Genomic DNA, 57671 nt, shown 5'->3' on the forward strand with positions numbered 1-57671 from the left:
CGATCTCGTCCATGGCCGCGGGGGCCAGGTAGGCGCGGTAGCTGCCGGGTTCGAGGGTGATGGCGGGGCGGCCCAGGTGCTGCAGTTGCTCGCGCGCCAGCCGCAGGCGCGTGGCAAAGGCCTCGGCGCTCCAGGTCTGGCCGGCATAGTTGGCTTTCACCGCCTGGCCGTTGGCGTGGAACAGGCTCCAGTCGAAATTGAAGCTGTTGGCCTGGTGCCAGCCGAAGGCGCCATAGGAACTGGCGAAGCCCCGGCAGAGGGGACCGGCGGCATAGATGCCGACCAGGTCCAGGTCGCCGGCCTGCTGCTCGACCAGAGCCAGCACTTCGTCGAAGTCGGGCAGGGGCTCCTCTTGCACGCTGTGGCTATGCCAGGCGCCCTCGTCCAGTTTCAGGTAGGGATCGGCGGGCAGCAGCGGCAAGGTCTGGCGCAGTTGCGCCAGCGCGTCGTGCAGGCGCTGGCGGTCGAGTTGCGGGTCTTCGCCCAGGGTGAACTGCTGCTCGGCCTGACGGCCGTCACGCACCAGGCGCAGGCTCGCACTGGCCTGGCTGACATCGCCGGCCTGACGCACCTTGGCCTGGTTGAAGCGCACGAAACGCGACTGCTCGGCGCTGTAGCCAAGGGTGAACTGCTCGCCGGGATGCACGGCGTCGCGCAGGGCGCCGTGCAGGTGCTCGAAGCGATGTCGATACGAAGTGCTCATCAGGCGTCTCCTCCGAATACGTCGATCTGGCGGAACACGCAGGCCGGCGAGGCGTGGCCGACGCGGATGACCTGGTTGGGCTCGCCCTTGCCGCAGTTCGGGGTGCCGAGCACCTGGAAGGTGCTGCGGTCGCCCACCGCCGAGAGGTTGCGCCAGAACTGCGCGGAGATGCCGCGGTAGTTGGGGTTCTTGACCACGCCCTTGAGTTGGCCGTGCTCGATGAGCTGGCCCCATTCGCAGCCGAACTGGAACTTGTTGCGCGCGTCGTCGATGGACCAGGAACGGTTGGTACGCATGAGGATGCCGTGCTCGATGCCCGCGATGAGTTGCTCCAGCGAGTGCTCGCCCGGTTCGATGTTGAGGTTGGCCATGCGGTCGATGGGGGCGCGGTTCCAGCCGCAGGCACGGCTGTTGGCCACGCCGTCGAGGCCGGAGCGTAGTTGCGAGAGGGCGCCGCCTAGCGGCCGCAACAGCGTGCCCTGGCGAATCAGGAACTGCTTGCTGGCGGGTGTGCCGTCGTCGTCGAAGCTGTAGCTGGCCAGCTCTTCCGGCAGGGTCGGGTCGAAGGTGACGTTGAGCAGCGCCGAGCCGTATTGCAGATGGCCGAAGTCGCTGGCCTTGACGAAGCTGGTGCCGGCGTAATTGCGCTCGTCACCGAGGATGCGGTCCATCTCCAAGGGGTGGCCGATGGACTCGTGGATTTGCAGCATCATCTGGTCGGGCATCAACAGCAGGTCGCGCACGCCGCTGGGGGTGTTGGGCGCCAGCAGCAACTGCAGGGCCTCGTCGGCCACGCGTCGGGCCGCGCCTACCAGGCCGCAGCGTTCGATGACCTCGAAGCCGCCCTGTTGGCCGAAGTTCTCCCGGCCCAGGGTGCGGCTCTGGCTGTCCTGGCCATCGCTGGCGGTGACGCCCAGGCCGGGGAAGACGAAGCGCTGCGCATGGCGCAACTGCGCACCGGCCGAGTTCAGGTAGGTCTGCTCGACCAGGGTGATGCCAAGGCTCGCCTGCCAGTCCACCAGGCGTGCGTCCTTGGGCACGCTGGCCGATTCGGCGGCCAGCAGCTCAAGGCAGTCGGCCAGGTTGGGCAGGGCCTGCTCGAAGTTGGGCGAGACGTGGTCGTGACGTTGGCTGGGCACCGGCTGCTGGCGCAGATCGAGCAGGTGGTGGCCGGCGATCTGCCGGGCCAGGGCCTCGGCCTGCTCCAGCGCACGTTGCAGTCCGGCTTGCGACAGGTCGGCGGTGGCCGCGTAGGCTTCCACGCCGTTGAGCCGAACGCTGAGCATGGCGCCCTCGTCCTGGCTGAACGACGGTGGCTCGGCGACGTTACGCCGCACCGACAGCGATTGGTGCGCTTGCTTGACGTGGCGCAGCGAAAAGACGTCGGCCGTGCTGCGCAGCCCGGCGAAGCGCTGGCGCAGCAGGGCGCTGGAATCGAACATGCAAGAACCTCCGGTACACGGTGGCTCCCCCTAGAACCACCCCTCGTGCATGCCCAGGCACGTGTCGTCACGTGCCTCGAGCAAGGCGAGCTCAGTATGGCAGCCTGGCACCTCCCAGATCAGAAAATAACGCGCCGCTTGCAGTTTGCCCTGATAGAAATCGCGATCGGCTTCTACTTCCTTGAGCAACCCGAGCTCGGCGTGGATCGCCTGCTCCAGCCAGCGCCAGCCGATCACGCAGTGACCGAACACCTTGAGGTACAGCGCAGAATTGGCCAGCGCAGCCGCCGCCTTGCCCTGGGCCAGATCGCCGAGCAGGGCCAGGGTTGCGGCCTGCAAGCGATTGACCAACTGCTCCAGCGGCTGGCGCAGCGCATCCAGGTTGGGGTGATGGCTGGCGCGCTCGGCGGTGGCGGCGATCAGGCGGATCAGGTGCTTGAGCCCGGCACCGCCGTTCTGCGCCAGCTTACGCCCCAGCAGGTCGAGCGACTGGATACCCTCGGTGCCCTCGTGAATCGGGTTCAGGCGGTTGTCGCGGTAGTACTGCTCCACCGGATAGTCGCGGGTGTAGCCGTGGCCGCCGAGGATCTGGATCGCCAGTTCGTTGGCCTTGAGGCAGAACGCCGATGGCCAGGATTTGACGATGGGGGTGAGCAGGTCGAGCAGTTGCTGGGCCTGCTCGCGAGTGGTTGCATCGGGCGCGGTGTGGGTGTCGTCGAACAGCCGCGCGGCGTACAGCCCCAGGTCGAAGGCGCCTTCCACGTAGGCCTTCTGCATCAGCAGCATGCGCCGCACGTCGGCATGCTCGATGATCGGCACCGGCGGGCTGTGCGGGTCTTTGTTGTCCACCTGACGGCCCTGGGGGCGCTGACGAGCATAGTCCAGCGAGTACAGGTAGCCGGCGTAGCCGAGCATCACTGCGCCCATGCCGACGCCGATGCGCGCCTCGTTCATCATCTGGAACATGTACGCCAGGCCTTGGTGCGGCTGGCCGACCAGATAGCCGATGCACTGGCCGTTATCGCCGAAGTTCAGCGCCGTGGAGGTGGTGCCGCGCCAGCCCATCTTGTGGAACAGCCCGGCCAGCGTCACGTCGTTGCGCGCGCCGAGGCGACCGTCGGCGTCGACCCGGTACTTGGGCACGATGAACAGGGAAATGCCCTTCACCCCGGCCGGGGCGTCCGGCAGCTTGGCCAGGACCATGTGCACGATGTTCTCCGATAACTCGTGGTCCCCGGCGGAGATGAAGATCTTGTTGCCCTTGAGCCGGTAGCTGCCGTCGCCAACGGGCTCGGCGCGGGTGCGGATGTCTGCCAGCGACGAGCCGGCATGGGGTTCGGTGAGGGCCATGGTGCCGAAGAAGCGGCCGTCGATCATCGGTTGCAGGAACAACCGCTTCTGCGTTTCGTCGCCGAAGCTTTCGATCAGATTGGCCGCGCCCATGGTCAGGAACGGGTAGGCGGTGGTGCCGGCGTTGGCGGCCTGAAAGTGGGCGAAGCAGGCTTGCGAGACCAGGCTCGGCAACTGCATGCCGCCGACGTCGAAGTCGCGGTTGGCATTGAGCAAGCCCGCGTCGAGAAACGCCTGCACGGCGGGTTTGACCTCCGCGATCAACTCAGCCCGGCCGTCCACATAGCGCGGTTCGTGCTCGTCGCCTTTGCGGTTGTGCGGGGCGAAGTACTTTTCCGCCAGGCTGCGCGCAGTGCCCAGCGCGGCGTCGAAGGTTTCGCGGTTGTGCTCGGCGAAACGCGGGCGGGCGGTCAGGGCCTCGGCATCGAGGACTTCATAGAGTTCGAACGCAAGGTTGCGGCTGCTGAGGAGTTGCTCGGACATGGCGGCATTCCTGGAATCGGGATGCGCCGAGTCTAGTGGCGATGACCGTTACCGCACAGGCTAATGGATGTGGGTGATAGCGCTTCAAAAGCACGATGGCGGTGCAGGGTCAGGTGGTGCTGCGGGACTGACAGTTCTGCCAGGTGCCGCCGAGGTTTTGCGACGCTAGTATGCAAAGCACACCGTGGTTGAGATTGGCGCGGATGCGTATGTCGATTGGAGGACGCTCGATGACCTGCTCTGCGCCGTTGGTTGCCCACAACACGCCCCGAGTACAAGTCTTTGCAGGGAGACTGACGGTCCGGGAAATTGTCTATCATCGCCATGACCGGAGCTTGGAGCGCACCGATCAGCGCGTCACGTGCCACGGGTACGATCGCCGAGGTGTGCTTGAGCGCAGCGTCGATCCGCGTCTGGCTAAATCGGGCCGGGTGAACTTTACGTTTGCGAACGATCTCATTGGCAGGCCAGTGCGCGCTGAGCGTGCTGACGCCGGCATTTGTGTAGCCCTCGCCGATATCCTCGGTCGCCCTCTCGTACGGTTCAGTGCGATCGCCGCCGATGCGGATGGTCGCGACGACTGCGGCCAAGTGGTCGTACGCAGTCTGGCCTATGAAACTGCCGGTTCGCCCGGGCGGCTGGTGAGCATTACCGATACTCAAGCGGGCGGTGATCCGCGCATCGTCCAACGCTTCGTTTACGGCGGTGGCAGTGCATCGGAATGTGCGTCGAACCTGGCGGGGCGGTGTGTCGGCCGTTATGACGGTGCTGGACTTGCGCTGCTCGAGGGGGCTGCCCTTACCGGCACACCTATTGCGTTCACGCGGCGGCTTCTTGAGCACGGTGATGATGAGCAGACCACTGCGCACTGGCGAGGGGAGACGGCCAGTGACTGGGATCGGGCGCTGGAATCGGTCGAGTTCGCCTACACGACGTGCGCGGTGGTGGATGCCTGCGCAGCCGTTTCAAGTGTCACCGATGCCGCCGGAAACCGGCAGCGCGTGGCTTGCGACATTGCGGGTCACCTCAAGGCTGCGTGGCTGTCTCGCAAAGGGGCGCCAGAACGCGAAATCGTGCGCTCGCTGAGTTACCTGGCCTGTGGCGCCAAAGCGTCTGAGCTGCACGGTAACGGTGTATTGACCCAGTACTTTCACGACCCCACCACGCGACGTCAGACCGGCCGACGCATCGAGCGGCCAGCGGCTCATGCGCGCGGCATGAAAGTATTGCAGGACGTGCGCTATACCTTCGATCCGGTCGGTAACCTGGTCGGGGAGTTGGACATGACCGACGTTGCCAGCTTCTGGCGAAACCAGAAGGTGGTACCCAAAAAGACCTACCGCTACGACAGCCTCTATCAACTGGTCAGCGCTTCGGGGCGTGAACACGCCCAGGGCGAGGCTGCACCAGAATTGTCCAAAGACTGCCAGGTTGGCGCAAGCGACCAGACCCTCCTGACCGGCTATAGCCGAGACTTTACCTACGACGCAGCCGGCAATTTGATGCGCACGGTGCACCTCTCGCCCGCCAGCAGTCGCTGCTATGTCGTGGGCATGATGGTCAGTGACCGCAGTAACCGGGCGGTACTCGACACGATGGCGAGCAGCCCCGCTGAAGCGCAAGCCGCATTCACAGCGAGTGGGCATCAGGCCATGCTGCTACCTAATCAGCCATTGCTCTGGACGTCGAACGGCGAACTGCGTCACGTGGTTTCGGTGCAGCGCGAACAGTCGCAACAGGACGACAGCGAGCACTACCGCTACGACGGCGATAGTCAGCGAATCACGAAGATCAATACGCAGTGGGCTTCTGCGAGCCGGCGCAGGCAGCGCGTCATTTATCTGCCAGGGCTCGAATTACGCCGCACTGTCAGCAATGCGCGTGTCGAAGAGGAGCTACAGATACTCAAGGTCGGAGGGGGCGGGTATGCCCAAGTTCGGCTTTTATATTGGTCCAACGCCGCCCCCCCGGGTTTACAGAACGATCAACTGCGCTACAGCTACGACACCCCTTTGGGTAGCAGCATTTTGGAAATCGACGGGGATGGTCGCTTGATCAGCCACGAAGACTACTATCCCTACGGCGGCACGGCATTTTGCCTGGCGCGAAATAAGCTCGAGGCGAATTACAAGACGTTGGGCCATGGTGGCAAGGAGCGAGATGTCACTGGGCTTTACTACTATGGCCAACGCTACTATCAGCCCTGGGCAGGGCGTTGGCTGAGTGCCGATCCAGCGGGTGCAGTCGATGGCCTCAATCTGTATTGCCGGGTACGTAATAACCCCGTTACCCGTCGGGATGACGACGGCTTGCAGAGTTTCGAAAGCGAATTTGGCCCGGATTTCAGTGCTTTGGATAAAGTCATCGACTTTCCAGAGATTTTCAAGGCTGCGCCTGAAGGTGTCGTCCTCAAGGGCAATGTCAGCGAGCATTCACTGGGGCGATTGAGGTTGAAGGTGTATTGGCAACGGGAAGTGCCCGCCTACCAGCCGTTGCCCTCTGAGCAAGTGATCGGTGCGCTGGGCGATGATGGGCGTGGTCAGCTCGGCCCCGATGCCCAGCGTGCACGTACACTTGGAGTGACCGAGCAGTTCGCCAAGGACCTGCCTCGCAGCAGTTACACGGTGATTGAGGGTGGCCAGGAAAAGCCGTTAAGCGAACACACCATCGATCAGTTGTTCACCCGGCAGCAGAAAGAGATCGTTTCTACCCTTGCGCACCAAGCCCACGCCGCCGAATTGGCTGTGCTGAGCTACGGCATTGAAGCCGCTGGCGGCACGTTCGACGAGCAAGGCCAGTTCCGCGCTTCTTGGGTGCAGGCCCCCGGAGCTGACCCTGAGCACATCATCGAGAAGCCTTCACCGAGCGACAGGTCGCTCATTGTCAGGTCACGGCAGATTTTCAGTCTCAAGTACACGGAAACGGAGCAACTGGCTGCCGACCTGAGCCTGACCGCCGAGCAGATTTCGGTGTTGCGTGTGGGCAGGCAGGGTGGAGAGATTACCTACCACTATCAGGACGCACATCCGACGATTCAGAAGTTGCAGATTTCCTACGTGACTCCCGTCGCGCCCGTCAGTACCAAACGTTCACTTGCCTCAAAGATAAAATTCTGGCGATCGTCCAGCAAACAGTGAGCAGGCTTGAACGGTGGCCAAACGAAAGCAGGCGCGCCCGAGACGCGCCTGCTTTCATCGCCTCGCGTGATCCTAGCCGATGGTCATCAAGCTCGCGTTACCGCCCGCCGCCGCCGTATTCACGCTGACCGCCCGCTCGATCACCAGCCGCTCCAGGGCGATCTGCTGGTCACCGCTAGACAACCCGTGCACGCCGACGATGGCACCGGCACGCTTGGCCACCTGCTGGCACACTGCGCGGAGCTGGTCGGAGTGACCGTGGTGGATGACGGCGTCGAAGGCCACGTCATCCTTGGTCCAGTCGGCCACCAGCCTGAGCTTGCCTTGCAGCTCTTTCGGCAGGCGGCTGCGCAGGCCCTTGGCCGGCTCGCCATCGCTGCACAGCGCCGAGCTGCCGACCGCCAGCACCGCTGCGAACTGCGTCAGCAGGTCGGCTTCGTTGTCGGCCAGGCACAGCACGTGCTCGCGGGGCAGCACGCTGTAGGTGTTGCGCTCGCCGGTGGGGCCAGGCAGCACACGGGTAATGCCGCTCTGCGACTGCTCGGCGAACTGCTCGCACAGGGCGACCAGCTCAGGCTGGTGGCTGGACGCCCAGGTCTTGAGTGCGTGCAGTGGCTTGAGCAGTTGCTCGTGCAGCGCGTTGTCGGCCTTGCCGTGTGCGTCGGTACGCTGGAAGTGCCGGGCGATGGCGTCGGCCGGGCGGGTCGACAGCAACCGGTACAGGTACAACGGACCACCGGCCTTGGGACCGGTGCCGGACAGGCCTTCACCGCCGAACGGCTGCACGCCGACCACGGCGCCGACGATGTTGCGGTTGACGTACATGTTGCCGGCATTGACCTTGTCCACCACCTTGGCGATGGTTTCGTCGATGCGGGTGTGCACGCCCAGGGTCAGGCCATAGCCAGAGGCGTTGATCTGTTCGATCAGTTGGTCGATGTGCTTGCGGTTGTAGCGCACCACGTGCAGCACCGGGCCGAAGATTTCGCGCTTGAGCTCGTCGAAGCTCTCCAGTTCTATCAGGGTCGGCATGACGAAGGTGCCACGCTTGCATTCCTCGCCCTCGGCCAGGGCCACCTGATAGACGCTGCGGCCCTTCTCGCGCATGGCCTGGATGTGCTTCTCGATGCCGGCCTTGGCCTCGGCGTCGATCACCGGGCCGACGTCCACCGACAGGCGCTCGGGGTTGCCCATGCGGTTCTGCGCCATGGCGCCCTTGAGCATTTCGATGACCCGGTCGGCGCAGTCCTCTTGCAGGCACAGCACGCGCAGGGCCGAGCAGCGCTGGCCGGCGCTGTCGAAGGCCGAGGACACGACGTCGATCACCACCTGTTCGGTGAGCGCCGAGGAGTCGACGATCATCGCGTTCTGGCCGCCGGTTTCGGCGATCAGCGGAATCGGTCGACCCTGGGCGTCGAGGCGCCCGGCGACATTGCGTTGCAGCAGACGCGCCACCTCGGTGGAACCGGTGAACATCACGCCTTTGACCCGCTCGTCACCGACCAGACCGGCACCGACGGTTTCGCCGCGCCCTGGCAGCAGTTGCAGCACGCCCTCGGGGATGCCCGCTTCGAGCAGCAGGCGCACGGCCTGGGCGGCGATCAGCGGGGTCTGTTCGGCGGGCTTGGCCAGGACCGGGTTGCCAGCGGCCAGCGCCGCCGCCACCTGGCCGGTGAAGATCGCCAGCGGGAAGTTCCACGGGCTGATGCACACCACCGGGCCCAAGGGGCGGCAGGCGTCGTTGCTGAAGTCGGTGCGCGCCTGCACCGCGTAGTAGCGCAGGAAGTCCACGGCCTCGCGCACTTCGGCGATGGCGTTGGCGAAGGTCTTGCCGGCCTCGCGGATGAGCAGGCCCATCAGCGGTTGGATCTCGGCTTCCATCAGGTCGGCAGTGCGCTCCAGGATCGCCGCGCGCTCGGCCGGCGGGGTGGCCTGCCAGATCGGGGCGGCGTTCAGCGCGCACTGGATGGCGTTGTCGACGTCGGCGACGCTGGCCTCCTGCACATGACCCACCACGTCGCGGTGGTCGGCGGGATTGAGCACGGCCTCGACGGCACCTTCGCTGGCCGTGCAGGCCAGCAGAGGCGAAGCATTCCAGTCGGTGTGCGCGGTGGCCAGCAGGGCGCAGGACAGCGAAGCCAGGCGATGCTCGTTGGCCATGTCGATGCCGGCCGAGTTGGCCCGCTCACTGCCATACAGCTCACGCGGCAGCGGGATGCGCGGGTGCGGCAGGCCGACGTTGCCTTCCTGGGTGGCCATGCGCTCGATGCTCAGCACCGGGTCGGCGACCAGTTCCTGGATGGAAATGGAATGATCGGCGATGCGGTTGACGAACGAGGTGTTGGCGCCATTTTCCAGCAGGCGCCGAACCAGGTAGGCCAACAGGGTTTCGTGGGTGCCGACCGGCGCGTAGACGCGGCACGGACGGTTCAGCTTGCCGTCGGCGATCTTGCCGACCACCTGCTCGTACAGCGGCTCGCCCATGCCATGCAGGCACTGGAATTCGTACTGTCCTGGGTAATAGTTCTGACCCGCGATGTGGTAGATGGCCGATAGGGTGTGGGCGTTGTGGGTGGCGAACTGGGGGTAGATGGCTTCCGGCACCGACAGCAGCTTGCGCGCGCAGGCGATATAGGAGACATCGGTGTAGACCTTGCGAGTGTAGACCGGGTAGCCCTCCAGGCCTTCGACCTGGGCGCGCTTGATCTCGCTGTCCCAGTAGGCGCCCTTGACCAGGCGGATCATCAGGCGGTGGCGGCTGCGCTTGGCCAGGTCGATGATGGCGTCGATCACATAGGGGCAGCGTTTCTGATACGCCTGGATGACGAAGCCGATGCCGTTCCAGCCCGCCAGCGACGGCTCGAAGCACAGGCATTCGAGCAGGTCCAGCGACAGCTCCAGACGGTCGGCTTCTTCGGCGTCGATGTTCAGACCGATGTCGTACTGCTTGGCCAGCAAGGTCAACGACAGCAGGCGCGGGTACAGTTCGCCCATGACGCGTTCGTACTGCGCACGGCTGTAGCGCGGGTGCAGCGCCGAGAGCTTGATCGAGATGCCCGGGCCTTCATAGATGCCGCGCCCGTTGGACGCCTTGCCGATCGAATGAATCGCCTGCTCGTAGGAGGCCAGGTACTTCTGCGCGTCGTGCTCGGTGAGTGCGGCTTCGCCGAGCATGTCGTAGCTGTAGCGGAAGCCCTTGGATTCGAAGCGGCTGGCGTTGGCCAGGGCCTCGGCGATGGTCTCGCCGGTGACGAACTGCTCGCCCATCAGGCGCATGGCCATGTCGACGCCCTTGCGAATCATCGGCTCGCCGCTCTTGCCGATGATGCGGGTGAGCGAAGAACTCAGGCCGGACTCGTTGTGGGTGGACACCAGCCGGCCGGTGAGCAACAGGCCCCAGGTGGCGGCGTTGACGAACAGCGACGGGCTGTTGCCCAGGTGCGGTTGCCAGTTGCCGGTGCTGATCTTGTCGCGGATCAGCGCATCGCGGGTGCCTTTGTCCGGGATGCGCAGCAAGGCCTCGGCCAAGCACATCAGGGCCACGCCTTCCTGGGACGACAGGGAGAACTCCTGCAGCAGGCCTTGGACGATGCCGGCACGGCCGCTGGCGCTTTTCTGATGGCGCAGCTTGTCGGCAAGCCCCGCAGCCATCTTGTTGGTGGCCTCGGCCAGCGGGGCGCTCAGGCGCGCTTGCTCCAGCAGCATCGGCACCACTTCCTGCTCGGGACGGCGGTAGGCGGCGGTGATGGCCGCGCGCAGCACCGATTGCGGCAGGATGCTCTCGGCGAACTCGAGGAAGCATTGGTGCGCGTGGTCGGTCGGCACGTCGCCGGCATCGTCGCCATTGCTGGCGGCCAGGCCGTCGATGTCGTTGGGGTTGGCACCACCCTCGAGCTTCTCCAGGTAGTTGAAGATCGCCTGCTTGATCAACCAGTGCGGGGTGCGGTCGATGGACTGCGCAGCCGCTTTGAGTCGTTCACGGGTCGGGTCGTCGAGTTTGACCCCAAGGGTGGTCGTCGCCATTTCTTATCCTCGTTATTGCCACGGGAGTGGCTAAGCTGGCGGCAAGATTAGCGGGCGGCGTTTGCAGGTGCAACCGGGTGCAACCCGAATTTTTTTCTGAAAAAGGTGCAACTCGTCCGGCGGTCTCTGAAGGAACCTTCTGTAGTCGATTTTTGCTGCCTCAACGTCTTAAAAACCTGGCTTTTGTCGCAAAAAGTAGCAAAAAAGCGATTTTATCTGAAAATGCATTTATGGGTGCAACTTGCAAATGAAAAGTGGTTGCACCTGATGAAGGTTGTTGCATAGGATGCGCCGCCTGGGTGCAACCGCCTCGTCGTGTGTGGTTGCGAGAGATAACAACAACGCCAGGACATAACCATGGGCAATCCAATCACGATCACCTTCGTGGTCTACATCGCAGCAATGGTGCTGATCGGCTTCGCCGCCTATCGCTCGACCAAGAATCTTTCCGACTACATTCTCGGCGGCCGCAGTCTCGGCAGCGTGGTCACCGCCTTGTCGGCCGGTGCTTCGGACATGAGTGGCTGGTTGCTGATGGGGCTGCCGGGCGCCATCTACCTGTCGGGCCTGTCCGAGGCCTGGATCGCCATCGGCCTGACCGTCGGCGCCTACCTCAACTGGCTGTTCGTCGCCGGTCGATTGCGCGTACAGACCGAACACAATGGCGATGCGCTGACCCTGCCGGACTTCTTCTCCAGCCGTTTCGAAGACACCAGCGGTCTGCTGCGGGTGATCTCGGCCATCGTCATCCTGGTGTTCTTCACCATCTACTGCGCTTCCGGCATCGTCGCCGGCGCCCGCCTGTTCGAAAGCACCTTCGGCATGTCCTACGAGACGGCGTTGTGGGCCGGTGCAGCAGCGACCATTGCCTACACCTTCGTCGGTGGTTTCCTGGCGGTGAGCTGGACCGATACCGTGCAGGCCACGCTGATGATCTTCGCGCTGATCCTCACGCCGATCATCGTGCTGATCTCCACCGGCGGCTTCGACACCACCCTGCTGGCCATCGAAGCGCAGAACCCGGCCAACTTCGACATGTTCCGCGGCGCCACCTTCATCGGCATCATTTCGCTGATGGGCTGGGGCCTGGGCTATTTCGGCCAGCCGCACATCCTGGCGCGCTTCATGGCGGCCGACTCGGTGAAGTCCATCGCCAATGCCCGACGCATCTCCATGACCTGGATGATCCTGTGCCTGACCGGTACCTGCGCGGTGGGCTTCTTCGGCATCGCCTACTTCTCGGCCAATCCTGGCCTGGCCGGGCCGGTGACCGAAAACCATGAGCGGATCTTCATCGAGCTGGCGAAGATCCTGTTCAACCCGTGGATCGCCGGGGTGCTGCTGTCGGCCATTCTCGCTGCCGTGATGAGCACCCTGAGCTGCCAACTGCTGGTGTGCTCCAGTGCGCTGACCGAGGACTTCTACAAAGCCTTCCTGCGCAAGGGCGCTTCGCAGACCGAGCTGGTTTGGGTCGGTCGCCTGATGGTGCTGGCCGTGGCGCTGATCGCCATCGCCCTGGCCGCCAATCCGGACAACCGCGTGCTGGGCCTGGTCGCCTACGCCTGGGCGGGCTTCGGCGCGGCGTTCGGCCCGGTGGTGCTGCTGTCGGTGCTGTGGAAGGGCATGACCCGCAATGGCGCGCTGGCGGGTATCGTGGTCGGTGCGCTGACCGTGATCCTGTGGAAGAACTACGTCGGGCTGGGGCTGTACGAGATCATTCCGGGCTTCCTGTTCGCCACCGTCGCGATCGTCGTGGTGAGCAAGCTGGGGCGTCCGAGCGCCAGCATGGTTTCGCGGTTCGAGACGGCTGACGCGGCCTACCACGCCGACAAGTAAGCGACAGGCCGAGCGCGGGCTTGCCCGCGACTCGGCCAGCGCCGACCACCGCACCTGACGCCGTCAGCCCGACAAGGTAAACTTGCCGGTTCCTCAGGAGCCCACATGAACTATCGTCACGCCTTCCATGCCGGCAACCACGCCGACGTCTTCAAGCACATCGTGCTGACCCGCCTCATCGCCCTGATGTCGCGCAAGGAGCAGCCGTTCGCCTACCTTGACACCCATGCCGGCCTCGGTCTGTACGACCTGCAGGGCGATCAGGCGACGCGCACCGGCGAGTATCTGGAAGGGGTAGCGCGACTCTGGGGTCGCGACGACCTGCCAGCGGTGACCGACGACTACCTGCGCATCATCCGCCGCCTGAACGCGGACGGCGAACTGCGCTACTACCCTGGCTCGCCGGAACTGGCGCGGCGCCTGATGCGCCAGCAGGATCGCGCACTGCTCAACGAGAAGCACCCCGAGGATGGGCCGCTGCTCAAGGACAACATGAGGAAAGACCCGCGCGTCACCGTGCACCTGGGCGAAGGCTGGCACGTGCCGCGGGCCTTGCTGCCGGTGCAGGAAAAGCGCGCGATCATGCTGATCGACCCGCCGTTCGAACAGGCCGATGAGCTCAAACGCTGCACCCAGGCGGTGAAGGAGGCGATCGGGCGCATGCGTCAGACCGTCGCGGCCATCTGGTACCCGATCAAGGACCAGCGCTCGCTGACCCGCTTCTACCAAGACCTCACCAGTACCGGCGCGCCCAAGCTGCTGCGGGTCGAGTTGTACGTGCATCATCAGGACAGCCCGCAGGGCCTGAACGGTTCTGGCCTGGCCATTGCCAATCCGCCGTGGGGCCTGGAAGACGAGCTGCGCGAGCTGCTGCCGTGGCTGGCCAAGGAGCTGGCACAGAGCGCTGGCAGTTGGCGCATGGACTGGCTGATCGCCGAGTAACAGGCGCAGCCGTGCGGTACAGGTTGTTTGCGCTATAATCGCGCGCTTTGGTCGCCAGCCGCCCACCCGGCCCCTGGCGCATCTCATATCGAATGAAGAGGCGAGTCCCTTGGCATTGACGATTCTTGGCCTGTCCGGCGCCCTCAGCCATGACCCTTCCGCGGCCTTGTACATCGACGGCAAGCTGGTTGCCGCCGCCGAAGAAGAGCGCTTCGTGCGTGACAAGCATGCGAAGAACCGCATGCCGTATGAATCGGCGAAGTTCTGCCTGGAGCAGGCCGGCATCAAGCCGTCCGACGTGGACGTGGTGGCCATTCCGTTCGCCCCCATCAGCCTGTTCGGCAAGGCCCGCTGGCACTACGCCAAGCGCTACTGGTACGCCCCGGACCGCGCCCTCGACGCGATCCTCATGGGCAACCGTCGCTACAAGCGCTACCGCAAGAAGATCGTCTGGTGCCTGGAGCAGTTGGGCTTCGATCCGAAGAAGATCAAGATCGAGCCGGTCGAGCACCACCTGGCCCACGCCTCCAGCGCCTACCACTGCTCGGGCTTCAAGGAAAAGACCGCGATCCTCGGCATCGACGGCAAGGGCGAGTACGCCACCACCTTCTTCGGCTACGGCGAGAACGGCAAGATCCACAAGATCAAGGAGTTCTTCGATCCGGATTCTCTAGGCGGCCTGTACGGCGCGATCACCGAGTTCCTTGGTTTCGAGATGCTCGACGGCGAGTTCAAGGTGATGGGCATGGCGCCGTACGGCGACGCCAGCAAGTACGATTTCTCCCGTCTGGCCAGCTTCGAGAATGGCGAACTGGTGATCAACACCGAGTACGCCAACGTCATCGGTCTGCGCCGCTATAAAGAGAAGGGCAAGGGCTTCTACTTCTCGCCCAAGCTGATCGAGTGGCTCGGTCCCAAGCGTGAAGGCGACATCGCCGACGAGCCCTACATCCACTACGCCGCCAGCATGCAGGCCCTGTTCGAGAAGCTGGCCCTGCAGATGATCGACCATTACCTGGGCGACATCCTCAAGGAAACCGGCAAGCTGGCCTTTGCCGGTGGCTGCGCGCTGAACGTCAAGCTTAACCAGAAGATCATCGCTCGCCCGGACCTCAAGGAGCTGTTCGTCCAGCCCGCGTCCGGCGATGCCGGCACGGCGGTCGGTGCCGCCGCCTACGTGTCGCACGCCCGTGGTGTGCCGGTCGAGAAGATGGAGCACGTCTACCTCGGCCCTGCGTACTCCAACGAGGACGTCATCGCCGCCTGCGCGCGTCATCCCAGTGCGCCGAAGTGGCGCAAGCTCAACGACATGCCTCAGCGCATCGCGCAGATCATGGTCGATGGCAACCCGGTGGCGTGGTTCCAGGGCCGTATGGAATTCGGTCCGCGTGCCCTGGGTGGCCGTTCGATCATCGGCTGCCCGAGCGTGCCCAACGTCGCCAACCGGATCAACGAGCAGATCAAGTTCCGCGAGCGCTGGAGACCCTTCTGCCCGTCGATGCTCGACACCGTCGCGCCGCAGATGATCAAGATCGACCACCCGGCCCCGTTCATGACCTTCACCTTCGAGGTGGCCGAGGAGTGGAAGACCCGTGTGCCGGAAGTGGTCCACGAAGACGGCACCTCGCGAGCCCAGGTGCTCAAGCGCGAGTACAACCCGCGCTACTACGACATGATGAAGGCGCTCGAAGACCTCACCGGCAATGGTGTGTCGCTGAACACCTCGCTCAACCGTCGTGGCGAGCCGATGATCTGCTCGCCGACCGACGCGCTGAACATGTTCTTCGGCTCGGACCTGCAATACCTGATCATGGAAGACATCCTGGTGGTCAAGGACGGCGCGGCGGCGTATGACCAGCCGCTCTGACCTGCGGGTCCTGCAGTTCTGCCACGGCTACGACGGGCCGTTCCTCGATTGTGCCCGTCAGTACGCCAGCCTGTTCGAAGGCCGGGGCTACAAGGTCACCACGGTGTTCCTCACCGGCAAGGCCGACCCCCAGGTGGCTGCCGGCTGTGGTGGCGATGAAGTGCTGTTTCTCGAATTCAGCTCCAAGGCCGTGCGCGGGCTCAAGCTTGGCGCCATCGCGGCCTTGCGTCGAATCGCCCGAGAACGCACGTTCAGTTTCTGCATCGCCCACCGCTTCAAGCCCCTTTATGTGGCGCTTTTGGGCACCGCGCTGCCGGTGATTGGCGTGCACCATGCCTTCGGCGACTATCAACGCCAGGGCCGTCGCCTATTTGCCAACCTGGCGCGCAAGCGCCTCAGCCTGCTGGGCGTGTCCGACGCGGTGCGTGACGACATGCGCCGCTGTCTGCCCGGCTGGCCAGCCGAGCGTATCCAGACGCTTTACAACCGCATCGACGTCGCGGCGCTGCAGGCTGCACTGCTGCCGCGTGACGAGGCGCGGCGTGCCTTGGGGTTGGACGCTCAGGCGTGGATCGTCGGCAATGTCGGCCGCCTGCACCCGGACAAGGACCAGGCCACCTTGCTGCGCGGCTTCGCCCAAGCCTTGCCGGGATTGCCCGGGAACGCCCGACTGGCGCTGCTGGGCAAGGGTCGCCTGGAAGACTCGCTCAAGGCGCTGGCCGCGGAGTTGGGCATCGCCGAGCGCGTCGATTTCCTCGGCCAAGTGGCCGATGCCCGTCGCTACTTTCAAGCCTTCGACGTGTTCGCCCTGAGTTCCGACCATGAGCCATTCGGCATGGTCCTGCTGGAGGCCATGGTGGCTGGCGTGCCGGTGCTGGCCACCGCTTGCGGTGGTGCGCGCGAGGTGGTCGAGGGCGTGGGCGTGCTGTTCGCGCTGGGCGATGCCGGGCAATTGGCCCAGGGGCTGCAGCACATGGCCGGTCTGAGCCACGAGCAGCGCCGCGAATGCGCCACCCTGATGCTGCAGCGTTTGCATGAGCGATTCTCCGATGAGGCCGTGCGTCAGGTGTTCTGGCAACTGCCCCAGGTACGAGCGCTGGAGGCGCGGGTCTGATGCTCAATCATCTGCGCGCCTGGCGCGAACGCGGCTGGACCGCCATCGACGCGAACGCTTATGCCCAGGCCTGGCAACGCTTTGGTGGCAGTGTCGCCAGTCATCCGCTGGTGCTCGAGCAACTGGCCGACCTGGCACAGATTCCCGTGCGTTACCTGGGCTGGGAACGTGACGGCGAACTCGTGGCGGCAGTGCCGACCTGGGGCCGGCACCTGGCGCTGTCCAAAGAGGTGCTCAAGCGCCACGGCAAGAAGGGCCTGTTCGATCTGGGCAATGCCGAAATCATCCTGCCCGCCGCTGACGATGCCGCTGCACCGCTGCGCCATGCCGGGCGTTACTTGTCCGAGCTCAATCACGGTCGCTTCGACGGCCTCAAAGCGCAGACCGAGCAACTGGCCTTGGCGCGCCCGCACGAAGACCTGTCGAAGAAGTTTCGCTACAACCAGCGTCGCGAGCTGCGTCTGCTGGAAGAGGCAGGCGGTGTGGTGCGGCCGATCAGCGAGTTCAGTGCCAGCGACATCGCCGCCATGTACTGCGATCTGTTCCAGCGTCGTTGGGGCTTCCCCGCCACAGGTGCTGCGCACATGGCCGAAGTGATCGAGCGCTTGCGCGAGCTGCTGATCGGTTCGGTGCTGTTCCTCGACTCGGCGCCGATCGCCATCCAGCTGGTGTATCGGGTCGAGTCACCGCAATGGGTCAGCGTCGAGTATGTCAATGGCGGGGTCGATCCTGAAACCAAGGCGTTCAGCCCCGGTAGCGTGCTCAGCTTCCTCAACACCCAGGCCGCCTGGGAAGACGCCAAGGCGCGCGGCAAGGCCCTGCGCTTTTCCTTCGGCCGGGCCGACCGGGAGTACAAGGAGCGCTGGTGTCATCCGGTGCCGGTGTACCAGTCATGAGCCGCAAGCAGCAGTTGCTCAAGCGCCATCGCCGCAACAAGCGTATCGGCTTGCTGGTGACGCTGCTGGCCTTGCTGCTGGCGGGCGTGTTCGTCGCCTGGTGGTTGCCGGTGCTGCTGCTGCCGCTGCTGTGGGTGGCCCATGAGGCCTGGTTCGCCGATCACCTGTTCTATGCCGCGAACGAAGACTACCTCTACAGCTTCCCGGACAGCGCCGAAGTACTCGACGTCACCCTGGAGAACGGCCGGCTGAGGGCGGCGGACCTGAGTCTGCAGGGCGATGAAACCCTGGTGCTGCAGGTGGAGTTGCGCTGCGGCTGGCTGGGGCGACTGTTCGACCCCGGCGTGCACATCGAGGGGGCCGAGCGCGCCGACCTGCAGGTGTTCGAGCGCGGCGTGCGAGGCTTGCGCTACTTGAATCTTGGCGGCTGCGCCCAGGCCTTGGTGGACGGGCGACTGTCCCTCGCCGGCCGCTTCTGCACGGTGGTCGGGCAGCCGCGGCTGTGGGTGTTGCGCCAGGCCGATCCGCGTCGGCGCCGGGTGATGGTCATCGCCCCGCACGCCGATGACGCCGAGCTGGCTGCCTACGGCTTGTACAGTCAGGCAGACGAGGCGTGGATCGTCACTCTGACTGCCGGTGAGATCGAAGCCGAGCATTACCAGGACATGGGCTTGTCATCGACCGAGGCGGCGCGCCTCAAAGGCCGCTTGCGGGCCTGGGACAGCCTGACCGTGCCGCGCTGGGCGGGTGTGCCGGAGTCGCGTTGCGTGCAACTGGGCTACTTCTGCTTGCAACTGTCGGCCATGCGCGAGTCGCCGCAGGCGCCCATCGGTTCGCGCGAGGCCGATCTGGCCGACACCCGCCTGTTCCGCCAATTCAACAGCCTGGCCCTGCCGGGCGACGATGGCGTGCCCTCCTGGAACAACCTGCTGGCTGACCTGCGCGAACTGCTGCGTCTGGCGCGACCGGAAGTGATCGTAATGCCCCACCCGGTGCTGGATCCGCACCCGGACCATGTCTGCGCCCAGCAGGCGCTGCGCGAAGCGCTCGCAGGCCTGGCGTGGCAGCCACAGTTGCTACTTGGCTACGCCAACCATCTGCACGACAACGACCGCTGGCCCATGGGCGACAGCGGAGCGGGCGTCGCCTTGCCGCCAGTGACCGACGAACACTCCCTCGGACTGCCCTTGAGCCTGTCGCTGGAGCCGCCTGTGCAATACGACAAGGCCATGGCGCTGGGCATGATGCATGACCTGCAGCCCAGGCCGCCGTTCAAGCGCCGGCTGCGCCGGTCGATCCAGCGTTGCCTGGCCGGGCGGCGCGGCTCAGTGTTCGGTGAGAACGAATTCTTCCGCAAGGCGGTGCGCCGCCATGAGCTGTTCTGGATCCTCGATTAATCAGACCACGCTGCAGGCCACATTCGACAGAGAGAGCTTCACGTGACCTTACCGACTCCACGAATCCTGTTTGTCATTCCTTATTTCGGCGAGTGGCCGTTCTGGATGCCATTCTTCCTGGAAAGCTGCCGGCGCAACGCGGATATCGACTGGCTGTTGTTCAGCGACTGCGGCACACCCGCCGACCTGCCCGCCAATGTGCGCATCGAGGCGATCAGCTATACCGATTACTGCCGACTGGTCTCCGACCGGTTGGAAATCGACTTCGCCCCGCAGCAAGCCTACAAGCTGTGCGACATCAAGCCGGCACTGGGCTACATCCACGCCGATCGCCTGGAAGGTTACGACTTCTGGGCCTTTGGCGACATCGACCTGGTGTATGGCGATTTGCGGGCGTACTTCACCAACGAACGGCTGGCGCGTTGGGACTTCTTCTCGACCCACGAACGCCGGGTGGCGGGGCACCTGTGCCTGATCCGCAACACGCCGTGCAAGCGGGTCCTGTTCAAGCGCATGCCGAACTGGCAGGCGCGCTTCACCGACCAGGCCCATCATGCGCTGGACGAGGGTGCGTTCAGTCGACTGTTCCTGCGCCGAAAGAACCTGCCCAGACCGCTGTTCGAGCTGCTGGGCCAGTTGAACCCTCTGCGTCGTCGCAGCGATTTCACCGAGGCCTACAGCACGCCCAACGGCTGCATCGCCTGGCACGACGGGCGCAAGGTTTTCCCCCAGCGTTGGTACTGGCGTGACGGGCGGCTGAGCAACGATCTGGACAGCCAGCGCGCTTATCCCTATTTCCATTTCGCCTGCTGGAAGCGCAACAAGTGGCGCGACGTGCCGCAGCCCGATCCGCAGCAGGTGCAGCAACTCGCGGCAACGTCGAACTGGATGATCAACGACCGCGGGTTCCATCAGGACAGCGTATGAAGCAGCGTTACAAGGTTCTGCAGTTACAGCCGGACTACAACATCAAGCAGCATGATTTCGCCGATCTGGCCGAGCAGATCTTCAAGGCCCTGCCTGCCGATCGCTTCGACACCACCATGGCGTTCCTGCGCGGCAAGCCTGTGTCGGGTCAGCCGGTGAGCCGGGCCGAGCGCTCGGTCTACTTCGAATTCAGCGACAAGGCGCTCAAAGGCATGCGCTTGAAAGCCTCCTGGCAACTGTTCCAGTTCTGTCGGCGGGAGCGCTTCGATGTGGTCATCTGCAACCGTTTCAAGCCGGTGAACATGCTGCTGCAGCTTAATCGCTGGCTCAGGATTCCCCTGTGCATCGGCATCTCCCATGGCTTTGGCGAGTACGACCGCTTCTACCGTCGGCGCCAGGCCAAGCGCTTGATCGACCGCGCCTGGCAGTTCGTCGGTGTGTCGCCGGCGGTCAAGCAGTACCTGCTCGATTGCCGGTGCGGTTTCACCGACGCCAATACCCATGGCATCACCAACGCCATCGATATCGAGCAGGCCGAGGCCCTGCAACTGTCGCGGGCCGACGCCAGGGCGCAGTTGGGGCTCGATGCCGATGCCCGGCTGGTGGGGGCGCTCGGGCGTCTGGTGCCAGTCAAAGGCCACACTTACCTGATCGAGGCGTTCGCTGCGCTCAAGGACAAGTATCCGCAGACGCAACTGGCCATCATCGGTGCCGGTCGCGAGCAGGCGCGTCTTCAGCAGCAGATCGAGCGCGCCGGCCTGGCTGGGCGCGTGCATTTGCTCGGCTTCAAGGAAAACGCCCTGCAATACGTGCGAGCGTTCGACCTGTGGACCATGCCGTCGCTGGCCGAGGGCCTGGGCCTGGCGCTGCTGGAAGGCATGAGCGGGCACCTGCCGGTGATCGCCAGCGATGTGCCGGCCATGCGGCCGCTGATCGAAGGCGCGGGCGGGCTGGCGGTCAAGCCTGCCGACGTGGCGAGCCTGACGGCGGCCCTGGATACCTATTTGGCGCTCGATGATCAGGCCCTGCGCGCCAAAGGCGAGCAGGCTTATGACTATCTGACGCGTGAGCATGACATCGAGGTGTTCCGTCAGCAGTACCTGCAACTCATCGAGTCGGGCCTGTCCGCGGCTACCAAGGAATCGAAATGACCCAGTTTCAACCGCAGGTGACGGTGATCATCGCCTCGTACAACCATGGTCCCTACATCGAGGAAAGTATTCTCAGTGTGCTCGGGCAGACCTACCCCAACATCGAGTTGCTGGTGGTGGACGATGGTTCGACCGATGACAGCGTCGAACGCATCCAGCGCCTGCAGGACAAGCATGGCTTCGACTTCCGGGTGCAGCAGAACATGGGCCTCACCCATACCCTCAACGCGGCGGTGGCGCGGGCCAAGGGCGAGTTGATCGTGCCCTTCGGCTCCGACGACATCATGCTGCCGGAGCGTATCGCCATTCAGGCCGAGTACATGGCCGACAAGCCGGAAGTGGGCATCTGCGCGGGCAACATCGAGTTGATCGACGCCCAGGGCGAACTCTTCCCCGAGACTCGGCAGCGGCGCGATATCGCCTTCCGGCGCATGGACTTCGAGGACATGTTCCTGGAGCGCAAGCCCTACCCACCGGCGCCGACCTTGATGATCCGTCGCGAAGCCTTGGAGAAGGTCGGTGGATTCGACCCGCAGATCCGCCTCGAGGACTTGCTGATCGAGCTCAAGATCACCCATGCCGGCTATTTCATCGACGGCTTGAACGTGCTCATGGCGCGTTATCGCAAGCACGCCAGCAACTCCTACAAGAACCACCGGTTCATGATCGACAACATCCTGCGCACCTATGCCTTGTTCAAGGACCACCCAGCCTACGAGCAGGTGAAGTTCAAGGCATTGAATTCCATGTTCCTGAAAGTGGCCAACCGCGATCGCGCCCTGGCCCGCGAACTGCTGGCGCAGATTCCGTTGCGGGCGTTCACCCGCAAGACCTGGCGTGGGCTGGCGCGGTTGTACTTCTCGCCGCTGGAGCGTCCCTGACAGAGGAGGTCGCACCCCATGGGCTGGTTATCACGCTACCTGGAAAAGCGCGCCAAACGGGCGATCCGCAAGTTGCCGCCTATCGAGCGGGGGCGTGCCCGTTTCGCGGCGCGTTACCCGCACTATGCCTTTGGCGTCGGCAGCTATGGTGTCCCGCAGGTGCATGACTGGCAGGAGGGTGCCACCCTGAAGATCGGCGCCTACTGCTCGATTGCCGAAGGCGTGCAGATTTTCCTGGGGGGACATCATCGGGCGGACTGGGTCACCACCTATCCCTTCCCGGCGATGCTGGCCGAAGCCGCCTCCATCAAGGGGTATGCCTTCTCGCGGGGTGATGTGGTCATCGGCAACGATGTCTGGTTGTGTTCCAACAGCAGCATTCTGTCCGGCGTGACCATCGGCAGCGGTGCGGTGGTGGCGGCGGGGGCGCTGGTCACCCGCGACGTGCCACCGTATGCCGTGGTGGGTGGCAATCCTGCCACGATTTTGCGCTGGCGCTTCCCCGAAGAGGTGCGCGCCGAGCTGCTCAAGAGCGCGTGGTGGGACTGGCCGCCGGCTGAAATCGCCAGTGTGGTGGACAGGCTCTGCAGCGACCGGATCGAGGCATTCCTGGACTACGCGCGCCAGCGGCGCGGCGACTCAGACCTGGTCGGCTGACTTCAGGCCGGCGACACGTTTGTCGCGATGGCGACGGGCCAGGCGTTTGCCCAGGGCAATGCCGGGCTTTTCGAAGAGCAGGAAAGTGGCGCTGCTCAGCGCCACCAGCACGATGCAGCACACCGCGACCAGCGCGGCGAACAGCCAGGGCGCATCGCTGCCCAGGTCCAGTTGCGGGTATAGCCGATAGGCCATCCACCACAGCAGCAGCCCGTGCAGCAAATAGGTGCTGTAGCTGATTTCGCCCATCCACCGCGCACTGCGCAGGCTCAACGCGCCCAGTAGATTGTTGCCGGACGCGACGATGCAGAAGAACACGCTCAACAGCAGTAGCGCCGGCACGGCAAAGGTCTTATGCAGCACGGTCATGACCACCAGCAACAGGCCCAGGGCGACGAAGGTCGCGGTCCTGGTCTTGGCCCATTCGACCAGCGCCGGGTTGCGTATCCAGTACACCGCGGCGATGCCACCGAGAAAGCTCAGCAGGTATTTTTTCTTCAGCGAGTGCTCCCAGCCGACCAGTTGCGCCAGCACATAGAGGCCGACCACGCAGGCCAGGGGTCTGGCGAACCCGCGTCGATAGAGGAAGATGGCGCCGAGCAGGGGCAGGGCGAGGTAGAAGTAGGCCTCGTAGATCAAGGTCCAGGTGACGTTGGAAATCAAGTTGCCGGTGCCGGCCAACTGGTTGATGTCCGGCCGGTGGAACACCAGCCACAGCGACAATTGCTTGGCCAGTTGCAGCGGCGAGTCGCGCAGGGTCCAGTGCTGCAGGTAGAACACGGTCAGCAGCAGCGCCGCCAGCAATGGCAGGTACAGGGGATAAAGGCGCATGACCCGCGAAATGGCGAACGAGCGCCAGTCGAAGTCGGCCCGCTGCCTGACCAGCCGGTCCCAGAACAGGAACCCGGTGATCATGAAGAACAGCGCCACGCCGACCTGGCCGATCTGGGCGAAGAAGCGCTCTGGGGGCATGGCGATCTGACCGCTGCTCTGGTAATGCCAGGCGATGGCGGCGTGATGAATGAACACACCCAGGGCCAGGTAGCCGCGCAGGCCATCCAGCGTGGCCCAGCGGCCCGCCACCGGTTCCAGGTGCCTGGCCACCAGGGGGATGCGCAGCAGCAGCGCAGCGACGCTGAAGGCGAGCACGTAGGTGAGGACCGAGAACACGGGGGCGAGATAGCTCATGTCAATGCGCCGTGCGCGGGCTGTGGCCCAGTTGCGTGCGCAGGACCTGGCTCATGCTTGCACTGGCGGTGCTCGCATAGCCTTCCAGCAGGGCGTCCACCTGCTCTTCGAACAGCCATTGACGGTCCTGGTCGTAGCGCTGCATGTGGCGCAGATTGCGTCGGCGCAGCTCGGCAGACAACGCCGAGGGCAGCAGGCGCATGTCGGCCAGGTCGATCAGGCCGAACTCACCGCTGTTCAGCAGCAGGATGTTGCCCAGGTGCAGCGAGCGGAAGTAGACCCCCTGATCGTGCAGGCGGGCGATGAACTGGCCCAGCCGATGCACCAGTTGCTGGCGTTCCTGGGGGGACGTGCTGGCTTGCAGGGCCTGGCGTACCGTCTGTCCGGACAGGGGGCGATAGCGCACGCCCTGGCTGCCGTCGGTGCGCACCATCAGTTCCAGCACGTCGGGCGTGGCGATGCCGGCCAGTGCCAGCCGCTGGCTGTTCCTGACGAAGCGTGCCGAGTACGGATGCCAGGCGCCTGAGGTGTACCAGTCGCGACGGCGGAACAGTTTCAGGAAGCTGCCGTCACGCAGTTCGAGCACTTTCGGACCCAGCCCATCTTCTTCGATGAGGCGGGCACCGTCGGTGAGTTGGTCGAACTGGGTATCGCTGATGCGCGGCCGAGGCGCCGGCAGCAGGCAGCCGGCACGGCGCGCGATATTGAGCCCGGCGATCAGCGCCAGCGGGATCCACAGCAGGAACCAGTGCTCCTTGGGACGCGACAGGATGCCGCCGCCTTCGGTCAGGCCGGCACCGATGCCGAACACCAGCAAGGTCGAGGCCAGTTGGAAGACCGGCAGCGCCCGTTGCTTCCATCCGCTGTACAGCGCATAACCGATCATTGCGATCCAGGGGATGAAGCCCAGGATGCCGACGTTGAACAGCACACCCAATGCGAAGTTGTGTGGCTCGCTCAGCAGGTAGCCCATGCCGGTGTCCACACGCATCGGCGCATCGTAGCCATGTCCGATGAGCGGGTGCTGAACGAACAGTTGCCAGGTGGTCTGCCAGATCTCGAACCGGTACGAATCGCCGCGACCGGTGATCAGGTGGGGCGCGAACAGCAGAATGCCGGCGATCACCAGCGGTGCAGCGGCGAACAGCGGGATCGAACGGCGGTTCCAGCACAGCAGTGCCAGCCAGTTGGCCGCCAGGGTCATGGCCACCAGCGGGGTTCGCGAGCCAGTCGCCACGACGGCGACGAACATGACGGTGAACGCGGCCAGGCACAGCGCCATGAGGTGCAGGCGCTTGCTGTCCATGGCCATCCACAGCCAGTAGATGCCGAAGAAGCCGAACAGGTGGGAGCTGAGCAGGGGGTTGTCCAGCGCGCCGGTGCCGATCAGTCGAGTGCCTGGCGTATAGGTCAGGGCAAAGGCGTACAGATCGCGCAAGGTGCCCAGCAACGCCAGCAGCGCTGCGCCCAGGAAGATCGACTTCAGCACTCCTGGGCGATGGCGCAACAGCAGGGCGGTGCCAAAAAACAGCATCAGGGTGTGCAGTGGGCGCTTGATCAGGTTGTCGGCAGCGGTCGTCGTGGGCGACCAACACAGGCTGAGGATGGCGAACCCGGCGAACAGCATGAAGAAGATCACCACCGGCTCGCCGACCAGTCGCTTGAGTTCCGAGGGACGGATGCACAGGGCGAGCAAGGTCGGAATGCTGAACAAGCCGTAGTACAGCTTGTGATGCACGCTGCGGTCGGGGAGGAAGAACAAGGTGCCGAGCAGCATGAGCAGGCCCACTGGGAGAACCCACAGGCAGACGAAGTCGAAGAAGCGGTTGCCTGTTTGGCGAAGGCTGCTGATGTGCATGCTGAAACGGACCGGCTGAGGGCGGGGGGCAATCTTAACCCAGCTTTGCACGCATTGCAGGGCGAAACCGTGGTGTACCCGGAGCCCGACGTTCAGCCCCAGCTGTGCTACAGTCTGCACCCCATTTTCAGCATGTTTCGCGATATGACAGACGCCAGTGGCTCCGCCAGCCCATCGAGCATGAAGATCTACTTCCGCCTACTCGGCTACGTGCGCCCCTATCTCGGGCTTTTCCTGCTGAGCATCGTGGGTTTCCTGATCTTCGCCTCTACCCAGCCGATGCTCGGCTACATCCTCAAGTATTTTGTCGACGGGCTGTCCAACCCGGATGCCTCGCTGTTCCCGAACGTGCCGTACCTGCGTGAGCTGCACCTGCTCAACACGGTGCCGGCACTGATCATCCTGATCGCGGCCTGGCAAGGCCTGGGCTCGTTCCTGGGCAACTATTTCCTGGCCAAGGTTTCCCTGGGCCTGGTGCACGATCTGCGGGTGCAATTGTTCGACAACCTGCTGAGCTTGCCCAACCGCTATTTCGACCAGAACAACTCAGGCCATCTGATCTCCCGCATCACCTTCAACGTGACCATGGTCACCGGGGCGGCCACAGACGCGATCAAGGTGGTGATTCGCGAAGGCATGACCGTGGTGTTCCTGTTCGGCTCGCTGCTACTGATGAACTGGCGGCTGACCTTGGTGATGGTCGCCATCTTGCCGCTTATCGCCTTGATGGTCGGCACTGCCAGCAAGAAATTCCGCAAGCAGAGCAAGAAGATTCAGGCCGCGATGGGCGATGTGACCCACGTCGCCTCGGAAACCATCCAGGGCTACCGCGTGGTCCGCAGCTTCGGCGGTGAGGTCTACGAGAGCGAGCGTTTCCTCAAGGCCAGCCAGAGCAACACCGACAAGCAGTTGCGCATGACCCGCACCGGTGCCATCTACACCCCGTTGCTGCAACTGGTCATCTATAGCGCCATGGCAATCCTGATGTTCCTGGTGCTGTACCTGCGCGGTGATGCTTCGGCGGGCGACATGGTGGCCTACATCACCCTGGCCGGCCTGCTGCCCAAGCCGATCCGGCAGTTGTCCGAGGTCAGCTCGACTATCCAGAAGGGTGTGGCCGGTGCTGAGAGCATCTTCGAGCAACTGGACGAGCCGCAGGAGCTGGACAAGGGCACCGTGGAGCGCGACGCCCTGACCGGCCGTCTGGAGGTGCGCAACCTCAGCTTCACTTACCCCGGCACCGATCGCCAGGTGCTCGACGACATCAACTTCACCGTAGAGCCGGGGCAGATGGTGGCGCTGGTAGGGCGTTCAGGCAGCGGCAAATCGACCCTGGCCAGCCTGATTCCGCGGTTCTACCACCACAGTACCGGTGAAATCCTGCTCGATGGCGTCGAGGTCGAGGACTTCAAATTGCTCAACCTGCGCCGCCACATCGCTCAGGTGACCCAGCATGTGACCCTGTTCAGCGACACCATCGCCAACAACATTGCCTATGGCGATCTGGCCGGTGCGCCCCGTGCCGACATCGAGGCGGCGGCTGCCGCCGCGTATGCCAAGGACTTCGTCGAGCAACTGCCCCAGGGCTTCGACACCCAGGTCGGCGAGAATGGCGTGCTGCTGTCCGGTGGCCAGCGCCAGCGCCTGGCGATTGCCCGGGCACTGCTCAAGGACGCACCGCTGCTGATTCTCGACGAGGCCACCTCGGCGCTGGACACCGAGTCCGAGCGGCACATCCAGGCGGCGCTGGACCATGTCATGCAAGGGCGCACCACCCTGGTGATCGCCCACCGGCTGTCCACCATCGAGAAGGCCGACCTGATCCTGGTGATGGACCAGGGCCGGATCGTCGAGCGCGGCGACCATGCCACGTTGATCGCGCAGAATGGCTACTACGCCCGCCTGCACGCCATGGGCCTGGACGAACCCGGCAAGGCCGACATCACCTGAAACACCGGCACTCGGGGCCTGGCGCCCCCAGTGCCGGCGTGTTTTTCGACTCGGCAGTTGGCGCTAAAGCCGCCGCCTGCCCTGTGCTAATATCCCGCCCCTGTTCATTTTTCCATTTGGGTTGCCCATGAAGTTGTCCATGCCGCGTTTCGATCAAGCCCCGGTACTGGTGGTCGGCGATGTGATGCTCGACCGCTACTGGCATGGCGGTACGTCGCGTATCTCGCCGGAAGCGCCGGTGCCAGTGGTCAAGGTCGACCAGATCGAGGACCGTCCGGGCGGTGCGGCCAACGTGGCGTTGAACATCGCCGCCCTGGGCGCCCCGGCGGCGTTGGTGGGGGTGACCGGCCAGGACGAGGCGGCCGACAGTCTGGCCAACAGCCTGCAGGCCGCCGGCGTGCGCTCGATTTTCCAGCGCATTGCGCACCAGCCGACCATCGTCAAGCTGCGAGTCATGAGTCGCCATCAGCAACTGTTGCGTATCGATTTCGAGGAGCCCTTCGCCACCGACCCGCTGTCGCTGGGTGAGGAAGTCGATGCCCTGCTCGACGGCGTCAAGGTGCTGGTGCTGTCCGACTATGGCAAGGGCGCGCTGAAGAATCACCAGTCGCTGATCCAGGCCGCGCGTGCCAAGGGCATCCCGGTGCTGGCCGACCCCAAGGGCAAGGATTTCTCCATCTACCGGGGCGCCAGCCTGATCACCCCGAACCTCAGTGAGTTCGAGACCATCGTCGGGCGCTGTGCCGACGAGGCCGAACTGGTTGCCAAGGGCCTGCAACTGCTCGAAGACTTCGACCTCGGGGCGGTGCTGGTCACCCGTGGCGAGCACGGCATGACCTTGCTGCGCATCGGTCATCCGGCGCTGCACCTGCCGGCCCGCGCCCGTGAAGTGTTCGACGTCACCGGCGCCGGCGACACGGTGATTTCCACCCTGGCCGCCGCCATCGCCGCAGGCGAGGAACTGCCGCACGCCGTGGCGCTGGCCAACCTGGCCGCCGGCATCGTCGTCGGCAAACTGGGTACGGCGGCCATCAGCGCGCCGGAACTGCGCCGGGCGATCCAGCGTGAGGAAGGCTCCGAGCGTGGCGTGCTGGTCCTTGAGCAACTGCTGCTGGCCATTGACGACGCCCGTGCGCACAACGAGCGTATCGTCTTCACCAACGGCTGCTTCGATATTCTTCACGCCGGCCACGTCACCTACCTGGAACAGGCCCGTGCCCAGGGCGATCGGCTGATCGTCGCGGTCAACGACGACGCCTCGGTCAGCAGGCTGAAAGGACCGGGTCGGCCGATCAACAGCGTCGACCGGCGGATGGCGGTACTGGCGGGGCTGGGGGCGGTGGACTGGGTCATCAGCTTCAGCGAAGGCACGCCTGAAAACCTGCTGCGTGAGGTCAAGCCCGACGTGCTGGTCAAGGGCGGCGACTATGGCATCGACCAGGTGGTCGGTGCCGATATCGTCAGCGCCTACGGCGGCACGGTGAAGGTGCTGGGCCTGGTGGAGAACAGCTCGACCACGGCGATCGTCGAGAAGATCCGCAAGCACTGAAGTTGCAAATGGCTGGCCCGTGTCCAGGGGCCAGCCCTCAAGCAATGAGGCTTACTTGTTCAGCGAGGTCCGCGCCCGCTGCAGCAGCGCTCGGGCCTTGTCGCTGAAACGCTGCAGATGCGAGGGCTTGTGCGGCCGTGCCTCCACCAGCCCTTGCTGGCGCAGCCAGTCCTTCCAGCGCACCCGTTCCTCGCGCACCACCCAGCCGTCCTGCTGGGCGAAGCTTTCGGCCAGGTACAGCCCGCGTGTGCTCGCTGGAACCAATTGATCCTTCTTCAGGGTGTACAGCTCGGCGATGGGCTGGCCGTCCTGAAGTGGCATCAGGTAAAGGTCGGGACGCTTGCGGTTGAGCCGGGTGACCAGTTGATCGCCTTCCAGGCGCTCGTCCACATGGAACAGGCTCAGCGACTTGGCCTCCCTTGGCACCTGCAAGCGCAGGTCGTAGATCAGTTGCAGCGACGCGGTGGGCAGGTGCACATAGGCCCGAGGCCGCTCCAGCAGCGTCAGGTTGGCGCATTGCACCGGACGTGCCGCGCCGGAGGCCGGGCTCAAGGTGAACGGCGGGGTTTCCCGGTAATGCAGGGCGGCGGCGTAGGGCGTCGGTAGCCAGGTGTCGTTGAAGCGTCCGCCGAGCCAGCCTTCCGGGGTTTCCATCAGGCACTCCTCGGCCACTTCCTGAATGGCTGTGTGCAGCGGCAGGTTCAGTTCCTGGGCCGGCACGTAGCCGGAAATCAGCTTGAGCACCACATCGCCACGGTCCTGGCGGCGCTGGCGCACCAGCACCCAGTAGTCGCGGTTCTGCCAGGTGAGGGTCAGGCGCACTGACACGCCGAGGTTGGCGAGCTCGATGGCGAAACGTTCGCTGTCTTCCACGTGCACGGCCTTGCGCCGCTGCAGGGTCTGGGCGAAGTTCAGCGGCATGCCGACGCTCTGATAGCTCAGGCCCTCGGGGGTGGCTTCGACATGCAGTGGCAGGGTCTTGAAGTTGCTCGGGTTCTTGCGGATCAGGGTGCGCGCCACGAGGCTCCTCCTTGCATTCGACGGCTTAGGCCTTGCCCAGGATTCGGGCCACGGTGGCCACGTTATGGGCCAAGTGCAGCGGATTGATGGTGCCGACAATAGCACTGCTCACCCCTGGGTGGGCGAACAGCAGCTCGAAGCTGGCCTGCACCGGGTCGACGCCCGGCGACAGGCACACATGTCCACTGGCCAGCGCCTTCTTCACCAGGATGGCCTTGCCGTGCTCGGCAGCGTAGTCGAGTACCGCGCGCTCCGCCTGTTCCTTGAGGTTGTAGGTGACCATCGCGCAATCGCCCTGTTCCAGCGCTTTCAGGCCCCCGGCGACGGTCTTGCCGGAAAGGCCGAAGCCGAGGATCTTGCCTTCCTGCTTGAGCGCAGCGAGGGTCTGGTAGACCTCCTGCTCCTCGAGGATGGCCAGGTCGTTGCCGTCCGAATGCACCAGCACCAGGTCGATGCGGTCGGTTTCAAGACGCTGGAGGCTGCGCTCGACCGAACGGCGGGTATGGGCAGCGCTGAAGTCGAAGTGCGACTGGCCGGCCTCGAATTCTTCGCCGACCTTGCTGACGATCACCCACTGCTCACGCTGTCCGCGCAGCAGCGGGCCGAGGCGTTCTTCGCTGCGGCCATAGGCGGGGGCGGTGTCGATCAGGTTGATGCCCAGCTCGCGGGCTTGGGCCAGCAGCAGGCGCGCGTCGTCGTCGCCGGGGATGGTGAAACCGGTGGGATACTTGACGCCCTGGTCGCGGCCGAGCTTGACCGTGCCCAGCCCCAGGGGCGAGACGCTCAGGCCGGTGCTGCCCAGTGGGCGGTGGAGGTCGTGCAGGGTCGGCAGGCTCATGGCAGCAGTTGCTCCCAGGCCGGTACGCCGAGCGGCGGACGCGGCAGATCGGTGAGGTCGGGGTGGGCGGCGGGGCGGATGCCGTCACGCTCGAAAGTGGCCAGCACGCGGTCGGCGAAGTCCGGGGCCAGGGCCAGCTTGGTCGGCCAGCCCACCAGCAAGGGTGCCTGCTCGCTGAGAAAGGCGTTGTCCGGACGCACCAGGCCCGATTGCGCCGGCTCGGCGCGGTCTACCCGCAAGGTGGCCCAGCGGATCTGTTGTTGATCGATCCAGGGCAGCAAATTGCCGATTTCTCGCTGCGCGGCGGCGATCTGCGCGGCCGGCTCGCGGGCCACGCCCTCGGCCTCGGCCAAATCGCCGCCCAGGTACCAGACCCACTGGCCATCGGCAGCCGGGTGGGTGGTCACCGTGACCCGGGGCTTGGGGCCACCTCCCAGGCAGTGGGCATACAGGGGTTTGAGGTTGGGACCTTTGGCCAGCACCATGTGCAGCGGCCGGCGCTGCTGGGCCGGTTGGCTCAGGCCGAGGGCGTGCAGCAGGTCTTCGGTGCCGCCCCCGGCACTGAGCACGATGCGTTGCGCACGGATTTCGCGGTCGTCGACCGTCAGCCCCACCAGCGCCTGGTCGTCGTGCAGTGGCGCGATGCGCTCCCCAGCCAGCAGGCTGTCGCCGGCCAGTTCGGCGAGGTTGGCCAGCAGGCTCGGCACGTCGATGACCAATTCGGCCAGGCGGTACACCTTGCCCTTGAATGCACGGTCCTGCAGGGCCGGGGGCAGGTGTTCGCCTTTGACCTGATCGACCCGACCGCGCACGGCCTTGCTGGCGAAGAAGCTGGTGAGGTTGCCGGCCAGGGTGCCGGGTGACCACAGGTAATGGGCCTCGGACAGCAGGCGGGTGTGGCGCAGGTCCAGTTCACCATTGCCGGCCAGGGCTTCGCGCCAGCGCCGTGGCATGTCGGCAATGGCCTCGGAGGCGCCGGTCAGGGCGCCGTGCAGGGCATACTTGGTGCCGCCGTGAATGATGCCCTGGGACTTGAGCGTCTGTTCGCCGCCGAGACTGGCGCGCTCCACCAGCACTGTCGAGTAGCCCAGGCGCCGCAGCCTGGCATTGAGCCAGAGGCCTGCGACCCCGGCGCCGACGATCAGTACGTCAGTGGAAATGGCAGATGGCATGCGGGCACCTCGAAAACCGGAACGATTGCCCAGTATACAGGTGCGCTGCGGCCGTGGTCTTGACGCTCAGTGGCCGGCGGTCCTGGAGAACACCTGGATCACCACCACGCCGGCGACGATCAGCGCCATGCCCAGCATGGCCGGCAGGTCCAGCTTCTGGCCGTAGATCACCAGGGCGGCCACGCTGATCAGCACGATTCCCAGCCCCGACCAGATCGCGTAAGCGATACCCACCGGAATGCTGCGCACCACCAGGGTGAGCATCCAGAACGCAATCGCGTAGCCGCCAATCATCAGCAACAGCGGCACGGGCGTGCTAAGACCTTTGACGGCTTTCATCGACGCGGTGGCGATGACTTCGGCGCAGATGGCGATGGCGAGATAGCTGTAGGCATTCATGGGCAGTTCCTCCGGTACAGGCTCGGCATTCTAGCGGTGGCATAGATGCGGTAAAGTCATTACCTATCCGTTTTGGAGATGGGTTGATGGCCGATCAGTGGAACCTCGAACAGTTGAAAACCTTCGTGCAGGTGGCGGAACTGCGGTCCTTTTCGGCGGTGGCACGGGCGCAGCGCAAGGCGCAGTCGGCAATCAGCACGGCCATTGCGTTGCTCGAAGCCGATTTGGGCGTGAGCCTGTTCGAGCGCAGCAGCGGCCGTCAGCCGACCCTCACTGAAAGCGGTGAGGTGCTGCTGGAGGACGCCCGTGAATTGCTGCGCCAGTGCGAGCGTTTCGACAGCCGCGCCCTGGCGCTGATGCGCGGCCAGGAGGCGTTGTTGCGCGTGGCCCAGGACGAGGCCATGCCTTATCAGCCGGTACTCGACAGCATGGATGACCTGGCCAGCCGCTTTCCGTACCTGCAGGTGCACCTGGCTAGCGGCGCCCAGGGCGATGTGGCGCGCAAACTGGTGCAGCGCCGTGCCGACCTGGGCTTGTTCTTCAACCACGAGAGCATCCCGGCGTCGTTGGAGCGCCGCACGCTGGGCAGCGTCGAGATGGTCACCGTGTGCGCCGTGAATCATCCATTGGCACGGCAGGGGCGGGTGTCCCTGGAGCAGTTGGCCCGCCATCGACAGTTGCTGATCACGCCGGGCGACAGTGACTACCCGGGCGGGCAGGCGATCAGTCCGCAGGTGTGGCGCGCCGACAGCTTCTATGCCATGGCCGAGTTGCTCATGCGCGGGCTGGGGTGGGCGTGGCTGCCGCGCCATGTGGTGCAATACCCGACCTACCAGGCGCACATGCTCGAACTCGACAGCGAATGGCGCCCGCCGGCGCTGGTGGCGGAACTGGCCTGGCGCCGCGACGAGCCGCTGGGCCCGGCCGGGCAGTGGCTGGCCGAGCGTTTCGCCGTGCATTTGCGGGCCATCGGCTGAGCGCGGCAGGTGTTTTGCGGCGGATCCGGGTACACTGCGGCGCCATGAACAGAACCCTCTATACCCTGCTGTTTCACTTGGGCCTGCCGCTGATCGCGCTGCGCCTGTTCCTGCGCGGGCGCAAGGCACCGGCCTACCGCCAACGCATTGCCGAGCGCCTGGCCTTCGGCCTGCCGGCCATGCGCCAGGGTGGCATCTGGGTGCATGCCGTGTCGGTGGGCGAGAGCATTGCTGCGGCGCCGCTGGTCCGGGCGCTGTTGCAGGCCTATCCGCAGTTGCCGATCACCCTGACCTGCATGACGCCGACTGGCTCGGAACGCATCCGCGCGATGTTCGCCGACGAACCGCGGGTGCAGCACTGCTACCTGCCCTACGACCTGCCTTGGGCCGCCGGACGTTTCCTCGACCGGGTGCGCCCGTGCCTGGGCATCATCATGGAAACCGAGTTGTGGCCCAACCATATCCACCAGTGCACACGGCGCGGCATTCCCGTGGCCTTGGCCAATGCACGGCTGTCGGCGCGTTCGGCGCGTGGCTATGCGCGGTTCGCCGGACTCACCCGGCCGATGCTCGAAGAGATGAGCCTGATCGCCGTGCAGACCGAAACCGAAGCCGAGCGCTTTCGCAGCCTGGGCGCCCGTGCCGAGTGCGTGCAGGTCACCGGCTCGATCAAATTCGACCTGAAGCTGGACGACACCCTGGTGCCGCGTGCTCGGCACCTGCGTGAGCAGTGGGGCGCAGGCCAGCGGCCAGTGTGGATCGCTGCCAGTACCCATGAGGGTGAAGATGCGGCAATCCTCGACGCCCACCGGCGTGTGCTGCAGGTGCATGGCGATGCGTTGCTGATTCTGGTGCCGCGCCACCCGGAACGATTCGACGCCGTGCACGCGCTGTGTCGCGCCAGCTTCACCACGGTGCGGCGATCTGCCGAGGTGGCAGTGGACGGGCAGACCCAGGTGTTGCTCGGCGACACCATGGGCGAATTGCTGTTCCTCTACGCCCTGGCCGATATTGCCTTCGTAGGCGGCAGCCTGGTGCCCACCGGCGGGCACAACCCGCTGGAGCCGGCGGCATTGGGGTTGCCGGTGATCACCGGTGCGCACGTCTTCAACTTCCTGGAAATCAGCGCGATGCTGCGCGATGCCGGCGCCTTGCAGCAGGTGGACGACGCCGAAGGCTTGGCCGCGGCTGTACGTCGTCTGATCGAATTGCCCCAGGACGGCCGGCGCATGGGCGAGGCGGGCAGGGCGGTGATGCAGGCCAACCAGGGCGCCTTGCAGCGCTTGCTCGACGGGTTGGCGAAGCTGATCGGCTGACCCGCGCGTCCGATCGGCCCCGCCAATGCCGCCGCCTCAGCGTCGGCGCTCGAAGTTCTTCGCCGCTGCCGCTGCCAGGTCTGGCGGCAGGAAGTCCTTGTCCGGGTTGTAGTCGGGCTTCAGGTAGCGTCCCAGGTCTTGCAGATCCTGCGGGCTGAGGGTGCCGGCCGCCTGTTTCAGGCGCAGGTTGTCGAGGATGTAGTCGTAGCGGCTGTTGTTGTAGTCGCGCACCGAGGCATACAGCTGACGTTGGGCGTCGAGCACGTCGACGATGTTGCGGGTGCCCACCTGATAGCCGATTTCGGTGGCTTCCAGCGCGCTCTGGTTGGAGACGATCGACTGCTTGCGTGCCTGCACCTGCTCCACGTCGGTATTCACCGCCCGGTGCAGGTTGCGGGTGTTCTCGACCACCTGGCGGCGCAGGCTTTCGCGCTGCTGCTCGCTCTGGTTCAACCGCGCATAGGCCTCGCGCACCTGCGAACTGGTGAGCCCGCCGCTGTAGATCGGAATGTTCAATTGCAGACCGACGCTGGTCTGCTCCACATCGCCGCCGTAGCGCACACCGGGTTGCGGCGCTGGATTGCTGAATCCAAGGTTGTCGTTGTCGCCTTTCTGGTAGCGCGCCACGGCATCGAGGGTGGGTGCATGGCCAGCCTTGCGCTGGCGCAGGGTTTCCTCGGCAGCCTCCACCGCGTGGTTGGTGGCCAGCAGGTTGAGGTTCTGCCGCGCGGCGGTCTCGACCCAGGCCTTGGCGTCATTGGGCGTGGGCACTTGCACCGGCAGGCTGTGCACCACGCCCTGCAGCGAGCCGTACTCGCGGTTGGTCAGGGTCACCAGCGCCTCGAAGGCGTCCTGCACCTGGCGCTCGGCCAGGATGCGGTTGGCGCGGGCGGTGTCGTAGCCAGCCTGGGACTGCAGCACGTCGGTCTTGTCGGAAAGGCCCACGTCGAAGCGTTCGTTGGACTGGTCGAGCTGGCGCTTGAACGCTGCTTCCTCGGCCTTGGTCGAGGCCAGGTTGTCCTGGGCGCGCAGCACCGTGAAGTAGCGCTCGGCGCTTTGCAGGATCAGGTTCTGTTCGGTGGCCGACAACTCCAGCGCGGCCTGTTCGTTGACCGCTTCGGCGGCCTGCAACTGGAACCAGCGGTCGGCACGGAACAGCGGCTGCGACAGGGTCGCGCTCCAGGCGGTGCCGCTGCGCGTGGAGGTGATCGATGGCTGATCCAGCTGGGTGCGGGTGTTCATCGTCTCGGCCCCGGCGGAGAGGTTGGGCAGCAGGTCGGCCCGCGCCTGCGGCACCACTTCCCGGCGCGCGCCGTAGTCGGCGCGGGCGGCCGCGAGGTCGGCATTGTTGCCCACCGCTTCCTGGTAGACGCTGACCAGGTCGGTCTTCACCGTCATGGGCACAGCCGCTGCCCAGGCCGCGCCGTGGGACGCACAAGACACGGCGAGCGCCAGTGAAAGTTTGCGCAGCATAGGGCAATCCTTGTACGAAAAATAATTTCTGAACTGTTGAGTATCGGGCGATGCGCCAGTGTAGTGCCGGGCGCCGCCGGCAACAATCGGCGGCCTGCGCCTTTCGTCCCTTGCCCGGCAATGCGCTTGGCTTTGCAGACCAGACCAGTCTAGACTGCGCAAGTTCTTGTCGGGGTGCCTTGAGTCGAAGGCTGAGATCGGAGAGTTCCGGATCCCGTTGAACCTGATCAGGTTAGCGCCTGCGTAGGGAACAAGATTGCTCACCTTCCCGGGGAGCCTCTTGTGCCAGGTCCGGGATCGTCGCCGCTGTCACACAGCCAAGGCACCCCAAGTATCCGGCACTGCACTCCAGCAAGGAGTGCGTCCGCGCCTTTCAGGTTCGCCCCGACATTCCGCCCGCTAGGAAGCTGTCTGGAGAGCCTGTGATGAGTCAACAAGAAAAAACGATCAGCCTGAGCGAGTCGGCCCGCGTCGACCAGCAGTCCGTGCAACCGCTGCCCAATTCGCGCAAGGTCTACGTCCATGGCTCGCGCCCGGACATCCGCGTGCCCATGCGCGAGATCAGCCTGCACGACACCCCCACCGACTTCGGCGGCGAGCAGAACGCCCCGGTACTGGTCTACGACACCTCCGGCCCTTACACCGACCCTAACGTCATCATCGACGTGCGCAAAGGCCTGGGCGATGTGCGCTCGGCGTGGATCGACGCGCGTGGCGACACCGAGCGCCTGGACGGCCTGAGCTCGAACTTCGGCCAGCAACGGCTCAACGATGCCGAGCTGACCAAGCTGCGCTTCGCCCACGTGCGCAATCCGCGCCGGGCCAGGGCCGGCGCCAACGTCACGCAGATGCACTACGCGCGCCAGGGCATCGTCACCGCCGAAATGGAATACGTGGCGATCCGCGAGAACATGAAGTTGCAGGAGGCCCGCGCCGCCGGCCTGCTCGACCAGCAGCATGGCGGTCACAGCTTCGGCGCCAGCATCCCCAAGGAAATCACCGCTGAATTCGTCCGCGAGGAAATCGCCCGTGGGCGCGCGATCATTCCGGCCAACATCAACCACACCGAGCTGGAGCCGATGATCATCGGCCGCAACTTCCTGGTGAAGATCAACGGCAACATCGGCAACAGTGCCCTGGGCTCGTCCATCGAAGAGGAAGTGGCCAAACTGACCTGGGGCATTCGCTGGGGGTCGGACACGGTGATGGATCTGTCCACCGGCAAGCACATCCACGAAACCCGTGAGTGGATCATCCGCAACTCGCCGGTGCCGATCGGCACCGTGCCGATCTACCAGGCCCTGGAGAAGGTCGGTGGTGTTGCCGAGAACCTGACCTGGGAGTTGTTCCGCGACACCCTGATCGAGCAGGCCGAGCAGGGTGTGGACTACTTCACCATCCACGCTGGCGTACTGCTGCGCTACGTGCCGCTGACCGCCAAGCGCGTCACCGGCATCGTCAGTCGTGGCGGCTCGATCATGGCCAAGTGGTGCCTGGCGCATCACCAGGAGAACTTCCTGTACACGCACTTCGACGAGATCTGCGAAATCATGAAGGCCTACGACGTCAGCTTCTCGCTCGGCGACGGCTTGCGTCCCGGCTCGATCGCCGACGCCAACGACGCCGCCCAGTTCGGTGAGCTGGAAACCCTGGGCGAGTTGACCAAGATCGCCTGGAAGCACGATGTGCAGTGCATGATCGAAGGCCCCGGCCATGTGCCGATGCAGTTGATCAAGGAGAACATGGACAAGCAGTTGGAGTGCTGCGACGAGGCGCCGTTCTACACCCTCGGGCCGCTGACCACCGACATCGCCCCCGGCTACGACCACATCACCTCGGGTATCGGCGCGGCGATGATCGGCTGGTTCGGCTGCGCGATGCTCTGCTACGTCACGCCCAAGGAACACCTGGGCCTGCCGAACAAGGACGACGTCAAGACCGGCATCATCACCTACAAGATCGCCGCCCACGCCGCCGACCTCGCCAAAGGTCATCCCGGCGCGCAGATCCGCGACAACGCGCTGTCCAAGGCGCGTTTCGAGTTCCGCTGGGAGGATCAGTTCAACCTGGGCCTGGACCCGGACACGGCGCGCGCCTTCCACGACGAGACCCTGCCCAAGGAGTCGGCCAAGGTCGCGCACTTCTGCTCGATGTGCGGGCCGAAGTTCTGCTCGATGAAGATCACCCAGGAAGTGCGCGAATACGCCGCCAAGATCGACACCGTCGATGTCACGGCCGAGCAAGGCATGCGCGAGCAGGCTCAGCGCTTCCGTCAGGAAGGCAGCCAGTTGTACCGCAAGGTGTGAGTGCGGCGGGCCGCGCGGTTGCACACCGCGCGGCCCTTTTCAGCGAGTCGAGGTGCCGTTCGCGGGCAAGCCGCAACGGCCGACGCGCTTAGCCTCGGCCAGGGAACAGCTCTGGACGGATGACGCCGTTCAGGCGTGGATAGGGGATTTTCAGTTCGACGTGGCCCATGGAGTAAGGGGCGATGGCATAGACCTCGTACTTCACCACGACCGCACCGTAGGTCAGGGCGATGTGCGGCGATGGCTTGAACGGCCAGGTTTTGACGAACTCGGCGTCCTTGTCCATGCCCGTGCTGATCAGCCAGGCGCGGTGCGATTCCTCGACGGTTTTCCAGAAGGTATCTTCCTGGCCGGGGATCAGCATGTCCTGCAGGGTCAGCACCTTGTCCTGCTTGCGCGAATAGTTGATGAAGGCGCGGCCCGGCATGCCATGGGCACCGCCGCTGTCCAGGTAGCTGGACAATTCGACGATCACCAGTCCGTCATGCTGCTCGCGTACCTTGGCTTGCAGGTAGCTGCTGTTGCGCGCCGGGGCGCTGGCCAGGTACTGCTGTTCGTATTGCTGCAACGTGGTCGGCGCAGTGCCGCGCTGATTGTCTTCGGTCAGTTGCAGCAGGCGGCGCTCCACCAGGGCATCGAGCTTGGGCAACGTCGGGAAGTGCACGGTGTCGATATTCACCAGAGGGCAGTCGCGCTCGCTGCAGCCGGGTTTGACGTGTTCCCAGGCTTCGCGCTTGACCTCGACCGGCGCGCGGTAGTTGGGCGCGAACAGGCTCTGGCAGGCGCCGAGGGTCATCGCCAACAGGGCGACGGCGGTCAGTTTGACGAGCGTCATGGGAGTCCTTGCAGAACGGGGTTGATCGGCCTTGGACCGTCGGCAGGGCCTTCGGTTCGCCACTAAGCTAACAGAGTGCAGGCGGCCTGTCCCGGTCGCGGGAAAGGGATGAAACGCGGCGATTCGCAGAGTAGGATGGCGCGATGCAGTGGTTGATGTAGCGAGGAATTTCATGTCAGACACCTTGAACCCGGTGCCCAGGACGGTGCAGATCGTCGAGCGGACCAATTGCTTCCAGGGCTTCTACAAGCTCGACAAAGTGCGCCTGCGCCACGAGCTGTTCGCCGGCGGCATGGGCCGTGAGATCAGCCGCGAGCTGTTCGTGCGCCATGATGCGGTGTGCGTGCTGCCCTACGACCCGCAGCGCGACGAAGTGGTGCTGATCGAGCAGTTTCGCGTCGGTGCGCTGGACAAGACCGACAACCCTTGGCTGATCGAACTGGTCGCCGGTCTGATCGACAAGGACGAGCAGCCCGAGGAAGTGGCCCATCGCGAAGCCGAGGAGGAGGCCGGCCTGCACTTTGCCGCGTTATGGCCGATGACCCGCTACTTCCCCTCGCCGGGCGGCAGTGACGAATACGTGCACCTGTTCCTGGGTCGCTGCAGCAGCGAGGGCGCCGGCGGACTGCATGGCCTGGAAGAGGAGGGCGAGGACATCCGCGTGCGCGTGTGGACCTTCGACGACGCTTTGCAGGCGGTGCGCGACGGGCGCATTGCCAACGCCGCGAGCATCATCGCCCTGCAATGGCTGGCGCTGAACCGCGACGAAGTGCGGGGGATGTGGAAGTGAACCTGCTGCGCGAACGCTATCGGGTCGACCTGGCCGGGTTGCAGGCGGCCTGTGAGGCCAACTACGCCCGGCTGATGCGCCTGCTGCCGGACATGCGCAGCACCCAGAGTTCGCGACGCATCGGTATGACCCAGGGGGACCAGATGCTCGGGGTGCTGGTGCTCGAGGTGGTGCTGGCCTGCCCCTATACCACCACCTTGCGTGTGCGCCAGGAGCACAGCCTGCCCTGGTTGCCGGTTCCGCACTTGGAGGTGCAGGTGTACCACGATGCGCGCATGGCCGAGGTGGTCAGTGCCGAGCATGCGCGGCGCCTGCGCAGCATCTATCCGTATCCGAATGCGGCGATGCACCAGCCCGACGAAAAGGCTCAGCTCAACCTGTTCCTCGGCGAATGGCTGAGCCACTGCCTGGCCTGCGGCCATGAGTACGAAACCGTGCGTTGAAATGTGACGCTCGTCGATTTTGCGTCTTTGCCTCATCTTTCGCTGCGTCCATAATTCTGCCGATTCCGCACAAGGAGACGGCCGTTGTCGCACCCACCCACGCCTCCCGCACCGCTGCACCTGGTGCAATTGACCGACCCTCATCTGTTCGCCGATCCCGCGGGGGCCATGCTTGGCCTGAACACCCGCGACAGCCTGCGCCATGTGATCGCGCAGGTACGCCGCGAACAGCCGCGCATCGACCTGCTGTTGTGCACCGGTGATTTGTCCCAGGATGGCAGCGCCGCGTCCTATGCCGCGTTTCGCCAGCTCACCGACGAGCTGGGCGCGGCAGCCCGCTGGCTGCCGGGCAATCACGATGACGCCCGACTCATGGCCGAGGTGACCGCGCACAGCGCGCTGATGCAGGCGGTGACCGATATCGGCGCCTGGCGCATCGTCATGCTCGACAGCGCCGTGCCCGGTGCCACCCATGGTCAGCTCGCGGCGGCGCAACTGGCGCTGCTCGACGCTGCCTTGGCCAGCGCGGGAGACCGCTACTGCCTGGTCTGCTGCCATCATCAGCCGGTGGATATCGGTTGCGAATGGATCGCCCCGATCGGCCTGCGCAACGCCGATCAGCTCTTGGCGCGCCTGGCGCAGTACCCGCAGGTCAAGGCGCTGCTCTGGGGGCATGTGCATCAGGAGTGGGACGAGGTGCGCGAGGGGCTGCGGTTGCTGGCCAGTCCATCGACCTGCCTGCAATTCGCCCCCGGCAGCGCGGATTTTCAGGTGAGCGAGCAGCAGCCAGGCTATCGCTGGTTGCGCCTGCATGCCGATGGACGGTTGGAGACGGGCGTCGAGCGGGCACGGGATTTCCAAGTCAAGCTGGATTTCGACAGTCCTGGCTACTGAGGCCTGCGGCAGCCTCGAGAGGGGGCGTGCTCTGGGTGTTTTGCCGAAGAACTCGTTGGTAAATCCGGGCCTTTCGTCAAAACCCCGCGAACAGGCTAAACTGCGCCTCCTACGCCCATCACATCGGGCGCGAAGCCGCAGATTCCGGGGGTAGCATGTCGGGTTCGATCCTCTATATCCATGGCTTCAACAGCTCGCCGCTGTCCACCAAGGCCCGGCAGCTCGAAGCCGTCATGCAGCATCTCGGCCTGGCCGAGCGACTGCGCATCCCGGCCCTGCATCATCACCCGCGCCAGGCCATGGCCCAGCTCGAAGCGGGGCTGGCGGAGCTGGATGCGCCGCTGCTGGTCGGCAGCTCGCTCGGCGGCTACTATGCCACCCACTTGGCCGAGCGCCACGGGCTCAAGGCCCTGCTGATCAACCCGGCGGTCACGCCGCACCGGCGCTTCGACGGTTATCTGGGCACCCAGCGCAATCACTACAGCGGTGAAACCTGGGAGCTGACCCACGACCATGTGCAGGCCCTGGCCGAACTCGAAGTGCCGCCGCCGCAGGACGCGACGCGTTATCAGGTGTGGCTGCAGACCGGCGACGAAACGCTGGACTACCGCGACGCCGAGTGTTTTTACCGGGCGTGTGCCCTGCGCATTCAGGCCGGAGGCGATCACGGCTTCCAAGGCTTCGTCGAGCGCTTGCCCGCCCTGTTGGCCTTTGCCGGCATTGCCCGCGGACAGTACGCGGCGCTCGACTTCTCTGTATTTTGACCTTTGCATTCACCAGACTGACGACGAGAACCCATGGCCAATCCCAGCGCTAGCGCCTATAACGCAGACGCCATCGAAGTCCTCTCCGGCCTCGACCCGGTCCGCAAGCGACCGGGCATGTACACCGACACCAGCCGGCCCAACCACCTGGCCCAGGAAGTCATCGACAACAGTGTCGACGAAGCCCTGGCGGGCCACGCCCGTTCGATCCAGGTCGTGCTGCATGCCGATCACTCACTGGAGGTCAGCGACGACGGCCGTGGCATGCCGGTGGACATCCACCCCGAAGAGGGCGTGTCCGGCGTCGAGCTGATCCTCACCAAGCTGCACGCCGGGGGTAAGTTTTCCAACAAGAACTACCAGTTCTCCGGCGGCCTGCACGGCGTTGGCATCTCGGTGGTCAACGCCCTGTCCTCCCAGGTGCGCGTGCGCGTCAAGCGCGACGGCAACGAATACCAGATGACCTTCGCCGACGGCTTCAAGGCCACCGAGTTGGCGGTGGTCGGCACGGTCGGCAAACGCAACACCGGCACCAGCGTGTACTTTGCCCCCGATCCGAAGTATTTCGACTCGCCCAAGTTTTCCATCAGCCGCCTCAAGCACGTGCTCAAGGCCAAGGCTGTGTTGTGCCCGGGGCTGTCGATCAGCTTCGAGGACAAGGGCACCGGCGAGAAGGTCGAGTGGCACTACGAAGACGGCCTGCGCTCGTACCTGGTCGACTCGGTCAGCGACTTCCTGCGCCTGCCCGACGAGCCGTTCTGCGGCAGCCTGGCCGGCAACAAGGAAGCGGTCGACTGGGCGCTGCTGTGGCTGCCCGAGGGCGGCGACAGCGTCCAGGAAAGCTACGTCAACCTGATCCCCACAGCGCAGGGCGGTACCCACGTCAACGGCCTGCGCCAGGGCCTGCTCGACGCCATGCGCGAGTTCTGCGAGTTCCGCAACCTGCTGCCGCGTGGGGTCAAGCTGGCGCCGGAAGACGTCTGGGAACGCATCACCTTCGTGCTGTCGATGAAGATGCAGGAGCCGCAGTTTTCCGGCCAGACCAAGGAACGGCTGTCGTCGCGCGAGGCGGCGGCATTCGTCTCCGGCGTGGTCAAGGATGCCTTCAGCCTGTGGCTCAACGCCCACCCCGAACTGGGCATGCAACTGGCCGAACTGGCCATCAGCAACGCCGGGCGACGTTTGAAGGCGAGCAAGAAGGTCGAGCGCAAACGCATCACTCAAGGCCCGGCGCTGCCCGGCAAGCTGGCCGATTGCGCCGGTCAGGACCCGATGCGTGCCGAGCTGTTCCTGGTCGAGGGCGACTCGGCCGGTGGCTCGGCCAAACAGGCGCGGGACAAAGAGTTCCAGGCGATCCTGCCGCTGCGCGGCAAGATCCTCAACACCTGGGAAGTCGATGGCGGCGAGGTGCTGGCCAGCCAGGAGGTGCACAACATCGCCGTGGCCATCGGCGTCGATCCGGGTGCCGTTGACCTGTCGCAACTGCGCTACGGCAAGATCTGCATCCTCGCCGACGCCGACTCCGACGGCCTGCACATCGCCACCTTACTGTGCGCGCTGTTCGTCCAGCACTTCCGTCCGCTGGTCGAGGCCGGCCATGTCTACGTGGCCATGCCGCCGCTGTTCCGCATCGACCTGGGCAAGGACATCTATTACGCCCTCGACGATGCCGAACGCGATGGCATTCTCGATCGTCTGGTCGCCGAGAAGAAACGCGGCAAGCCACAGGTCACCCGCTTCAAAGGCCTGGGCGAAATGAACCCGCCGCAACTGCGCGAAACCACCATGGACCCCAATACCCGGCGCCTGGTGCAGCTCACCCTGGACGACTTGCCCGGCACCACCGAGATCATGGACATGCTGTTGGCCAAGAAGCGCGCGGGCGATCGCAAGCACTGGCTGGAGACCAAAGGCAACCTGGCCGAGGTCCTGGTTTGATGCGGTCACTGTGCGCGGTGCTGCTCACGCTGCTCAGCGTTTCGACGCTGGCCAGCGAGTGGCCCGAGCTCACGCTCACTGCCGAGCATCCGATCGACGGCATGCGCGGCGGCAACCTGTCGGGTCTGGCCCAGTGCCGGGGCGCCCTGTGGGGTGTTTCCGACCGCGACGACGACCGTGTCTACCGCTTCGAGCAGCACGACGATGGCGTGTGGCAGAGCGAAGCGCTCACCTTCACTGCGCCGCCTCCACCGGAAAGCGGGTTGCCCTGGGGACTGAAGTCGCGCAACTGGGCGGCATCCTACATTCGTGGCGGTGAGCTGGACTTCGAGGGCATCGCCTGCGACGGCGCCGACAACCTCTATGTGGTCAGCGAAGCCCACGCCGGCGTCCTGCAACTGCCGTTGCAGGGCGAGCCGGACTGGCTGCGCATCGATCCGGCCATGGTCCGCCAGGCCAGGGCCAGTGGCATGTTGCTGCATTTCAACGCGCTGTTCGAAGGCCTGGCCATCAATCCTGCCGGCGACCGCCTGTGGCTGGCCGCCGAACGCGAGCGCCGTGGCCTGATCTCGATACAGCGCCAGCAGTCGTTGTGGACCTGTGGCGTCAGTTGCGTACTGCTCAGCGAGGCGGGCCTGGAGATGCAGCCGCCGCAGATGCCCAATGCCCGAGCGGTGTCGCGGGACTTCGCCGACCTGGCGCTGTTCGAGGGCAAGCTGTTCACCCTCGAGCGCAACGCCTACCGCATCTGCCGCCGCGATGCCGACAGCGGCGCGGTGGAGCGCTGCTGGTCGTTCGCCGCCGAGGCGCTGGTGGAATCGCGCCGCTACGACCAGCCTTACGGCTTGGCCGAGGCGTTGGTGATCGACAAGGATGGCGCCTGGATCGGGCTGGACAACAACAACGGCCGCCGTGCCGATGGCGAAACCCGACCGATCGTCTGGCGCTTCGCTGCGCCGGCCGGCGGCTGGAGCGCCAAGCCTTGAGTCAGCCACCGGGCAAGCGTGCCGGACGCGTGCTGATGATCGTCGCTTGGGCGGCCGCGCTGTTTCTCGCCACGCGCTTTTTCGGCCAATGGGAAGATCGCCAGCTCAATCCCAACAGCGCGGTGCAGTCCTCCCATGGCGAGGGCTTCATCGAAGTGAGTCTGTTGGCCAACGGCCAGGGTCACTTCGTGGCCGACGGCGCGATCAATGGCCAGGGTGTGCATTTCATGCTCGACACCGGCGCCACCGACGTGGCGATCCCTGAGGCGCTGGCTCGCGACCTGGCGCTGCAACGCGGCGCGCCAGTGATGCTCAGTACCGCCAACGGTCGCACCGAGGGCTATCGCACCCGGCTCGACAGCCTGCAGTTGGGCGATATCCACCTGCGCGAGGTACGCGCCTTGGTGGTGCCCGGGCTGGACGGCCAGACGGTGCTGCTCGGCATGAGCGCCCTGAAACAACTTGAATTCACTCAGCGCGGTGGCACCATGCTGCTGCGCCAGAACCTGAAATGACGAGGCTCGCATGAGCGACTTACTGGACAGTCTCGAAGGCGTCGAACGCCGTTCCCTGGCCGACTTCACCGAACAGGCCTACCTCAACTATTCCATGTACGTGATCATGGACCGGGCCCTGCCGCACATCGGCGACGGCCTCAAGCCCGTGCAGCGGCGTATCGTCTACGCCATGAGCGAGCTGGGCCTGGATGCCGACGCCAAGCACAAGAAGTCGGCGCGTACCGTCGGTGACGTACTGGGTAAATTCCATCCCCACGGCGACTCGGCCTGCTACGAAGCCATGGTGCTGATGGCGCAGCCGTTCAGCTACCGCTACACGCTGGTCGATGGCCAGGGCAACTGGGGTGCGCCGGACGATCCGAAATCCTTCGCGGCCATGCGCTACACCGAGGCGCGGCTGTCGCGTTATTCCGAAGTGCTGCTCAGCGAGCTGGGCCAGGGCACCGTGGACTGGGGGCCGAACTTCGACGGCACGCTCCAGGAGCCGCTGGTCCTGCCGGCGCGCCTGCCGAACATCCTGCTCAACGGCACCACCGGTATCGCCGTGGGCATGGCCACCGACGTGCCGCCGCACAACCTGCGTGAAGTCGCCAGCGCCTGCGTGCGTCTGCTCGACGAGCCGAAGGCGACCCTCGAGCAACTGTGCGAGCACATCCAAGGCCCGGACTACCCCACCGAAGCCGAGATCGTCACGCCGCGCGCCGACATCCTCAAGATGTACGAGAGCGGCAAAGGCTCGATCCGCATGCGGGCGGTGTATCGCGTGGAAGATGGCGACATCGTCGTCACCGCCTTGCCGCATCAGGTGTCCGGCGCCAAGGTGCTGGAGCAGATCGCGGCGCAGATGCAGAACAAGAAGCTGCCGATGGTCGCCGACCTGCGCGATGAGTCCGACCACGAAAACCCCTGCCGCATCGTCATCATCCCGCGCTCGAACCGCGTCGATGCCGCTGAGCTGATGCAACACCTGTTCGCCACCACCGATCTGGAAAGCAGCTATCGGGTCAACGTCAACATCATCGGCCTGGACGGGCGTCCGCAACTCAAGAGCCTGCGTGCGCTGTTGCAGGAGTGGTTGCAGTTCCGCATCGGCACCGTGCGCCGCCGCCTGCAGTTCCGTCTGGACAAGGTCGAGCGTCGCCTGCACCTGCTCGAAGGTCTGCTCACCGCCTTCCTCAACCTGGATGAGGTGATCCATATCATCCGCACCGAGGAGCATCCCAAGCAGGCATTGATCGAGCGTTTCGCACTGAGCGAAATCCAGGCCGACTACATCCTCGAGACCCGTCTGCGCCAATTGGCGCGCCTGGAAGAGATGAAGATTCGCGGCGAACAGGACGAACTGCTCAAGGAGCAGGCCAAGTTGCTGGCGCTGCTGGGCAGCGAGGCCAAGCTGCGCAAGCTGGTGCGCAGCGAGCTGATCAAGGATGCCGAAACCTACGGCGACGCGCGTCGCTCGCCGATCGTCGAGCGCGCCGAGGCCAAGGCCCTGTCGGAAACCGAGCTGATGCCGACCGAGCCGGTGACCGTGGTGCTCTCCGAAAAAGGCTGGGTGCGCTGCGCCAAGGGCCATGACATCGATGCCACCGGTTTGTCGTACAAGGCCGGTGACGGCTTCAAAGCGGCAGCGGCGGGGCGTTCGAACCAGTTTGCGGTGCTCATCGACTCGACCGGCCGCAGCTACTCGCTGGCGGCCCACAGCCTGCCCTCGGCCCGTGGTCAGGGCGAACCGTTGACCGGTCGGCTGACGCCGCCGCCCGGCGCCAGCTTCGAGTGCGTGTTGCTGCCCGAGGACGATGCGCTGTACGTGGTGGCGTCCGATGCCGGCTACGGATTCGTGGTCAAGGGCGAGGACCTGCAGGCCAAGAACAAGGCGGGCAAGGGGTTGCTGAGCCTACCCAACGGCGCCAAGGTCATCACCCCGCGTGCGGTCGATGATCGCGAGCAGGATTGGCTGGCGGCGGTGACGACCGAAGGGCGTTTGCTGGTGTTCAAGGTGGCCGACCTGCCGCAACTGGGCAAGGGCAAGGGCAACAAGATCATCGGTGTACCGGGGGACCGGGTCGCCAGCCGGGAAGAGTACGTCACCGACCTGGCCGTGATCGCCGAGGGCGCGACCCTTGTGTTGCAGGCTGGCAAGCGTACCCTGTCGCTCAAGCCAGATGATCTGGAACATTACAAAGGCGAGCGGGGCCGCCGTGGTAGCAAGTTGCCACGAGGTTTCCAGCGCGTCGACAGCCTCACGGTAGAGCGTCCGGCGTGAACCGACTGTCCATCCGGAGCGGCGTTTTCAGCGTCGATCTGGGCGGAAATGCTGGAGTCTGCCGACCATTTCGCGGATGATACACCCCTCGCGGGGCCGGCGTGGCCGTGTGCCCCCAGGAATCCACACGAGTATCACTGCGGTTGCCGCGCGGCAACCGCCTGGATGGGACGATGAAATTTCTGCGCCTTCCCTTTGCGCTGCTGATGACGGGACTGCTGGGCCTGGGCGGGTGCACCATGCACCAGCCGGTGGCCTTGTATCAGCTCGACAGCGGTGACCCCGGCCAGCCGACGCAGGCTGCCGGCATGGCAGTCGTGCTCGGACCGGTCTCGGTCGCCGACTACCTGCAACGTGAAACCTTCCTGCAACGTCAGCCCGATGGCAGCCTCACCGCCGCGACCGACGGTCGCTGGGCCGGCAGCCTGTCGTCGGATATCGACCAGTTGCTGGTCCGCCAGCTTGCCTGGCGCCTGGACAGCCAACGCGTGGTCCTGGCCCCGGCCAGCACCGGCTTCACGCCTGATGTGCAAGTGCTGCTGTCCATCACCCGCCTGGACTCCGGTAGCAGCCAGCCGGCGATTCTCGATGCCCAGTGGCGCGTGCTCGACCGTCGCGGCCATGTGCGCGACAACCGTATCGTTCACCTCGAGCAGCAGCACGAAGGCAGCGAAGCGTCCCAGGTTCAGGCCCAGGGGCAACTGCTGCAGCGGTTGGTCGAGCAGTTGAGCAGCGCGGTCAAGCCTTTGGCCAACCAGCCGGCGCTCGCCGAAGAAGCCCCGAAGAAGCCGGCGGCCCAAGCCCAGGTGAAGAAGCAGCCCGAGAAATCGAGAATTCCGATGGCTTCGCCGATTCGCACGGACATGGAAGTGTTCCGCTTCTGACCCGTCCGGCACAAAAAAGCCCGCAGCGATGCGTAATGCGGTTCACTTAAGATCTGTTTTGCTGGAATTGGGGCTGCTGCGCAGCCCATCGCGGCGCAAGGCCGCTCCCACAGGGTCCGTACAGCCTCATGTTTCAGGGTTTGCGCGGACTTTGTGGGAGCGGCCTTGTGCCGCGAAAGGGCCGCGAAGCGGCCCCAGCATTCTTTAAGTGAACCGCATTACGCAGCGCTGCGGGCTTTTTTGTGCGTTGGCCTCCGATCAGCCGCGCCGCTCGTGCATGCGGGCCAGTTGGCGCTCCAGCATCGACGGATACGGCTCCATCAGTCGTTCGACACAGCAGGCCCCCTCGGGGCTGGCAATCGGGCGAATACGCGCACGCTGGCGGATCAGCGCATCGTCGCTGACCTGGCGTTCGACCAGCAGCAGGTTGCGGCTGTGCTGTGACAGGGCCAGGGCCGCCTGGGCCTTGTCGGTCATCAGTAGATCCACCTGGTCCATGTCCAGCAGGTCTTCGCCCAGCGCCAAGCCCAGTTGCAGTTGCAAGGTGATGCCGCTGTCGGCCACCTCGATCTGCAAGGCGTGGCCCAGGGCGCGCAGCAGCTCGCCGCAGCAGATGGCGTTGGTGAGGTAGTCCTCGCCGCTGTGACGGCTGTGGAACAGCAGCAGGGTGCTGCCATCGTTGAGCGTCTGCACTTCACCTTCGTAGAGCGACGCGGCCTGATCCAGGCAGTCGCGGTAGCGCTCCAGAAGCTCGGTCAGGCGCGTGCGCGGCAGGCGCCGCAGTTGCTCCTGGGAGCCCAACTGCACCGCCAGCACGGCGCTGGTGTTCGGTTCGTCCGGCTCGGCAACGCTCAGCGCCTTGGCGCTGGGCTCGTTGTCCTCGAGCAGGTCGGCGAAGGCGTCGTCGTCGGCCTCTTCGTCGGCCGCGACGGGGCGGGCGCTCACGGGCTTGGCGGTGGCCTTGCGCGCGGCGGGCTCGACCGGCAGGTCGGCGAAGTCGTCCTCGTCTTCCGGCTCGGGTTCAGGCTCCGCTGGCGGCGGCGGTGCCAGCTTGGCGTGCAGCTGCCTGGCCAGATCGCCGATCTCGTCCTGACGCTCGATGCCCGGAGTGTAGGGGTGAGGATCGCGCAACCAGACCCGCAGTTGCAGCAGCGGCGTGGAGATGAAGCGACCCAGGCGCAGGCTCAGGGTCAGCGCCAAGGCCAGCAGGATGGCGGCGAGAATGCCCATGCTCTGCAGGCTGATCAGCATCGGCTGCTGGAACTGGCTCATGTCCAGGCTGATGCGCAGTTGCCCGGCGGTCACGTCCTGGAAGGTGATCTTGGTCTGGTAGACACCCTCGGCCTCGCCCAGCAGGCTGTTCTTCGGCCGTTGCCCGGCCTCGGCGAGGATGCGATTGTCGGGGCTGTAGATCGCCGCGTGGGCCACCAGCGGGTTCTTCACCAAGTTGCCCAGCAGCACGTTGAGGCTGAGGATATCGTTGGACACCAACAGCTCGGTCGCCGACGTCGCCGTCTGGGTGGTCAGGCTCTGGCCCACGGCATCGGCCTGCTCGTGCATGGCCTGCTTGAACTGCAGGCCCATCACGCAGGCATAGATCACCAGAGCCAGCGCCACCAGGAAAATGTTGTGGCTGGCGATGCGCAATGCCAAGGGAATACGGCGTTGGCTCAAGGCTCGGAAGATCATCAGAAAGAAGTTGTCGGTTTTGACGGGCGTGGGCCGGTTCACAGAGCGCGGCTCTTTATGGCGGAATTGATGCCGGGCAGTATAGCGACCCGCGTTTTGTCGGCAAAGTATCGGTGCTGCCCGGTGGTCACTGAAAGTGGGTAGAATGCGCACTTTTCATCGAGTTGGAGCACGGTCTTGCGCGAAATCGTCCTGATCAACATCACTGGTGAAGACCGTCCGGGTCTCACTGCGGCCCTCACCGGCGTCCTGCTCCAGGGCGGTGTGAACATTCTCGACATCGGTCTGGCCGTCATGCACGGCACGCTGTCGTTCGGCATTCTGGTGGACATTCCCGACAACGAGGTCGCCACCGCCTTGCTGCAAAGCGTGCAGTCCAAGGCTCACGAGCTGAACCTGCAGGCGCGCTACACGCCGATTTCCGAAGAAGACTACCAGCAGTGGGTCGACGGTCATGGCGACAACCGCCATATCGTCACCCTGCTCAGCCGCAAGGTCACCCCGGCACAGTTGCAACGCGTCAGCGCGCTGATCAGCCAGTACGGCCTGACCATCGAGCGTATCGAGCGCCTGTCGGCCCGGGTCGCGCTCGATGCGCCCACCGAACAGGGGCGTGCCTGCCTGGAAATCTCGGTGCGCGGCGAGCCGACCGATCCCCAGGCCCTGCGCGCCGAGTTCTTCGCGCTGTCCTCCGAACAGGGCGTCGATATCGCCTTTCAGCAGGATGACCTGTTCCGTCGCAACCGCCGCCTGGCGGTCTTCGACATGGACTCGACCTTGATCGAAGCCGAAGTGATCGACGAGCTGGCCAAGGCGGCGGGTGTCGGCGAGCAGGTGTCGGCGATCACCGAACGCGCCATGCGCGGCGAACTGGACTTCCGCGCCAGCTTCAAGGAGCGCATGGCCTTGCTCAAGGGCCTGGATGTCGGCGTGCTGGACGAGATCGGCGCCTCGCTGCGCCTGACCGAAGGCGCCGAGCACCTGTTCGCTGAACTCAAGCGCCTGGGTTACAAGACCGCCATCCTCTCCGGCGGCTTCTCCTATTTCGCCAGGCAGGTGCAGGCGCGCCTGGGCATCGACTACGTCTTCGCCAACGAGTTGGAAGTGGTGGATGGCAAGGTGACTGGGGTGGCGGTGGAGCCGATCGTCGATGCCCAGCGCAAGGCCGATCTGCTACAGGAGTTGGCGATCAAGGAGGGGCTGCAACTGGAGCAGACCATCGCAGTCGGCGATGGCGCCAACGATTTGCCGATGCTGTCGCTGGCGGGCCTGGGCGTGGCCTTCAGGGCCAAGCCGCTGGTGCGTCAATCGGCCAAGCAGGCCATTTCTACGCTGGGTCTGGACGGGGTGTTGTATCTGCTGGGCTGGCGCGACCGCAACGGTTGCGCGTGAGGGCCTGGTAGAGGCATGAGGGCGCGGCAGGCTGCCGCGCCCTCATGTGTCTGGTCAGCTTTGGGTCGGCAGTGCCAATTGCTCACCCATGCGTACGGCCGACAGCGCGCCGAGGTTCTGCGCCCACTTCACCTGATCCGGCCCGAACAGCACGATGGCGGTGGAGCCCAGCTTGAAGCGGCCCAGTTCCGCACCTTTCTCCAGATGGATCGGCGCACGGCTGGCTTCGTCGTAGCGAACGGTCTTGAGTTCGCGCTTGGGTGGTGTGACCAGCCCGGCCCACACCGTCTCGATCGAGGCGACGATCATTGCACCGACCAGCACCACGGCCATCGGCCCGCGCTCGGTGTCGAACAGGCACACCACGCGCTCGTTGCGGGCGAACAGTTCCGGTACGTTTTCAGCGGTGGTTTGGTTGACCGAGAACAGCCGACCTGGCACATAGACCATCTCACGCAGGGTGCCGGCCAGCGGCATGTGCACGCGGTGGTAGTCCTTGGGTGACAGGTAGATGGTGGCGAACTCGCCGCCCATGAACGGCGCTGCCAGCGCCGGATCGCCGCCCAGCAGCTCCAGGGCGCTGTAGCTGTGGCCCTTGGCCTGGAAGATGCGCCCGTGTTCGATCGGGCCAAGCTGGCTGACGGCGCCGTCGGCCGGGCACAGGATCGCGCCAGGGGTGTCGTCCAGCGGGCGTGCGCCGGGCTTGAGGGCACGGGTGAAGAAGGCGTTGAAGTGCTCGTAGGCGGTGAGGTCCTCGACCAGCGCTTCGCTCATGTTGACCTGGTAGCGCTTGGCGAACCAGGCGGTGAAGGCATTCTTGAACCAGCGTACGCGGCACTCGGCCACGCAGCCGGCCAGGCGCGAGAGCAGGTGATGCGGCAGCAGGTACTGGCTGATGATGAACAAACGGGATTTCATGCAGTTTCCTTAAACGTCTACAGGCGTGTCCGGGTGATTGCCCCACTCGCTCCACGAGCCAGCGTAGGCCTTGACCCGTGGATAGCCCAGGGCCTTGGCGACCAGGTAGGTGAAGCCGGAGCGACGGTGGGTCTGGCAGTGGGTGATCACTTCCTTGTCGGGGGTGATGCCCAGTTGCCGAAGGGTCTGTGCGATATCGCCGCGAATGCGCAGGCGGTCGTTGAGGTCCATCCCGGCGGTCCACTCGAAATTGATCGCACCGGGTATGTGTCCGCCTCGGGCGGCCAAGACTTTCTCGCCGGAGAACTCCTGCGGTGCACGGGCATCCCAGACCACCAGGTCAGCGGCGCCCAGGCGGCTTTGCAGATACTCGCGGGTCGCGGTGGGTTCGCCGTGCAGGCGCAGCTTAACCGGTGTGTTCGCCACGGGCGGTACCTCGGTGGACAGTTGATCGGCAGGCCAGGCCTGGATGCCGCCATTGAGGTAGTGGTAGGCCTTGTGCCCGATCACGTCGAGCAGCCAGATGAAGCGCCCGGACCAGCCGCCGCCTTCGTCGTCGTACACCACGTACACCGCATCGTCGCGATGACCCAATTCGCTGAACAGCTTTTCCAGATCGCCCAGCGCTGGCAACAGGCCGGGCGCAGGCGGTTGGCCGAGCTGGGTGCGCTTGCCGTCGACCAGGCGCGCGCCGGGGATGTGGCCGCTGCCGTAGCGATTGGCGCTGCTCAGATCGACCAGGATCAGCTCGGGCGATTGCAGGCGCGGCAGCAGGTCGTCGGCTTCGATCACCAGAGGCAAGCCGGAAAAATCAGTCATCCACGGTCTCCGGGGGCGAGAAAGGGGCGATTGTAGCGCACGGCTCAGCCATTGCGGTTGGCGAAGCTGGCCAGTGCGCGCTCGATACATTGCGCGGTTTTGCCGAACGCCTGCACGCCAACATCGGCCAGCGGCTTGCCGCCCTGGTCGGCGATCACCAGCATCAGCGCCTGCTCATTCAACGCCAGCGAGCGCAGCAGCACGTGTTCGCTGGGGAACAGGGCGCGCAGTGTGGTGGGCAGCAGGGGCGCGAAACGGGCGTGGTTTTCCGGCGTCAGGCGCAGTTGCGAAGCTTTGCTCAGCAGTTTTTGCAGCAGGGTGCTTGCGTTCAGGTCGACCTTGAGCGCCGCCGCTTCACGCGGCAGGCCGGCGCTTTGCTGCACGCGCAGGCAGTCGTTGGGCTTGTCCAGCATCAGCAGCAGCACCCGCTGCATGCCGCAGGCCAGCAAGGCATCACGTGCCAGGGTGGCCAGGTGCATGCTGTTGCTGAACGGGCTGGGCTGGGTCAGCAACTCGCCACACAGGGCACGCCAGCGTTCCAGGTCCTGCGCAGGGGGCGGCGGCGCGGTGAGCATGTCCGGGTGCGGCCGGCGTTGCTCCCAAGGCCAGATCAGCGCTTCGGCCGGATGGAACAACGCATGCCGGGCGTGATGGCGGGCGCTGGCGGCCGCCTGCTGGTGGACCTGCTGCTGGACGTCGTCCAGGGTGGTTTGCAAATACAGCGCGGTCAGCAGTTGCCAGCGCAGCAGGTGCGGGTTGTCCCAGCCGACCTGCGCCGACAGCGCCAGCCCGTTGGCCAGCAGCACGGTATTGGCCGGCTGGTTGAACCAGCGGCGCAGACCGCTTTCGTCGTCCAGGCGATGCTGTTGGTTCAGTGCATCGGGATCGCGGGCGATATTCAGCACCTGGGCCAGTTGCTCGCGCTCTTCGAGCAGCAGGCGATAGCCCTGGGTGACCCATTCCGGTAGGCGCCAGTGCAGGGCGACGGCCCGGCACAGTTCCATGATGCGCACGCCGAACAACGCATGCTCCACCTCGGCGGCGTCCTCGCCCTTGTGGATCACCCGCAGTTCCCAGGCGTCGAGCAGCTTGGGGTAGGCCAGCGCCAGGGGCCACAGCGGCGAGAGGAACAGCAGGCTGCCCCAGTGGATTTCCTGCCACAGCCGTGCCAGGCGACTGGCGAACAGGCCGTTGGCCTGTTGCGTGGCATGCTGGCTGATCAGCAGGAACTGGCGCAGCACCGGCGGGATGTCGTCGGCCGGCACCGCCGGTAGACGCCCCATGAGCTGCAGGATGCGTGAAAGACCCAGGCGGTTGAGGGCAACCTCCAGGCTTTCGGCTGGCTCGGCCATGCTGGCGTTGGCCGGATGGTTGGCCTCGCGCATGACGCACAGCACCAGCGACGGGCTGTCCTGCATCAGTTCGGCGATGTCGCGCAGCGAGCGGCGGTTGTCGTTGACCGCCGCCAGGACGCGGTCATGACTCTCCTTGGGCACCGGCACACGGATACCGTCGAGTAGCTTTACCCAGCCCTCGAGAGAGGAGGGGACCTGCGCTGGCAGCTTGGTTTCGATTGGCATTTTGACATCAGTCCGAACTGGCTTTTCGCATTATGTGGCTATAGTCTGGCGCAGTTCTGCCGATAAGTAGAAGCAGAGTTTCAAAGCTCCCGCCCCTGAACCTGACCACGACAGCAAGTGCTTCCAATCTATGGCTAAAATTATCGGCATCATCGTCGTATTCGCGAGCGTTCTCGGCGGGTACGTCCTATCCCACGGCAAGATCGCGGCGCTGATCCAGCCATTCGAAGTGCTGATCATCGGTGGTGCAGCCTTTGGTGCCTTCCTGCAGGCCAACCCGGGCTACATGACCCTGCACGTGATCAAGAAGTCGCTGAAGATGTTCGGCAGCCGCTTCACCCACACCTTCTACCTGGAAGTGCTGGGCCTGATCTACGAGATTCTCAACAAGAGCCGCCGCGAGGGCATGATGGCCATCGAGGGCGACATCGAAGATGCCGCCGCCAGCCCGATCTTCGCCAAGTACCCGGCAGTGCTCGGCGACGAGCGCATGACGGCGTTCATCTGCGACTACCTGCGCATCATGTCCACCGGCAACATGGCACCCCACGAGCTCGAGGGCCTGTTCGACATGGAACTGCTGAGCATGAAGGAAGAGCTCGAGCACCCGTCGCACGCGGTGACTGGCGTGGCCGACGGCATGCCCGGCTTCGGTATCGTCGCGGCGGTACTGGGCATCGTGGTGACCATGGCCTCGCTCGGCGAGGGCGACCAGAAGGCGATCGGCATGCACGTGGGCGCGGCGCTGGTCGGTACCTTCTTCGGTATCCTGGCGGCCTATGGCTTCTTCGGCCCGCTGGCCAACTGCCTGCAGCACGACGCCAAGGAAGAGCTGAACGTCTACGAGGCGATCAAGGCCTCGCTGGTGGCCTCGGCCTCCGGCATGCCGCCGTCGCTGGCGGTCGAGTTCGGGCGCAAGGTGCTGTATCCGAAGCATCGCCCGAGCTTCGCCGAGCTGGAACAAGCGGTGCGCGGTCGCTGAGTCATGGAGAACAACCAGCCCATCATCGTCAAGCGCATCAAGCGCTATGGCGCCGGCCATCATGGCGGCGCCTGGAAGATCGCCTTCGCCGACTTCGCCACGGCAATGATGGCGTTCTTCCTCGTGCTGTGGCTGCTGTCCACGGCCACCCCTGAGCAGAAGATCGCCATCGCCGGTTACTTCAAGGATCCGATCGGCTTTTCCGAGAGCGGTACGCCTTACGTCATCGACCTGGGCGGCTCGCCGCAATTGGCGCCGGAAAAGACCATCAACCCGGAAGAGAAGTCCGAGCCGACGCCTGACACCAGCCTGCAACTGGACAAGGACAAGGTCGAGACCATGGCCGAGCAGGTCGAGCAGGAGCGTCTGCAACTGCTGCTGCAGGAACTGCAGAACAAGGTCGAAGAAAACCCGCAACTGCAGAAGTTCAAGGACCAGATCCTGTTCGAAATCACCCAGGACGGCCTGCGTATCCAGATCATGGACGCCGAGAACCGGCCGATGTTCGACCTGGGCAGTGCGCGCCTCAAACCCTACTTCGAGGACATCCTGCTGGCCATGGCCGACACCATCAAGGCGGTGCCGAACAAGATCAGCGTGAGCGGCCACACCGATGCCAAGCCGTACGCCGGCACCGGCGACTTCGGCAACTGGGAACTGTCGGCCAACCGCGCCAACGCCGCGCGTCGTGCGCTGATAGCGGGTGGTTATCCGGACGATCAGGTGGCGCGGGTGGTGGGCTATGCTTCGTCGTCGCTATTCGACCGCGAGCATCCGCAGAACCCGGTCAACCGCCGCATCGACATCATCGTGCTGACCAAGAAAGCCCAGCGCGACATCGAAGGCGAGCAGAGCCAGCCCGATGCGCCGGCCAGCCCGACCACGCCGCCCGCCAACGCCGCGCCTGCGGCACCCGGCGCTGCGGCGGCGCCCACCACCGATCCGGCGCAGCCGATGCAACCGCGCGAGTTGCGCCAGAAGCTGAACATCTTCGAGAACGGCACCTTGAAGATGGACGACAGCAAGGAAAACTGACGCGCTGCCACGGCCCTGCAAGGGCTGTGGCTGTCAGTAGGTGTCTTGGGTCAGGCTGGCCACGATCGAGCGATAGCTGTGCATGCGCT

General features: G+C 65.0%; 46 protein-coding genes and 1 riboswitch (2 of these 47 cut by a window edge). Of the genes, 29 read left to right on the forward strand and 17 right to left on the reverse strand.

Annotated features, from left to right (window positions below; all coding sequences use genetic code 11):
* The 3 genes in view from Q6A47_RS12175 to Q6A47_RS12185 are tightly spaced (at most 30 nt apart) and all read right to left on the reverse strand, a layout consistent with a single transcriptional unit that may run on beyond the window.
* Positions 1–703, reverse strand: the 5' portion of a protein-coding gene (locus Q6A47_RS12175) for a TldD/PmbA family protein (protein ID WP_304484431.1). 629 nt of this gene lie to the left of the window's left edge; the window shows 703 of its 1332 coding nt (coding positions 1–703); it begins with the start codon at positions 701–703; its stop codon lies beyond the left edge, outside the window.
* The gene (locus tag Q6A47_RS12180) at positions 703–2145 is read right to left on the reverse strand and encodes a TldD/PmbA family protein (protein WP_295486745.1); all 1443 of its coding nucleotides are present in this window, start codon (positions 2143–2145) and stop codon (positions 703–705) included. Before Q6A47_RS12180 ends, Q6A47_RS12175 begins: the two co-directional genes overlap by 1 nt.
* Positions 2146–2175: 30 nt before the next feature.
* On the reverse strand, positions 2176–3978 hold the full coding sequence (locus Q6A47_RS12185; RefSeq protein WP_116887438.1) for an acyl-CoA dehydrogenase: 1803 nt from the start codon (positions 3976–3978) through the stop codon (positions 2176–2178).
* 335 nt (positions 3979–4313) lie between these two features.
* Here Q6A47_RS12185 and Q6A47_RS12190 point away from each other — a divergent pair, with 335 nt between their 5' ends.
* Positions 4314–7115: an RHS repeat-associated core domain-containing protein gene (locus Q6A47_RS12190; protein WP_304484432.1), complete on the forward strand. Its 2802-nt coding sequence runs from the start codon at positions 4314–4316 to the stop codon at positions 7113–7115.
* 72 nt (positions 7116–7187) lie between these two features.
* Here the strand turns inward: Q6A47_RS12190 and putA are convergent, their stop codons facing one another.
* Positions 7188–11138, reverse strand: coding sequence for a trifunctional transcriptional regulator/proline dehydrogenase/L-glutamate gamma-semialdehyde dehydrogenase (gene putA / locus Q6A47_RS12195; RefSeq protein ID WP_304484433.1), 3951 nt, complete (start codon positions 11136–11138; stop codon positions 7188–7190).
* A 77-nt stretch (positions 11139–11215) separates the two neighbouring features.
* On the opposite strand from putA, the gene Q6A47_RS12200 reads away from it, so the two are divergent.
* The 11 genes from Q6A47_RS12200 (at position 11216) to Q6A47_RS12250 (ending at position 22806) form a co-directional block, all read left to right on the forward strand.
* Positions 11216–11389, forward strand: a complete 174-nt coding sequence (locus tag Q6A47_RS12200; RefSeq protein WP_304484434.1) for a hypothetical protein — start codon at positions 11216–11218, stop codon at positions 11387–11389.
* 106 nt (positions 11390–11495) lie between these two features.
* Positions 11496–12974 (forward strand): sodium/proline symporter PutP, encoded by a 1479-nt coding sequence (gene putP, locus Q6A47_RS12205; protein ID WP_369811484.1) that lies wholly within the window; start codon positions 11496–11498, stop codon positions 12972–12974.
* Positions 12975–13079: 105 nt separating this feature from the next.
* Positions 13080–13916 (forward strand): 23S rRNA (adenine(2030)-N(6))-methyltransferase RlmJ, encoded by an 837-nt coding sequence (locus Q6A47_RS12210; RefSeq protein WP_304484435.1) that lies wholly within the window; start codon positions 13080–13082, stop codon positions 13914–13916.
* A gap of 109 nt (positions 13917–14025) precedes the next feature.
* Positions 14026–15783, forward strand: coding sequence for a carbamoyltransferase family protein (locus Q6A47_RS12215; RefSeq protein WP_029612817.1), 1758 nt, complete (start codon positions 14026–14028; stop codon positions 15781–15783).
* Positions 15767–16897 carry a glycosyltransferase gene (locus tag Q6A47_RS12220; protein WP_029612815.1) on the forward strand — a complete coding sequence of 377 codons (1131 nt, stop codon included), beginning with the start codon at positions 15767–15769 and terminating at the stop codon, positions 16895–16897. The genes Q6A47_RS12215 and Q6A47_RS12220 overlap by 17 nt, the downstream gene beginning before the upstream one ends.
* Positions 16897–17793 (forward strand): GNAT family N-acetyltransferase, encoded by an 897-nt coding sequence (locus Q6A47_RS12225; protein ID WP_295486758.1) that lies wholly within the window; start codon positions 16897–16899, stop codon positions 17791–17793. Before Q6A47_RS12220 ends, Q6A47_RS12225 begins: the two co-directional genes overlap by 1 nt.
* Positions 17790–19190: a PIG-L family deacetylase gene (locus Q6A47_RS12230; protein WP_304484436.1), complete on the forward strand. Its 1401-nt coding sequence runs from the start codon at positions 17790–17792 to the stop codon at positions 19188–19190. Before Q6A47_RS12225 ends, Q6A47_RS12230 begins: the two co-directional genes overlap by 4 nt.
* Positions 19191–19232: 42 nt before the next feature.
* Positions 19233–20117, forward strand: a complete 885-nt coding sequence (locus tag Q6A47_RS12235; protein ID WP_304484437.1) for a DUF6625 family protein — start codon at positions 19233–19235, stop codon at positions 20115–20117.
* Complete coding sequence (locus Q6A47_RS12240) at positions 20114–21268, forward strand: glycosyltransferase (RefSeq protein ID WP_116887447.1); 1155 nt, start codon at positions 20114–20116, stop codon at positions 21266–21268. The genes Q6A47_RS12235 and Q6A47_RS12240 overlap by 4 nt, the downstream gene beginning before the upstream one ends.
* The gene (locus Q6A47_RS12245; RefSeq protein ID WP_029612811.1) at positions 21265–22149 is read left to right on the forward strand and encodes a glycosyltransferase; all 885 of its coding nucleotides are present in this window, start codon (positions 21265–21267) and stop codon (positions 22147–22149) included. The genes Q6A47_RS12240 and Q6A47_RS12245 overlap by 4 nt, the downstream gene beginning before the upstream one ends.
* A gap of 18 nt (positions 22150–22167) precedes the next feature.
* Positions 22168–22806 (forward strand): CatB-related O-acetyltransferase, encoded by a 639-nt coding sequence (locus Q6A47_RS12250; RefSeq protein ID WP_039582816.1) that lies wholly within the window; start codon positions 22168–22170, stop codon positions 22804–22806.
* Here Q6A47_RS12250 and Q6A47_RS12255 read toward each other — a convergent pair.
* Entirely contained in the window at positions 22789–23994 is a 1206-nt protein-coding gene (locus tag Q6A47_RS12255; protein ID WP_304484438.1) for an acyltransferase family protein, read from the reverse strand. The genes Q6A47_RS12250 and Q6A47_RS12255 overlap by 18 nt on opposite strands.
* Position 23995: 1 nt before the next feature.
* The gene (locus Q6A47_RS12260; protein ID WP_304484439.1) at positions 23996–25852 is read right to left on the reverse strand and encodes a bifunctional O-antigen ligase/aminoglycoside phosphotransferase family protein; all 1857 of its coding nucleotides are present in this window, start codon (positions 25850–25852) and stop codon (positions 23996–23998) included.
* Between the two features lie 144 nt (positions 25853–25996).
* Here Q6A47_RS12260 and msbA point away from each other — a divergent pair, with 144 nt between their 5' ends.
* Positions 25997–27802 (forward strand): lipid A export permease/ATP-binding protein MsbA, encoded by a 1806-nt coding sequence (gene msbA / locus Q6A47_RS12265; RefSeq protein WP_029612808.1) that lies wholly within the window; start codon positions 25997–25999, stop codon positions 27800–27802.
* Positions 27803–27929: 127 nt separating this feature from the next.
* Positions 27930–29351, forward strand: a complete 1422-nt coding sequence (gene hldE / locus Q6A47_RS12270) for a bifunctional D-glycero-beta-D-manno-heptose-7-phosphate kinase/D-glycero-beta-D-manno-heptose 1-phosphate adenylyltransferase HldE (protein ID WP_039582820.1) — start codon at positions 27930–27932, stop codon at positions 29349–29351.
* 51 nt (positions 29352–29402) lie between these two features.
* Here the strand turns inward: hldE and Q6A47_RS12275 are convergent, their stop codons facing one another.
* From Q6A47_RS12275 to Q6A47_RS12290, 4 genes are all read right to left on the reverse strand, one after another.
* The gene (locus tag Q6A47_RS12275) at positions 29403–30371 is read right to left on the reverse strand and encodes a hypothetical protein (protein ID WP_029612807.1); all 969 of its coding nucleotides are present in this window, start codon (positions 30369–30371) and stop codon (positions 29403–29405) included.
* A gap of 25 nt (positions 30372–30396) precedes the next feature.
* Complete coding sequence (locus Q6A47_RS12280; RefSeq protein ID WP_295486777.1) at positions 30397–31209, reverse strand: aldo/keto reductase; 813 nt, start codon at positions 31207–31209, stop codon at positions 30397–30399.
* Positions 31206–32381 carry an NAD(P)/FAD-dependent oxidoreductase gene (locus tag Q6A47_RS12285; protein ID WP_304484440.1) on the reverse strand — a complete coding sequence of 392 codons (1176 nt, stop codon included), beginning with the start codon at positions 32379–32381 and terminating at the stop codon, positions 31206–31208. Before Q6A47_RS12285 ends, Q6A47_RS12280 begins: the two co-directional genes overlap by 4 nt.
* Before the next feature lie 66 nt (positions 32382–32447).
* The gene (locus Q6A47_RS12290) at positions 32448–32780 is read right to left on the reverse strand and encodes a DMT family transporter (protein ID WP_304484441.1); all 333 of its coding nucleotides are present in this window, start codon (positions 32778–32780) and stop codon (positions 32448–32450) included.
* An 86-nt stretch (positions 32781–32866) separates the two neighbouring features.
* Here Q6A47_RS12290 and Q6A47_RS12295 point away from each other — a divergent pair, with 86 nt between their 5' ends.
* Entirely contained in the window at positions 32867–33757 is an 891-nt protein-coding gene (locus Q6A47_RS12295; protein WP_116887451.1) for a LysR family transcriptional regulator, read from the forward strand.
* Between the two features lie 44 nt (positions 33758–33801).
* Positions 33802–35073, forward strand: coding sequence for a lipid IV(A) 3-deoxy-D-manno-octulosonic acid transferase (waaA, locus tag Q6A47_RS12300; protein ID WP_304484442.1), 1272 nt, complete (start codon positions 33802–33804; stop codon positions 35071–35073).
* Between the two features lie 36 nt (positions 35074–35109).
* On the opposite strand, the gene Q6A47_RS12305 is transcribed toward waaA, so the two are convergent.
* Positions 35110–36546 (reverse strand): TolC family outer membrane protein, encoded by a 1437-nt coding sequence (locus tag Q6A47_RS12305; RefSeq protein WP_304484443.1) that lies wholly within the window; start codon positions 36544–36546, stop codon positions 35110–35112.
* Between the two features lie 160 nt (positions 36547–36706).
* Positions 36707–36813, forward strand: a riboswitch (TPP riboswitch).
* A gap of 158 nt (positions 36814–36971) precedes the next feature.
* On the opposite strand from Q6A47_RS12305, the gene thiC reads away from it, so the two are divergent.
* Complete coding sequence (thiC, locus tag Q6A47_RS12310) at positions 36972–38852, forward strand: phosphomethylpyrimidine synthase ThiC (protein ID WP_304484444.1); 1881 nt, start codon at positions 36972–36974, stop codon at positions 38850–38852.
* Between the two features lie 88 nt (positions 38853–38940).
* On the opposite strand, the gene Q6A47_RS12315 is transcribed toward thiC, so the two are convergent.
* The gene (locus tag Q6A47_RS12315) at positions 38941–39687 is read right to left on the reverse strand and encodes an RsiV family protein (protein ID WP_029612802.1); all 747 of its coding nucleotides are present in this window, start codon (positions 39685–39687) and stop codon (positions 38941–38943) included.
* A gap of 172 nt (positions 39688–39859) precedes the next feature.
* Here Q6A47_RS12315 and Q6A47_RS12320 point away from each other — a divergent pair, with 172 nt between their 5' ends.
* The 9 genes from Q6A47_RS12320 to Q6A47_RS12360 all read left to right on the forward strand — a co-directional run bounded on the left by Q6A47_RS12320 (position 39860) and on the right by Q6A47_RS12360 (position 49167).
* Positions 39860–40477: an NUDIX domain-containing protein gene (locus Q6A47_RS12320; protein WP_304484445.1), complete on the forward strand. Its 618-nt coding sequence runs from the start codon at positions 39860–39862 to the stop codon at positions 40475–40477.
* Positions 40468–40920 (forward strand): DUF1249 domain-containing protein, encoded by a 453-nt coding sequence (locus tag Q6A47_RS12325; RefSeq protein WP_039582835.1) that lies wholly within the window; start codon positions 40468–40470, stop codon positions 40918–40920. Before Q6A47_RS12320 ends, Q6A47_RS12325 begins: the two co-directional genes overlap by 10 nt.
* Before the next feature lie 84 nt (positions 40921–41004).
* Positions 41005–41814 carry a 3',5'-cyclic-AMP phosphodiesterase gene (cpdA, locus tag Q6A47_RS12330; protein WP_304484446.1) on the forward strand — a complete coding sequence of 270 codons (810 nt, stop codon included), beginning with the start codon at positions 41005–41007 and terminating at the stop codon, positions 41812–41814.
* Positions 41815–41969: 155 nt separating this feature from the next.
* On the forward strand, positions 41970–42578 hold the full coding sequence (locus tag Q6A47_RS12335; RefSeq protein WP_304484447.1) for a YqiA/YcfP family alpha/beta fold hydrolase: 609 nt from the start codon (positions 41970–41972) through the stop codon (positions 42576–42578).
* A 33-nt stretch (positions 42579–42611) separates the two neighbouring features.
* Positions 42612–44516, forward strand: a complete 1905-nt coding sequence (parE, locus tag Q6A47_RS12340) for a DNA topoisomerase IV subunit B (RefSeq protein WP_039582838.1) — start codon at positions 42612–42614, stop codon at positions 44514–44516.
* A complete protein-coding gene (locus tag Q6A47_RS12345) occupies positions 44516–45502 on the forward strand; it encodes an esterase-like activity of phytase family protein (RefSeq protein WP_369811486.1) in 987 nt (328 codons plus the stop codon). Before parE ends, Q6A47_RS12345 begins: the two co-directional genes overlap by 1 nt.
* Complete coding sequence (locus tag Q6A47_RS12350; RefSeq protein ID WP_029612792.1) at positions 45499–46017, forward strand: retropepsin-like aspartic protease family protein; 519 nt, start codon at positions 45499–45501, stop codon at positions 46015–46017. The genes Q6A47_RS12345 and Q6A47_RS12350 overlap by 4 nt, the downstream gene beginning before the upstream one ends.
* A 10-nt stretch (positions 46018–46027) precedes the next feature.
* Positions 46028–48283: a DNA topoisomerase IV subunit A gene (parC, locus tag Q6A47_RS12355; protein WP_039582842.1), complete on the forward strand. Its 2256-nt coding sequence runs from the start codon at positions 46028–46030 to the stop codon at positions 48281–48283.
* A gap of 173 nt (positions 48284–48456) precedes the next feature.
* Entirely contained in the window at positions 48457–49167 is a 711-nt protein-coding gene (locus tag Q6A47_RS12360) for a PqiC family protein (RefSeq protein ID WP_039582843.1), read from the forward strand.
* A 258-nt stretch (positions 49168–49425) separates the two neighbouring features.
* Here the strand turns inward: Q6A47_RS12360 and Q6A47_RS12365 are convergent, their stop codons facing one another.
* Positions 49426–50898: a histidine kinase gene (locus Q6A47_RS12365; RefSeq protein WP_304484449.1), complete on the reverse strand. Its 1473-nt coding sequence runs from the start codon at positions 50896–50898 to the stop codon at positions 49426–49428.
* A gap of 135 nt (positions 50899–51033) precedes the next feature.
* On the opposite strand from Q6A47_RS12365, the gene serB reads away from it, so the two are divergent.
* Positions 51034–52248 carry a phosphoserine phosphatase SerB gene (gene serB / locus Q6A47_RS12370; protein ID WP_039582846.1) on the forward strand — a complete coding sequence of 405 codons (1215 nt, stop codon included), beginning with the start codon at positions 51034–51036 and terminating at the stop codon, positions 52246–52248.
* Positions 52249–52302: 54 nt separating this feature from the next.
* Here the strand turns inward: serB and asd are convergent, their stop codons facing one another.
* From asd to Q6A47_RS12385, 3 genes are read right to left on the reverse strand one after another with little or no spacing between them, the layout of a single operon-like run.
* Entirely contained in the window at positions 52303–53166 is an 864-nt protein-coding gene (gene asd / locus Q6A47_RS12375; protein ID WP_304484450.1) for an archaetidylserine decarboxylase, read from the reverse strand.
* A gap of 9 nt (positions 53167–53175) precedes the next feature.
* The gene (locus tag Q6A47_RS12380; RefSeq protein ID WP_304484451.1) at positions 53176–53985 is read right to left on the reverse strand and encodes a rhodanese-like domain-containing protein; all 810 of its coding nucleotides are present in this window, start codon (positions 53983–53985) and stop codon (positions 53176–53178) included.
* Positions 53986–54029: 44 nt separating this feature from the next.
* Positions 54030–55565: an HDOD domain-containing protein gene (locus tag Q6A47_RS12385; protein WP_116887458.1), complete on the reverse strand. Its 1536-nt coding sequence runs from the start codon at positions 55563–55565 to the stop codon at positions 54030–54032.
* 130 nt (positions 55566–55695) lie between these two features.
* On the opposite strand from Q6A47_RS12385, the gene motA reads away from it, so the two are divergent.
* Complete coding sequence (motA, locus tag Q6A47_RS12390) at positions 55696–56547, forward strand: flagellar motor stator protein MotA (protein ID WP_029612787.1); 852 nt, start codon at positions 55696–55698, stop codon at positions 56545–56547.
* A gap of 3 nt (positions 56548–56550) precedes the next feature.
* Positions 56551–57582, forward strand: coding sequence for a flagellar motor protein MotB (gene motB / locus Q6A47_RS12395; RefSeq protein WP_039582852.1), 1032 nt, complete (start codon positions 56551–56553; stop codon positions 57580–57582).
* 33 nt (positions 57583–57615) lie between these two features.
* On the opposite strand, the gene rsgA is transcribed toward motB, so the two are convergent.
* On the reverse strand, positions 57616–57671 hold the 3' portion of the coding sequence (gene rsgA / locus Q6A47_RS12400) for a small ribosomal subunit biogenesis GTPase RsgA (protein WP_029612783.1). The gene runs 976 nt beyond the window's last position; only the last 56 of its 1032 coding nucleotides appear in the window; its start codon lies beyond the right edge, outside the window; it ends in the stop codon at positions 57616–57618.

The sequence above is a fragment of the Pseudomonas boreofloridensis genome (assembly GCF_030580795.1).
GTDB lineage: Bacteria > Pseudomonadota > Gammaproteobacteria > Pseudomonadales > Pseudomonadaceae > Aquipseudomonas > Aquipseudomonas boreofloridensis.

What these genes read in the sequence shown, in the direction of transcription:
- Q6A47_RS12180 (WP_295486745.1), bottom strand. Translation starts at nt 2,145, where the DNA reads ATGTTCGATTCCAGCGCCCTGCTGCGCCAGCGCTTCGCCGGGCTGCGC.
- Q6A47_RS12185 (WP_116887438.1), bottom strand. Translation starts at nt 3,978, where the DNA reads ATGTCCGAGCAACTCCTCAGCAGCCGCAACCTTGCGTTCGAACTCTAT.
- putA (WP_304484433.1), bottom strand. Translation starts at nt 11,138, where the DNA reads ATGGCGACGACCACCCTTGGGGTCAAACTCGACGACCCGACCCGTGAA.
- putP (WP_369811484.1), top strand. Translation starts at nt 11,496, where the DNA reads ATGGGCAATCCAATCACGATCACCTTCGTGGTCTACATCGCAGCAATG.
- Q6A47_RS12210 (WP_304484435.1), top strand. Translation starts at nt 13,080, where the DNA reads ATGAACTATCGTCACGCCTTCCATGCCGGCAACCACGCCGACGTCTTC.
- Q6A47_RS12220 (WP_029612815.1), top strand. Translation starts at nt 15,767, where the DNA reads ATGACCAGCCGCTCTGACCTGCGGGTCCTGCAGTTCTGCCACGGCTAC.
- Q6A47_RS12225 (WP_295486758.1), top strand. Translation starts at nt 16,897, where the DNA reads ATGCTCAATCATCTGCGCGCCTGGCGCGAACGCGGCTGGACCGCCATC.
- Q6A47_RS12230 (WP_304484436.1), top strand. Translation starts at nt 17,790, where the DNA reads ATGAGCCGCAAGCAGCAGTTGCTCAAGCGCCATCGCCGCAACAAGCGT.
- Q6A47_RS12240 (WP_116887447.1), top strand. Translation starts at nt 20,114, where the DNA reads ATGAAGCAGCGTTACAAGGTTCTGCAGTTACAGCCGGACTACAACATC.
- Q6A47_RS12245 (WP_029612811.1), top strand. Translation starts at nt 21,265, where the DNA reads ATGACCCAGTTTCAACCGCAGGTGACGGTGATCATCGCCTCGTACAAC.
- Q6A47_RS12250 (WP_039582816.1), top strand. Translation starts at nt 22,168, where the DNA reads ATGGGCTGGTTATCACGCTACCTGGAAAAGCGCGCCAAACGGGCGATC.
- Q6A47_RS12255 (WP_304484438.1), bottom strand. Translation starts at nt 23,994, where the DNA reads ATGAGCTATCTCGCCCCCGTGTTCTCGGTCCTCACCTACGTGCTCGCC.
- Q6A47_RS12260 (WP_304484439.1), bottom strand. Translation starts at nt 25,852, where the DNA reads ATGCACATCAGCAGCCTTCGCCAAACAGGCAACCGCTTCTTCGACTTC.
- msbA (WP_029612808.1), top strand. Translation starts at nt 25,997, where the DNA reads ATGACAGACGCCAGTGGCTCCGCCAGCCCATCGAGCATGAAGATCTAC.
- hldE (WP_039582820.1), top strand. Translation starts at nt 27,930, where the DNA reads ATGAAGTTGTCCATGCCGCGTTTCGATCAAGCCCCGGTACTGGTGGTC.
- Q6A47_RS12280 (WP_295486777.1), bottom strand. Translation starts at nt 31,209, where the DNA reads ATGAGCCTGCCGACCCTGCACGACCTCCACCGCCCACTGGGCAGCACC.
- Q6A47_RS12285 (WP_304484440.1), bottom strand. Translation starts at nt 32,381, where the DNA reads ATGCCATCTGCCATTTCCACTGACGTACTGATCGTCGGCGCCGGGGTC.
- Q6A47_RS12290 (WP_304484441.1), bottom strand. Translation starts at nt 32,780, where the DNA reads ATGAATGCCTACAGCTATCTCGCCATCGCCATCTGCGCCGAAGTCATC.
- Q6A47_RS12295 (WP_116887451.1), top strand. Translation starts at nt 32,867, where the DNA reads ATGGCCGATCAGTGGAACCTCGAACAGTTGAAAACCTTCGTGCAGGTG.
- waaA (WP_304484442.1), top strand. Translation starts at nt 33,802, where the DNA reads ATGAACAGAACCCTCTATACCCTGCTGTTTCACTTGGGCCTGCCGCTG.
- Q6A47_RS12305 (WP_304484443.1), bottom strand. Translation starts at nt 36,546, where the DNA reads ATGCTGCGCAAACTTTCACTGGCGCTCGCCGTGTCTTGTGCGTCCCAC.
- thiC (WP_304484444.1), top strand. Translation starts at nt 36,972, where the DNA reads ATGAGTCAACAAGAAAAAACGATCAGCCTGAGCGAGTCGGCCCGCGTC.
- Q6A47_RS12315 (WP_029612802.1), bottom strand. Translation starts at nt 39,687, where the DNA reads ATGACGCTCGTCAAACTGACCGCCGTCGCCCTGTTGGCGATGACCCTC.
- Q6A47_RS12320 (WP_304484445.1), top strand. Translation starts at nt 39,860, where the DNA reads ATGTCAGACACCTTGAACCCGGTGCCCAGGACGGTGCAGATCGTCGAG.
- Q6A47_RS12335 (WP_304484447.1), top strand. Translation starts at nt 41,970, where the DNA reads ATGTCGGGTTCGATCCTCTATATCCATGGCTTCAACAGCTCGCCGCTG.
- parE (WP_039582838.1), top strand. Translation starts at nt 42,612, where the DNA reads ATGGCCAATCCCAGCGCTAGCGCCTATAACGCAGACGCCATCGAAGTC.
- Q6A47_RS12345 (WP_369811486.1), top strand. Translation starts at nt 44,516, where the DNA reads ATGCGGTCACTGTGCGCGGTGCTGCTCACGCTGCTCAGCGTTTCGACG.
- parC (WP_039582842.1), top strand. Translation starts at nt 46,028, where the DNA reads ATGAGCGACTTACTGGACAGTCTCGAAGGCGTCGAACGCCGTTCCCTG.
- Q6A47_RS12360 (WP_039582843.1), top strand. Translation starts at nt 48,457, where the DNA reads ATGAAATTTCTGCGCCTTCCCTTTGCGCTGCTGATGACGGGACTGCTG.
- asd (WP_304484450.1), bottom strand. Translation starts at nt 53,166, where the DNA reads ATGAAATCCCGTTTGTTCATCATCAGCCAGTACCTGCTGCCGCATCAC.
- Q6A47_RS12380 (WP_304484451.1), bottom strand. Translation starts at nt 53,985, where the DNA reads ATGACTGATTTTTCCGGCTTGCCTCTGGTGATCGAAGCCGACGACCTG.
- Q6A47_RS12385 (WP_116887458.1), bottom strand. Translation starts at nt 55,565, where the DNA reads ATGCCAATCGAAACCAAGCTGCCAGCGCAGGTCCCCTCCTCTCTCGAG.
- motA (WP_029612787.1), top strand. Translation starts at nt 55,696, where the DNA reads ATGGCTAAAATTATCGGCATCATCGTCGTATTCGCGAGCGTTCTCGGC.
- motB (WP_039582852.1), top strand. Translation starts at nt 56,551, where the DNA reads ATGGAGAACAACCAGCCCATCATCGTCAAGCGCATCAAGCGCTATGGC.